49 protein-coding genes are annotated in these 56,547 nt (G+C 33.3%); 3 read left to right on the forward strand and 46 right to left on the reverse strand.

The window, feature by feature from the left end:
• Window positions 1-249: 249 nt before the first annotated feature.
• From R6X41_RS17195 to R6X41_RS17250, 11 genes are all read right to left on the reverse strand, one after another.
• Window positions 250-906, reverse strand: coding sequence for a hypothetical protein (locus R6X41_RS17195; RefSeq protein ID WP_318501591.1), 657 nt, complete (start codon window positions 904-906; stop codon window positions 250-252).
• A gap of 157 nt (window positions 907-1,063) precedes the next feature.
• A complete protein-coding gene (locus R6X41_RS17200) occupies window positions 1,064-1,828 on the reverse strand; it encodes a GIY-YIG nuclease family protein (protein ID WP_318501592.1) in 765 nt (254 codons plus the stop codon).
• Between the two features lie 162 nt (window positions 1,829-1,990).
• The gene (locus tag R6X41_RS19810; RefSeq protein ID WP_412176278.1) at window positions 1,991-2,917 is read right to left on the reverse strand and encodes an HNH endonuclease; all 927 of its coding nucleotides are present in this window, start codon (window positions 2,915-2,917) and stop codon (window positions 1,991-1,993) included.
• A 174-nt stretch (window positions 2,918-3,091) separates the two neighbouring features.
• On the reverse strand, window positions 3,092-3,589 hold the full coding sequence (locus tag R6X41_RS17215) for a hypothetical protein (RefSeq protein WP_318501593.1): 498 nt from the start codon (window positions 3,587-3,589) through the stop codon (window positions 3,092-3,094).
• A 263-nt stretch (window positions 3,590-3,852) separates the two neighbouring features.
• Window positions 3,853-4,992 (reverse strand): tyrosine-type recombinase/integrase, encoded by a 1,140-nt coding sequence (locus tag R6X41_RS17220; RefSeq protein WP_318501594.1) that lies wholly within the window; start codon window positions 4,990-4,992, stop codon window positions 3,853-3,855.
• 168 nt (window positions 4,993-5,160) lie between these two features.
• The gene (locus tag R6X41_RS17225) at window positions 5,161-7,233 is read right to left on the reverse strand and encodes a polysaccharide lyase family 8 super-sandwich domain-containing protein (protein WP_318501595.1); all 2,073 of its coding nucleotides are present in this window, start codon (window positions 7,231-7,233) and stop codon (window positions 5,161-5,163) included.
• A 301-nt stretch (window positions 7,234-7,534) separates the two neighbouring features.
• Window positions 7,535-8,476 (reverse strand): septum formation inhibitor Maf, encoded by a 942-nt coding sequence (locus tag R6X41_RS17230; RefSeq protein WP_318501596.1) that lies wholly within the window; start codon window positions 8,474-8,476, stop codon window positions 7,535-7,537.
• 306 nt (window positions 8,477-8,782) lie between these two features.
• Entirely contained in the window at window positions 8,783-9,340 is a 558-nt protein-coding gene (locus R6X41_RS17235; RefSeq protein ID WP_318501597.1) for a carboxymuconolactone decarboxylase family protein, read from the reverse strand.
• A 4-nt stretch (window positions 9,341-9,344) separates the two neighbouring features.
• On the reverse strand, window positions 9,345-9,785 hold the full coding sequence (locus R6X41_RS17240) for a hypothetical protein (RefSeq protein ID WP_318501598.1): 441 nt from the start codon (window positions 9,783-9,785) through the stop codon (window positions 9,345-9,347).
• A gap of 65 nt (window positions 9,786-9,850) precedes the next feature.
• The gene (locus R6X41_RS17245) at window positions 9,851-10,414 is read right to left on the reverse strand and encodes a TetR/AcrR family transcriptional regulator (protein WP_318501599.1); all 564 of its coding nucleotides are present in this window, start codon (window positions 10,412-10,414) and stop codon (window positions 9,851-9,853) included.
• A gap of 228 nt (window positions 10,415-10,642) precedes the next feature.
• Window positions 10,643-11,959, reverse strand: coding sequence for a metal-dependent hydrolase family protein (locus R6X41_RS17250; RefSeq protein WP_318501600.1), 1,317 nt, complete (start codon window positions 11,957-11,959; stop codon window positions 10,643-10,645).
• 534 nt (window positions 11,960-12,493) lie between these two features.
• Here R6X41_RS17250 and R6X41_RS17255 point away from each other — a divergent pair.
• Window positions 12,494-12,622, forward strand: a complete 129-nt coding sequence (locus tag R6X41_RS17255; RefSeq protein ID WP_318501601.1) for a hypothetical protein — start codon at window positions 12,494-12,496, stop codon at window positions 12,620-12,622.
• Window positions 12,623-12,716: 94 nt separating this feature from the next.
• Here the strand turns inward: R6X41_RS17255 and R6X41_RS17260 are convergent, their stop codons facing one another.
• The 35 genes from R6X41_RS17260 to R6X41_RS17425 all read right to left on the reverse strand — a co-directional run bounded on the left by R6X41_RS17260 (window position 12,717) and on the right by R6X41_RS17425 (window position 53,601).
• Entirely contained in the window at window positions 12,717-13,232 is a 516-nt protein-coding gene (locus tag R6X41_RS17260; RefSeq protein WP_318501602.1) for a GNAT family N-acetyltransferase, read from the reverse strand.
• 90 nt (window positions 13,233-13,322) lie between these two features.
• Complete coding sequence (locus tag R6X41_RS17265) at window positions 13,323-13,814, reverse strand: flavodoxin family protein (RefSeq protein ID WP_318501603.1); 492 nt, start codon at window positions 13,812-13,814, stop codon at window positions 13,323-13,325.
• Window positions 13,815-14,099: 285 nt separating this feature from the next.
• Complete coding sequence (locus tag R6X41_RS17270) at window positions 14,100-14,765, reverse strand: hypothetical protein (RefSeq protein WP_318501604.1); 666 nt, start codon at window positions 14,763-14,765, stop codon at window positions 14,100-14,102.
• Window positions 14,766-14,788: 23 nt separating this feature from the next.
• Window positions 14,789-15,010, reverse strand: a complete 222-nt coding sequence (locus R6X41_RS17275; RefSeq protein ID WP_318501605.1) for a hypothetical protein — start codon at window positions 15,008-15,010, stop codon at window positions 14,789-14,791.
• 154 nt (window positions 15,011-15,164) lie between these two features.
• Window positions 15,165-16,787, reverse strand: a complete 1,623-nt coding sequence (locus tag R6X41_RS17280) for a serine hydrolase domain-containing protein (protein WP_318501606.1) — start codon at window positions 16,785-16,787, stop codon at window positions 15,165-15,167.
• Window positions 16,788-16,847: 60 nt separating this feature from the next.
• Window positions 16,848-17,648: a helix-turn-helix transcriptional regulator gene (locus tag R6X41_RS17285; protein ID WP_318501607.1), complete on the reverse strand. Its 801-nt coding sequence runs from the start codon at window positions 17,646-17,648 to the stop codon at window positions 16,848-16,850.
• A gap of 391 nt (window positions 17,649-18,039) precedes the next feature.
• Window positions 18,040-18,789, reverse strand: coding sequence for a hypothetical protein (locus R6X41_RS17290; protein WP_318501608.1), 750 nt, complete (start codon window positions 18,787-18,789; stop codon window positions 18,040-18,042).
• Window positions 18,790-19,235: 446 nt separating this feature from the next.
• Window positions 19,236-21,032: an AMP-dependent synthetase/ligase gene (locus R6X41_RS17295; RefSeq protein WP_318501609.1), complete on the reverse strand. Its 1,797-nt coding sequence runs from the start codon at window positions 21,030-21,032 to the stop codon at window positions 19,236-19,238.
• 284 nt (window positions 21,033-21,316) lie between these two features.
• Window positions 21,317-21,865 (reverse strand): hypothetical protein, encoded by a 549-nt coding sequence (locus tag R6X41_RS17300; RefSeq protein WP_318501610.1) that lies wholly within the window; start codon window positions 21,863-21,865, stop codon window positions 21,317-21,319.
• Between the two features lie 435 nt (window positions 21,866-22,300).
• Window positions 22,301-22,999 (reverse strand): hypothetical protein, encoded by a 699-nt coding sequence (locus R6X41_RS17305; protein WP_318501611.1) that lies wholly within the window; start codon window positions 22,997-22,999, stop codon window positions 22,301-22,303.
• Window positions 23,000-23,103: 104 nt separating this feature from the next.
• Entirely contained in the window at window positions 23,104-23,562 is a 459-nt protein-coding gene (locus R6X41_RS17310; protein WP_318501612.1) for a RidA family protein, read from the reverse strand.
• A 140-nt stretch (window positions 23,563-23,702) separates the two neighbouring features.
• Window positions 23,703-24,110 carry a nuclear transport factor 2 family protein gene (locus tag R6X41_RS17315; RefSeq protein ID WP_318501613.1) on the reverse strand — a complete coding sequence of 136 codons (408 nt, stop codon included), beginning with the start codon at window positions 24,108-24,110 and terminating at the stop codon, window positions 23,703-23,705.
• 142 nt (window positions 24,111-24,252) lie between these two features.
• Entirely contained in the window at window positions 24,253-24,762 is a 510-nt protein-coding gene (locus tag R6X41_RS17320; RefSeq protein ID WP_318501614.1) for a YybH family protein, read from the reverse strand.
• A gap of 247 nt (window positions 24,763-25,009) precedes the next feature.
• Window positions 25,010-25,171, reverse strand: a complete 162-nt coding sequence (locus tag R6X41_RS19815; protein ID WP_412176279.1) for a helix-turn-helix domain-containing protein — start codon at window positions 25,169-25,171, stop codon at window positions 25,010-25,012.
• Window positions 25,158-27,179: a response regulator gene (locus R6X41_RS17325; protein WP_318501615.1), complete on the reverse strand. Its 2,022-nt coding sequence runs from the start codon at window positions 27,177-27,179 to the stop codon at window positions 25,158-25,160. The genes R6X41_RS19815 and R6X41_RS17325 overlap by 14 nt, the downstream gene beginning before the upstream one ends.
• Before the next feature lie 44 nt (window positions 27,180-27,223).
• Window positions 27,224-28,543, reverse strand: coding sequence for an agmatine deiminase family protein (locus R6X41_RS17330; RefSeq protein ID WP_318501616.1), 1,320 nt, complete (start codon window positions 28,541-28,543; stop codon window positions 27,224-27,226).
• Between the two features lie 50 nt (window positions 28,544-28,593).
• On the reverse strand, window positions 28,594-29,394 hold the full coding sequence (locus R6X41_RS17335) for a DUF6090 family protein (protein ID WP_318501617.1): 801 nt from the start codon (window positions 29,392-29,394) through the stop codon (window positions 28,594-28,596).
• Window positions 29,395-29,709: 315 nt separating this feature from the next.
• Window positions 29,710-30,096 carry a DUF2306 domain-containing protein gene (locus R6X41_RS17340; protein ID WP_318501618.1) on the reverse strand — a complete coding sequence of 129 codons (387 nt, stop codon included), beginning with the start codon at window positions 30,094-30,096 and terminating at the stop codon, window positions 29,710-29,712.
• Window positions 30,097-30,850: 754 nt separating this feature from the next.
• The gene (locus R6X41_RS17345; RefSeq protein WP_318501619.1) at window positions 30,851-31,300 is read right to left on the reverse strand and encodes a NanQ anomerase/TabA/YiaL family protein; all 450 of its coding nucleotides are present in this window, start codon (window positions 31,298-31,300) and stop codon (window positions 30,851-30,853) included.
• 1,072 nt (window positions 31,301-32,372) lie between these two features.
• A complete protein-coding gene (locus R6X41_RS17350) occupies window positions 32,373-33,818 on the reverse strand; it encodes a DUF1254 domain-containing protein (protein ID WP_318501620.1) in 1,446 nt (481 codons plus the stop codon).
• Window positions 33,819-33,914: 96 nt separating this feature from the next.
• Window positions 33,915-35,489: a DUF1254 domain-containing protein gene (locus R6X41_RS17355; RefSeq protein WP_318501621.1), complete on the reverse strand. Its 1,575-nt coding sequence runs from the start codon at window positions 35,487-35,489 to the stop codon at window positions 33,915-33,917.
• Between the two features lie 144 nt (window positions 35,490-35,633).
• Window positions 35,634-37,151 carry a DUF1254 domain-containing protein gene (locus tag R6X41_RS17360; protein WP_318501622.1) on the reverse strand — a complete coding sequence of 506 codons (1,518 nt, stop codon included), beginning with the start codon at window positions 37,149-37,151 and terminating at the stop codon, window positions 35,634-35,636.
• Window positions 37,152-37,251: 100 nt separating this feature from the next.
• On the reverse strand, window positions 37,252-38,064 hold the full coding sequence (locus R6X41_RS17365) for a hypothetical protein (protein WP_318501623.1): 813 nt from the start codon (window positions 38,062-38,064) through the stop codon (window positions 37,252-37,254).
• A 106-nt stretch (window positions 38,065-38,170) separates the two neighbouring features.
• Window positions 38,171-39,226 (reverse strand): SphA family protein, encoded by a 1,056-nt coding sequence (locus tag R6X41_RS17370; RefSeq protein ID WP_318501624.1) that lies wholly within the window; start codon window positions 39,224-39,226, stop codon window positions 38,171-38,173.
• Window positions 39,223-39,462: a hypothetical protein gene (locus R6X41_RS17375; protein WP_318501625.1), complete on the reverse strand. Its 240-nt coding sequence runs from the start codon at window positions 39,460-39,462 to the stop codon at window positions 39,223-39,225. The genes R6X41_RS17370 and R6X41_RS17375 overlap by 4 nt, the downstream gene beginning before the upstream one ends.
• 177 nt (window positions 39,463-39,639) lie before the next feature.
• Window positions 39,640-41,277, reverse strand: coding sequence for a tetratricopeptide repeat protein (locus tag R6X41_RS17380; protein WP_318501626.1), 1,638 nt, complete (start codon window positions 41,275-41,277; stop codon window positions 39,640-39,642).
• 159 nt (window positions 41,278-41,436) lie between these two features.
• On the reverse strand, window positions 41,437-43,026 hold the full coding sequence (locus R6X41_RS17385) for a DUF1254 domain-containing protein (RefSeq protein ID WP_318501627.1): 1,590 nt from the start codon (window positions 43,024-43,026) through the stop codon (window positions 41,437-41,439).
• Between the two features lie 108 nt (window positions 43,027-43,134).
• On the reverse strand, window positions 43,135-44,358 hold the full coding sequence (locus tag R6X41_RS17390) for a DUF1254 domain-containing protein (protein WP_412176280.1): 1,224 nt from the start codon (window positions 44,356-44,358) through the stop codon (window positions 43,135-43,137).
• 348 nt (window positions 44,359-44,706) lie between these two features.
• Complete coding sequence (locus R6X41_RS17395) at window positions 44,707-46,173, reverse strand: DUF1254 domain-containing protein (RefSeq protein ID WP_318501629.1); 1,467 nt, start codon at window positions 46,171-46,173, stop codon at window positions 44,707-44,709.
• 64 nt (window positions 46,174-46,237) lie between these two features.
• Complete coding sequence (locus R6X41_RS17400) at window positions 46,238-47,047, reverse strand: hypothetical protein (RefSeq protein ID WP_318501630.1); 810 nt, start codon at window positions 47,045-47,047, stop codon at window positions 46,238-46,240.
• A 53-nt stretch (window positions 47,048-47,100) separates the two neighbouring features.
• Entirely contained in the window at window positions 47,101-47,337 is a 237-nt protein-coding gene (locus R6X41_RS17405) for a hypothetical protein (protein ID WP_318501631.1), read from the reverse strand.
• A 178-nt stretch (window positions 47,338-47,515) separates the two neighbouring features.
• Complete coding sequence (locus tag R6X41_RS17410) at window positions 47,516-49,147, reverse strand: tetratricopeptide repeat protein (RefSeq protein ID WP_318501632.1); 1,632 nt, start codon at window positions 49,145-49,147, stop codon at window positions 47,516-47,518.
• 142 nt (window positions 49,148-49,289) lie between these two features.
• Window positions 49,290-49,907, reverse strand: a complete 618-nt coding sequence (locus R6X41_RS17415) for a GAP family protein (RefSeq protein WP_318501633.1) — start codon at window positions 49,905-49,907, stop codon at window positions 49,290-49,292.
• Window positions 49,908-50,575: 668 nt separating this feature from the next.
• Window positions 50,576-51,319 (reverse strand): tetratricopeptide repeat protein, encoded by a 744-nt coding sequence (locus R6X41_RS17420; RefSeq protein WP_318501634.1) that lies wholly within the window; start codon window positions 51,317-51,319, stop codon window positions 50,576-50,578.
• A gap of 641 nt (window positions 51,320-51,960) precedes the next feature.
• Window positions 51,961-53,601, reverse strand: coding sequence for a tetratricopeptide repeat protein (locus tag R6X41_RS17425; RefSeq protein WP_318501635.1), 1,641 nt, complete (start codon window positions 53,599-53,601; stop codon window positions 51,961-51,963).
• Between the two features lie 320 nt (window positions 53,602-53,921).
• On the opposite strand from R6X41_RS17425, the gene R6X41_RS17430 reads away from it, so the two are divergent.
• A complete protein-coding gene (locus tag R6X41_RS17430; RefSeq protein ID WP_318501636.1) occupies window positions 53,922-55,268 on the forward strand; it encodes an MBL fold metallo-hydrolase in 1,347 nt (448 codons plus the stop codon).
• Between the two features lie 97 nt (window positions 55,269-55,365).
• Window positions 55,366-56,319 (forward strand): Fic family protein, encoded by a 954-nt coding sequence (locus tag R6X41_RS17435; protein ID WP_318501637.1) that lies wholly within the window; start codon window positions 55,366-55,368, stop codon window positions 56,317-56,319.
• Window positions 56,320-56,547: the final 228 nt, after the last annotated feature.

A 56,547-nucleotide genomic window follows, 5' to 3' on the forward strand; every position in this document is an offset into this window, starting at 1 on the left:
ATTAATTGCAGCACCTTTAGGTGGTTTAGAGCCATCGCCTATACAACGACTCTGATGGACCTACCATCATCTTATTTACAGCATTCAACCATTTTATTGCCGTGGTTGATTCTTGGCACACTAAGAATAGTTGCGTGTTTGTGTGCGAGGATTTTCCGAAGGAAAATCAGAAGCTAGCAAACGAGCAACTGACATTGGTTTAACTAAAACTAGCAATTTTTTTTATACGGTGTTGTAAGCCGTTTTTTTTTATTCATTTTCTTTAATTCCATTTGTTATTACATAAAACAAAACTAAAGCAACTCCCCAAATAGAAACGTAAAAAGCTAATTTTCCGTACCAAAAAGAAAATTGACTTGTGTAAATCTCACTTAACATTAGATAAATCACAAAATACGGCAGTAATGCAATTAAAATTGTCGGAAATAAAAGTATAAATCCAATTATAGATTCAATTATATGGTGTTTGCCAGATATTATTTTTTTAACAGTATTAGAAAGTGATAAAGGAAAAAATGCTCTTGAAAATTTGTTTGAATTATTTTCTTTGAGTCCATTGTCTTTTAGTAGAAGTTGTTTATGATATAGGTGGTTTAAAATTATTTGGGTTTCTTTTTTTTGAAACGTTAAGCTGTACATATTGAACATAGTATAAATAAATACAATTGGAATGAATACAACAATGATTCCAGTGTCCGTAATTTCTAGAGGTCCAATGTCAAAACTTTCTAGTTTACTAGTTTTTAGAAGAAAAAACAAAAGAAGTAATAAGGTCAGAAAAATTGATTGTTTTTCTTCTTTTTTATTTAAGTCATTTAAGTTTGATATTAGTTGATTTCCGTAAAAAGTCAGAAACTCTTTGTCATTGTTTTCAACGAATTTATCTAAATCAGATTTATGTGTCATATTATTTCTCAAATGGCTTACAACGTTTGCGTATATGGAAAGTTGCGTGTTTGTGTGCGAGGATTTTCCGCAGGAAAATCAGCAGTAGCAAACAAAGCAACTGACATTGGTTTAGGTGAAATTAGCAATTTTTTATATACCGTGTTGTAGCCAGTTTTTATTTCATTTTTTCTTTAATTTCTAATAAGTCAGATATTCCTAAATTAAACCATTCGCCACGAATTCTTTTCTCACTAAATTTTTTATGTAAATCCGTTTCAGTTGATTTTGGTGAATTCCATAATGCTATGATTTCAGTTTCTGGGTCTTCTCCTTGAAGAGTCTTTTCTCTTACTTTTGGCTTTATACTGCGACCAATTTTTGTGTAGCCATTTCTCGGATTAAACATTAAGTATATTTTATTTCCATTTTCCGCTGATACATTTTCATTATCTTTAAAAAAAATATCTTTAAAAGCCTCTTTTTTATTCACAAATGGTACAAAATCAATTCCAGCTTTACCTTTTACTATTAATGTTCCGTTTTTGTCAGCAATTTCATTCCCATAAGTGAACCGATTAATTTTTTCCAACATTGTTCTCGTATGATTTTGAAATGTGTTAAAAACTTCTATTAAATCAGTATCTTTAGGATATTCTTGATTTATAACTTTCGCAAAGCCAATAGTAAAATCATTACGTTTTTTATCATTTATTTTAAATCTACAAACCAAACCACTTAATTCAATTCGATTATTAATATAAAATAAAAGATAATTGTTATCGGTTTTGTCGTCTAATAACCAAACTCCGTAACAATGTTTATTCAGTCCATTTAAAACATTGTTTATTGGTCCATTATCAGATTCATTCATTTGAAGAATATCTTTTTCAGATAAGTACTGACAATTTTCGGTTATATATTTTTGAATAGTATTCGGCATTTTTCTCAAATTGGCTACAACGGTTTTGTGTATGATTAGTGGCGTGTTTAAGCACCTAATTTAGCAAATAAAAACTGAATAGAAAATCCGCGAGGGTTTTCGTAAGCAAGCTCGAACTAGCCATTAATTATACACGGTGTTATGTGTAGGCTTTTCTTTCGTTTATCCAATATTGTTCGATTTTCCACGATTACATTGCTCGCATAAAATCTGTAAATTTCTATATGTATTTGAACCTCCTCTTGAAAAAGGAATAATATGGTCAAATTCTATTTTTTCTTGACTTCCACATTTTACACATTTTCCGCCATCTCTATTCCAAACTCGGTCAAGAACTTCTTGAGGTATAGGTTCACGTTTTAAATCCGATTCGTTTAGATTTGATAAAATTCCTTCCTCGATTAATTCTTTTCTAATTTGAGTTTTGAGTTGTCGCCTTTTTTCTTTTTCATTTTTATCATTTTCTTTATCCAGAATTTCCTGTTTTAAGATTTCTTTCAATTCATTTTCTTGTTCAATTTCTTGCGATTTGATAAGTTCTCTTACTTTGGTAGAAATCAGTTCTTCGTGTAATGGTAAAATGTTTTTTTTGAAATGGTCAAATCTCTCGTTTTGTATTTTTCCAAGTTGAAAAAAAAGTTCGAGTTGATTAATATTCGGAAGATTTACAGTTCTTGCTTTTTGTCCAAGAAACGGACCAACAATTCCAGCCATTTCAAGTTCATCTATTAATCTTCCAGCTCTATTATATCCTAATTTCAGTTTTCTTTGAAGTAAAGAAGCAGAACCTTGTTGATGTTCCACTATAATTTTTGCAGATTCTTGAAATAATGGGTCAAAATTAGATGAACTAAATTCAAATTTAGGTTCGCTTGATATTCGTTCATTAACTTCTTGATGAATATATTTTTGAATTTCGTCTTCAGTTAGGGTTATCTCTTTATTTTCATCAAGGACATTGCCAATTTTATTAGCCAAAAACTCTTTTTTGCTTTTATCAATAAATGTTTGAGAAACATCAATTTTTTCTTTTTCGGTATTTTCCGATTTCGCTTTTTTATTACCTCTTATAAAGTCAAATATTCCCATTTTTCTTGTTTCACGGATTTTTTTTTAGCTTACACATAACGTGTTTGTGTATGATTAGTGGCGTGTTTAAGCACCTAATTTAGCAAATAAACACTAGATAGAAAATCCGCGAGGATTTTCGTAAGTATGCGAGAATTAGCCATTAATTATACACGGTGTTGGCATTTCGTTATTTTATTCAGCTGTTATTAATTTATCGTTCACAAACTTGCTCAATTCCGTATGATAATATTGTTTTTCTCCTATTTTATCTTTTGGGACAATCTCAAAAGTTAATGCTTTTATTTCTTTTCCATTTTTGGTCGTTGTTTTTGAAATCGCCCAAAATGTTGAAGGATTAAATCCAACCGTTCTTTCATTAATTTCAATTCCGTTTTGTATAATTTTCGGATTGAAGGTTTTATTGAACGTAACTTTATTGATATAACCAATTCCGTTTTCGTCCAAAATCAGTCGGTTTTCTTTTACGTTGGATAAAATTAGGTTTACTTCTCCAATGTAATTTTCGGGGACAATTATGTCATAAGTTGGTTTATGCAAATAAAAAATTCCAATAACAGAGCAGATTGTAAATAAAGAAAGCAATAATGTCTTAAAACTATAATGTTTAAAAATTGCTTTTATAATCAATCCGATTATTAGACTTCCAAACAATATAATTGACAAAATCATAATTGTCAGATAATTTGAGCCCAACATAAAAGTCGGTAGTTTCAAGAGTTGAACAGTCAGAAATCCTATCGAGATTATACTCGATAATATCAAAATTAGATTGAGATTTCGTTTTTTCATAATGAATGCCAACTTGTTTATATGGATGATTGAATACTACATAATATGCTATATTGGTGGGATAACGATGGTTATTAACTATAATTAATCATCCTTATTATTCCAAAAGTATTCATCATCTTCATGTAAATATATATGCTTTCTTACAAGGAGTCAAAGGGATTTTGAATTTCTTTTAAGTTAGCTGTTGAAACGTGTGTATAAATCATGGTCGTTTTTGGACTGCTATGTCCTAATAATTCTTGGATATAACGTAAATCTGTCCCACTTTCTAATAAATGTGTTGCAAAACTATGCCTTAGTGTATGAAGCGTTGCATATTTTTTGATATGACCACTTCGTAATGCTTTTTTTAATACTTGTCTGGCGCTAACTTGTGTGTATTGTGCTCCAAAGCGTCCTTCAAATAGATAGGTTTGTGGTGTATATTGTTGCACATAGACTTGTAATAAACCTATAAATCCGGGAGATAAAAGGGTGTATCTGTCTTTTCTTCCCTTTGCTGATTTTATATGTATTAACCCGCGTTCAAAATCAAAATCATTTAATTTTAAATTGAGCGCTTCACCAATACGCAATCCAGCTGAATATAGGAGGCTTAATAAGGTTTTATGTTTTAAATTAGTTGTTGTATCTAGAATTACTTTTATCTCTGATTTGTTTAAAATGATGGGTAGCTTTTTATCTTTTTCAGGCCGCTTAATATCTAAATCATCAATTAAAATCTTTTCATATTCTAAGTATTTTTTAATTCCACTAATACATTGGTTTTGATAGGAAACAGATTTGTTGGCATTAAAAATAAAATCATAGTTAAATTGTTCGATACTTCTTGCCGTTATATTTGAGATTTTTTTTAGATCTAAATATCTAATAAAATAGCTTGTAACTTCAGTATATGTATTTACAGTATTTGAGCTTAAGCGTTTTTGTTCTAACCATTTTCTGTATCCTGATAGGTTGATTTCTGCGGTATTACTTAAAAGTGGAAGCATGGCTGTGCTAATTGCTTTTTTTGTATTGGGAACTTCCTTTGGTGTATTGTATGTTTTAAAGGATTCATAGTTAACATACCAATCTTTTTCTCTGAAATATTCAAAAAGCTGATGAATACGGTTTTTGTTATAATGTGTACAATACACCTTATAGGTGTTGCTCCACTTTACATCTGATAGGTCTTTTATATATGCAGCTATAATTTCATCGGAGTCAAAATGTATAGCTATAAAGGTTTTGTTATTATGCCTAAGTGGTTTTAAAGTAATTGTCGGTTTACTACGCATAAGATTTTTCTTAAAAATAAGAAATAAATTCTAATTTGCAGACATATGACTGTTTTACAGTGGTTTGTGTAATTGGTTCTAGGGGCTAGCTTATGGTAAGAAAAGTCGTTTTAGCATATTTCCCAGTAAGATATTAATATGTAATTCACTGGATCTGTTCGCTTAAATTTAGTTTGTAATTAACTCCACAGTATTTTTCATTCCTTTTTCATAGCTAGTGCTTGGAAGTGTAATGTTAAAAGCGGTTTTGTTTCCTTTAATTTCCGAATACTGAGTCCCTTGTATGTGGTATTTTCCACTAATTTCAAAAGCAAGAGTTTTTAATTGCTGAGTCGGGTCTACAGCTTCTATGATCCATCCCTTTTTATCTTTATTCAAACTCAATAGGCAAGGCGTTTTAATGATTAACTTTTGCTGCGGTCCTATTGAAACTTCACAGGGTTCAAAAGCTACGATGGCAATGGTTTTACCTTGGTTAAAGCTTAGGGCATGCACCTTGTTTGTATGCGCAATAAGGTCTCCCAATTGAGTTTTAATAACGTGTTTTACTTCTTTTTCAGATATTCCAACCACACTCACATAAGCATATTTGCCAGCTTTAGGTTTCACGCCATGGTTCACTTCTATATCAAAAACAGGTTTAGAAATTATAGTATCTGTAGACCAAGCGAGTATCTTTTTCCAGTTGCCCGTTTGCGCTCCCTGAGTTACATTTAAATGCTGTTTTGCCAAACTCACGTATGCAATACTGTCATGCCAAACAGAGCTAATCTGACCTTTGTTTTTAGCAATAGAAACCGCTCCGTTTTTTAAACTTTGATTAATTGTAGTCACCACATCAAAGTTTCTGTCGGTACTAATGGCAGAGCCCATAGCATACACTTTGTTGTCGATAAAAAAATAAGACTTATTTGCCTGTAGGCTATCTCTTCGGTATTTAAAAGCTGTAATACCCACGTTTGTACCTTTTAATCCGCCAGCAAAATTGGATTCATTATTATATCCTTTCACCGTTAAAACGGGAATTTTAGATGTGTCCTGTACTGTAGTTGTGCCTGGTAATTTTTTCCAATTCCAAATCGGATAAATTTCATGGTATTCGTCTCCTTTGCGATAAATAAGGTTGGTGCCATCTCCTAAATAATACCCCATCTGGTTTTCACCATTTAGAGCCTCGCCTCCGATAACGCGTTGTGAAGACATACGTACAGCAGAGAAAAATGTATCTGTGCGATACAAACTATAATCGGAATTCCGGAAATGAATATACTCATAGGGAGCACTTTCGGGATTGGTTTGGGAATCGAAGGCATTAAATATCTGCTCAAGGCTTTTGTAAAGATCATATTTAGCCATTGGACCGCGATATTTTTTGCCATCTACCATTTCTGGGAAGATTTGACGTCCCGTAGCTAAAACCTCGTACTTGCCTTTATATACCACTTTTTGTTGCCCTTCGAACATGAGCTTACGTATCAAATCAATTTTTGAGGGCGAAAAGGCGATGTCGGTATTATTAAAAATAAACATCCACTTAATAATATCTTCTGAAAAATGTAACCCATAGTTTCCAAACTGCGGTTGTGGCCCGTGTTGATGAAATGAATAATCTGGCTGAATTCCTTCTTGGTAAGGTTCTGAGGGTACTACAACAGCCTTTATGGTATTCGCGGCATTGGTGATTAAACTATCGTTACCGCGCAACAATTCTCGCACAAAAACATTGCCACTAAGCCATATTCTATTTTGTCCGGTCAAGCCAATTTTAGATTTATCCATTACTTTTAAGGACCGTGTCATGGTGGAATCTGGAATAATAGATTCGCAAATAACAAGTGTTGGTCCAATACTTAGAGGAACTCCAATTTCTTGTTGCCACCAGTTGTCGCTATAAAAATTATTGTAGCTCCAGAAGTTTAATCCGCCAACAATTGTTTTTGCCATGTCTTCCGACTTGTAATACTTACTCTTTACATTTTCGTATGCCGTAGCAAGAATACTCAGTCGAGTTAGGTGCATTCGCGGATTCCAATTACTCTTTCGATGCATCGTGTAATCAATATCTGCAAAGGAAAAATCGGGATTTATATTTTCGAGTAACAGTTGTACTTCTCCATCGCTAACAGCTCCTAGGATATAAAAATCTTTTAAGTTTTGCTTGAGTGTATCTAGATCGGTTGCAAAAATTAGCTGGTTGGAAGCTATAAATAGGATAATTAAAATGCGGGTATAGAATCTCATTTCGGATTGTTCTTATTAATGTTTTACTTAAAAAAAGCAGTAATTACATTAACGTTTTGGTTTCTGATTAGTTGCTCGTTTAAGCTTCTAATTTAGTAAATAAAAACCGAATAGAAAATCTCCGAGACTTACATATTTGGAACAAAATTTCATGATTTTAGATGGTCGAGTAAACGCTAGCCATTTTTGAAAAGAGCTGAAAATATACAATTCTCTTGATCTTAGTACGACTTGTTTTTTTAAATTATGGAGTGCAACCATTCTTTTGGGTGTGCCGTGTAATTCGGGATGATTTAAGATGTTAATTTAACAATTGTAGTTCTCTTCTTTTGGCTTCATCCGATACACTTTTCTGATTCCAATAGGGCTCGTTTATGCTCTTTTTTAATCGCGCTTCAGTAATTAATCCATCGCCGTTATCTTCTGTCCACGATAGGATTTTATAAGGGAATTCGTTTTGAACAGCGATAGAAATGTTCCTGTCATAGCTCAGATAATCAATGGTGTAATTTATTATGGAATCGGATTCCGTTTTACTAATTGTAGCTTTAGTTGCTTCTAATGCCTTATAATTAAAACGACTGTATAATGTAGAAAATATCATATCAATTTCACCTAAGGGAAGTTGTCCTTTATTTAAGCGAATGCGTGTAAATAGCTCATCTTCTAAAAGTGATACAGGGATATTTTTTTCGGTATCTCCGTCTGCTTCAAAGTAAGAAAATTGTTGAAACTGATAATTTTGATCTTCGAGATTTAGCTGTGTAAATGTATGTCCGCACCATTCTTGAATGCTCGTGTTTAATTTTAAGGTATGCGGATATGTTTTAAAATCGACTGGTGAAAATGTAGATGTTACAATTGAATAATCGTAGATCCCTGTCGTGAATTTTCTGATGTTATTCAATTTCATTACAGATACATTATCTTCTGCAGCAGCTTTAGGACGATCTAATTTTACTTGTTTACTTAGCGAAAACGGTTCGGTTACAAATACCAATACAACTTCACCTTCACGGATGTCTCCATATCGAGATTGTTTTAATGCATAGCTATTTATCTCCGCTTTGCCAGAATACCAATATGCGTTAAAAAGATCTGCTTTAGGTACGACTGCTTTCTCTTTAATCGCGGTTGTTGGTTTGGAAGACACGTTCTGATCTTGTTGGCAAGCAAACAGTGAAAAGACACCGAGAAAGCAACATACAGTTACAAGGTGGTTTGTTTTTTTTATAATTAGCATTACGTTTGTGTGTTAAGAAAGACCGATTTAAGCTGCTATAATTTAAGGCTTTTTTCAGAATAATAAAAACCTAAGAGTTTTAATTCGGTTTAGATTATACCCACTTTAAACCTTAAAACTGTTGATTTTAGACAAAACCTATCGGTTCTTTTAATTCGGAAAGTGTATTTGGCATAAAAAAGGTACTGAGCCTTTGGCTAATCGGGTAGGACGTCTTAAATTCCTATCATTTAGGTAATTTAAAATATTAAAAAGCTAGATAAGCTTAACCAAATAAAGGTTAAAACTTATCTAGCTAATATCTGTTTAAACGGTCTTTGGTGTCCAAGCAAATTCTTTAAAAGGAGCATCTACAGGTGTATTCGCAATATGATTTGTGTAGTTGCTAATTACTTTTTGCGACAATCCTAAAATGACTTCTAAGACTTGTTTTTCTCCATATCCGGCACCATAAAATGTAGACAGATCTTCTTGAGTAACTTGTCCGCGATTACGTACCATTTTTAAAGTGAAATCGTGTAAAACTTGTAATTTCTCTGTTGGCATAGCCGTTCTATTTCTTAACGCATCACTTAAAGACGAATCTACTTTCATCATGTTTGCAATACCCGTATGTGCAGGTACACAATAATGACATTCGTGTTCTACATTAATAGTTTGCCATACTACAGTAAGTTCGTCTGCATTAAAAGATGTTTTTGTAAATAATCCATGTAAGGTTTGGTAAGCTTCAAACGTTTCTGGAGATTCAGCTAAAACACCATGTAAGCCAGGAAGCATTCCATAACCTTTTAAAGATTTTTCTAATAATGGTTTACTTGCTTCTGGAGCAGTTTCGATGTTGTGAATTTTTAATGTTGTCATATTTTTACTTTTTAGTGATTATTAATTGTTTCTGTGTATTTAAAATAAATAGATTTATTGTTGATAAAACGATAATTCCGAAGGCGATATATACTAGTAACCATTTAGGTTGCACTCGTAAAGAAAACTCGGCTATAAGTGCCCCCGTCATTGTAAGTAGACCAAAAATATTTGCTAAAGTTGCCCAATTTATAAAAGAGAATTTAGATGTGATTTCAGTCTGGTTTTTTATTAAACTAAAAACAGCCGTTGATAAATAACCAATAACTACTGCCAAAATTAAGACTCCTGTAGTTACTCGGAATACTGTAGGATTGATACCTAAAGGTTTGGCCATTTCTATAAATGCCTGTACTGAAATTTCCCAACCGGCTAATTTTGAAATTGCAAATCGCGATAATATAATCCCCATTAATAGGTTGGAGCTAAATAGTATTTTGTTCATACTTTGTATGGTGTAATGATATGTTTATATCTAAACGTTCGTTTAGTTTTCGTTTAAAAAAAAGCTTATACGTTTTTAAATATATTTTGTATATAATTGTCGAGTTGTGTTTTGTTAAATATTCTTGATGCCGAAGATAAACCAAACATAGAAATTAGTAAAAAATCAGCCTGTTGTTCAATTGTCTCATGGTCTTTGCTTTTGTCTTGTTCTAAGTTAAGTGTAAATACATCTTTAACTTCGTCTGTGAATTTAAATAATACATCTTTAATCTTTTCGTCTGCATCTTCTCCTATTTCATTTGCTGTATTAGTTACCAAACACCCTTTACCAAACTCTGTTTCTTTAGAGAACTCTATAAAATCGTAGAAGTATTGTTTTATACCTTCAACTCCATTTTTAGATACTTTTAACTTGGTTATAAGTGTGTTTAGTTTTTTCTTGTAGCAAGCAATACTTTCAAGAAATACACCATTTTTGTTTCCGAAACTGGAGTATATAGAAAATTTATTTATGCCCATTTCTTTTTCAAGCATTTGCATAGATGTTGTCGCATATCCATTTTTCCAGAATAAAAGCATTGCTTTCTCGATAACGTCTTCTTCTATATATTCTTTTTTTCTAGCCATTATAATTCTAACACAGTGCAAAACTAACCAATCGTTTAGAAAATAAAAAATGTTTTAACTTTTATTTTAGATTTTAATGTGTTTTGTTGAAAAAAAGTAGGGTAGTACTGTGTTTGATAATGGTGATGTATAAAGGAGATTTAAATGAGATAATTTCGGAATAAACTTCCCTTAAGGCCAACAATAGTGTGTTATTTGCTGGGATTTTGCTTCACTATTTAGCGGTAATTATTTGTCCGTTTTAGTGATATCAAGGTATATTTCTCCACCTTTCATAACGAATACAATTTGATCTAATGTATGAATAAAATCATTTTTAAGATCTCCTTTTACGGCAATAAGATCTCCGTTTGCAAAAGGCGTGAGGTAACCAATTTCTTTTTCTTTGTTTAACTGAAGTGCTGAATTGTATGTAGCCGACTGTAAAATGTCTAAAGGTTTCATTCCTGCCTCAAAATAGGTGAGAAACATATCTTTAGATGATTTTCCGCGTGTCACTCCAATGTCTGTATAATTGTCAGAACCTGCTACAATAATAACGTCTGCGGCAATAGCTCTATGCAATCTGTTTTTCTGTTTTTCCATATAACCGTCTATCCAATCTATATTATCTTCACTATAACCCGCAAGTTTTGCGTAGGTTTCCATATAGGTTTTACTATTTTCTGTAGGGACTAGGAATATCTTTTTTTCAGCCATTCTAGTTAATGTTGAATCTGAAAGATTAAATCCATGTTCAATACCATCTACACCAGCTTCTATGGCATTCCAAGCCGATTGATTTGTTACACAATGTGCAGTTACAGTAAGGTTATAAGAGTGTGCTGTTTTAACAATTTCTGTCATTTCATCGATTGTGAGTTTCGTATTATTCGGAATATTGTCGGCACAAATTTTTATTAAATCTACGTTTTGGTTTACATGTTCTCGGACAGCATTTTTAGCATCGTCTACACTTGTTATAACGCGATATTCTAAATCTATAATATCTTGATGCTTTGGAGACACCCCGTAAATTTGTCCACCAGTTGCAGCCAATATTGTTCCAGAAGCAAAAATACGAGGTCCCTTAACTGTGCCTTCATTAATAGCATCGCGAAGTGCAACATCCAAATACAATCCAGAATTACCAAGGTCTTTAATACTTGTAAATCCTTCGTCTAAATAAGATTGCGCTCTTTTAGAACCTCGCAATGTTCTTAAACCATCGCTTTCCATGGTAAGTGTATGCACACTGTGATTGGCAAAGTCTTCATCGGCTTCTTGAGAAAAAAGCACATGTGTATGGGCATCTAAGAGTCCCGGAAGTACTGTGTATTCAGATAAATCTACAACGTCTTTAATTCTGTTTTTTGGAATGGAATTGAATTCGCCTATAGATACAATCTTATTATTTTTAATGTGGACGACTTTGTGCTCTAGAAGTTTGTTTTCTTTACTATCGTATAAATATCCAGCTTTAATGTACATGTCTTTTTGTTGCGCAACTAGTTTAGTATTAAAGCAAAAAACAAGCAGTAAGGAGTAAATTATAATTCTATGCATCTGGTAAATTATTTAAGGAGTACTAAGCTGTCGTGTATGAAATGTCGCGTGTTTGTCGACGAGAATTTTCAGCAATAAAAACTAAAGCCAGTACATTAAGCACCCCATATTGTTTAAGCTAAAAATAGCAATTTTTTAAATAGGGCTAAAGTTCCTAGCCTTGTTTTTAAATAAGTGGATTTTAAGTTTTACTATACATCGTTTTTAGGTTCGCATTCATAAGTTATAACTGCGACGTTTTGGAACCTTATAAAGATTTTCTTTTTGGTAGGCTATTTTTATCAAAACGACCACTTTAAAAACTATATTCACCTTTGTTTATCATCATTTCAAAATAAGAATTTACCTTTACAATTGCCTTTATCGGATAACTAACGTGTGACAAAAATAACTGATTATTTAGACGTTAATTTCGGATAAGTTTTAACTTTAAAAGGCATCAGCAATCGTTTTAATGTGAGTGAACGTTTGATTTTACGTTTTTTTTAGGTCGATTTACAGATCTCATTTTTAAAATATTAGAAAACATTGCACATGATTAAAGCTATTGAAATGTTATTAAAAAACGATAAATATTTAAGTGAAATTGCAAGCACTGTGGGTTATATAACTTTAGGAGCGTTTAGTAACATATTTCAAAAATTTACGGGAACTCATACTTAGAGATGAGAAAGAATAAAGATTGAGTTTTTATTAAGAATTAAGTGCTAATAAATGAATAGTGGACGTTTCGTGTTTTTCTGATTCCTAGTCTTTGTTATAGTAACCAATTATCTTTTAATATTATATACCTTCTGTCTATACAATTATCAGATGTATTGAAAAACTCTTTTTCAGAAGACATAAATTTTTCTAAGATCTTTACAGAGTTTAGATTTTTAGTATCCACATCGGCTGTTATTTTTGCCATATCCATTTTATCAAATCCGAAAGAGATAAGTCCTTTAGCTATTTCAGAACCGTATCCTTTTCTCCAGAATATTTCCCTTAAACGATAACCAATTTCGTCTTCGTTTTTATCATTTTTTAAAAAGGCACAAAGTCCGATAAACTCCTTTTTATTCTTAATTTCTATTCCATAAACTTTTGTGTCAGATTCACTTTGGTAAGAATCTATACAGTCTTTTAAATGTTTATCACTTTCTTTTCTAGAGAGGACTTGTCTTGGAACTAAATCCATCACATTCGGATTCCCCATCATATCGTAATAGTCATCAGAATCGGATGCTTTTAATCTTCTAACGATTAATCTGTCGGTTTCAAAAATTTTCATTCGAATTACTGCTGTTTTTTTTGCTTTAGATAATTTAGGTAAATGGGTGAGGACGTGAAATACATAGGTTCCTAGAGTTGTAACACATTATTACTTTCCTATATGGTTAATAAATTCAGTCATCTTTTCCTTATTAAGTTTTCCTGTAATAATATGATAATTTCCAATATAGTCCATTCCTAAATATTTAGCAGTTTCCGAAAAGGGGAGCCAAAATTGGTCGCCTAAATGGTTTCCAATAGAACAGCTAATTGCAGCCATTTTCTTGCCACGTAATTTCCGTCCGAGTTCTTTTTCTATAGTCAGTAAGTCTGTAAATCTATCAAAAAATACTTTCATTATTCCGCTCATGGCATACCAATATACAGGAGTGGCAAAAATTAGCGTATCGTATTTTTTAATGATTTGTCTCATTAAAATCAGATAATCATCATGCCTGTTTTTATTTTCGTAGTCGTAATAACTAAAATTAAAATCGTTCAAATTTATCAAGTCCCAATCTGATTGTATCCTAAGTTCATGCATGACTTTAAACGTATCTCCATCATTTCTAGATGTACCAACAATGATTACTTTTTTCATTTAAAATATTTTTCTTTAATAGCATTACAACTTTTAATCGGAAAGAATTCCTTGAGGTTTCCAATGAAACTGTCTTTCCTGAGAAATCGAGAATCTAAAAAATAGATTTTTGGTTTTCACTCTAAAGTCCAAAACGATACAGCGAAATATCTCTATGATTCTACTTCGAGAATAGTTATTTTTTAGCAAGTAGCCAAATAAACACGGAAATTAAACGTAATTGAAAGTATTTACAAGAAGGGTAGAACGAAACAATTAATAATACAGGATGCTACCCAAAGTGGTCTATTCTAACATCCAATTTATTAAATCTTTTTCGTCTACTATCGACCAAGAATGCGGATGTCTTTCTCCGTTTGCGCGATAACCTCGATTTTCTGTATTTATCAGTTCAATAGTGTTTGTACCAAATTCGGTTTTTAATTTTTCTGATAAATTTTGAATATAAAAAGCGTTTAAATCTTCAAAATCATTGTTTCTATTTTCACTCCACCACTTTATATCAGGTTCTGTGTAAAGTCTAATTTTTAACTGTTCCAAACCTTTTAAGTTATCAATATTTTGGGTTTTAAATGTATAAGGCGAATTTTGCTCGTAATTGGTAATTCCATGTGCTGGATTTCCAAAATTTGTGTCAAACATATTCTTAATCCAAGCCGATTCTTGGACAGATATGTCTGAATATTCCCGTTTCAAATTCTTTTCTGATGTTTTGTAAAGCCCTAAAAAATCAATTGGGGAATCTACTATAAAAACACCTCTTGGTTGCATTGTACTTTCGGTTTTAACAAGGTAATCACTAATTAGCAGGCTTACATTTCCACCGCTTGAAAAGCCACCAATAAATATATTTTTTTTAGATAAATTTTGCTCGCGAGCGATGCTTTTTAATTGCTCCGCTAATTCTTGTTTTTCTTTTTGACTTAGATATAAACGTTGATTTAAGTTCATGGCTAAAACTGAAAAACCATTTTCTATACTATGTCTACAATTTTAAATTCAGATAATGTGTTTTCGGCATCACAAGGAAAACAGGGAAATAAAATCACTAAACCTTTTTGGTTTTCGGCTTTGATTAATTCAAAATCTGAAGTCTTAATAATTTCAGATTTTGGTCTTTCAGTCTGATTGTTTTTATCGGATTGTCCTTTGCAAGACATTACAATTAAAACTAAAATCACGATGTATGTCTTCATATATTAAATCTTGAATCTGGTAGTATATCGCTAAATAGATATGTTTAAGCAACTAATTTAGCAAACAAATCACAGTTAAGTTAACGCTGAAGGAATTTTAAGGAGTAGGCGAGTACCTTAAACCTAATTTATAGGTGTGTGCAACTACCTTATATTATGTCCCTAGTATTGCGGGTAATATATACTCAATCATTATTTTATCTGCATTGGCGTGAGCGCTTGGAGTGTTGTATGCCGAAGACGTTAAAACGACAACAAAAGGAATGTCTTTAAATATGAAAATTTTATTTCCTCCATTTCCACTACAAAAAGAGACTTCATACGCTTTGTTATTATAAGTATAGGTTTTATTCCAGAATAAGTATCCATATGCATCTCCATCGATAGATTGTTGTACATGTTTATCGAAACTTTTTTCTACCCATTGTTTGTTTAAAATTTGTTTCCCATTCCAGAGTCCTTTGTTTTTATATAATTGACCATATTTAGCAAAATCTACGGCTCTCAATCTTATGCCACCAGCAGTATTTCCAACTTTTTGTGGTGTAAATTCCCATTGATAGTTTGTAATACCAAGCGGTGCAAATAATTTTTCGTCGGCATAAGAAACTAAACCATTAGGCACAGACATCTGAATAATATCTCCTAAAACAACTGTTCCTGCAGTAAAGTATGCAAAGTCTTTGCCCATTATCTTGTCTTTTTGCATCGGTAAATTAAGCGTGAATTCCACCCAGTTATTTGTGGGGTACATATTTTCTTCATGTCCGGGACTACTGTAATCACTATCGTCACCAAGAAATCCAGAACTCATTGTTAACAGCGATTTGAGTGATACAGAATCCTTTTTCGAACTATAATTCTCAAAGGATTTTAAATCGTAAAAATCTTTTAATAAGGCGTTTTCGTTTTTTATGAAATGGTCGTCAATTGCAATTCCTAACATTGTAGAAGCAATTGATTTCCCTACAGATCTTGGGTCGTGCAAACTATCTCTCGTTTCTCCATTAAAATACTCCTCAATTAATATTTCGCCTTCTTTTATGACTACAATTCCATTAATATTCTCAAAACGACCTTCTGCAATTTTTTTATTTAAAGCTTCAATTTTGCTGATATCAAAATAATCTTTAGATAGTTCCCAACCACTATTGGGTTGTATTTTTTGAAGTGATATTAAGCTTTTATCTATAGGTATTTCTGGAACTTCAATAGTAATATGTCCTTTAGCCAAAAGCTCACCTACTTTTAAGCTGTCTTGTTTTATATAAGGTTTAACTTCTATGCTTAACGTATGATTCCCTTCGCTAAGTGCATCTTGTCCGCCACCTAATTTCATAAACTTAAGCCATAAATACCAACCCCAATAATCTAATTGTTGTGGTGTTATTAACCGTATTGTATGATTAAGTTGCTCTGTTTTAGACGCTTTTAATCCCGCTCCTGTATTTAAATTCTCTATATAAATAGGTTCTCCATCTACTATAAATGAAAATTGAAAACTCCCTTTTTCTAATAATTCATTGTCTGTTAGGTTTGGTGCTAGTAATTTAAGACTCTGAATAAGTGGCTTTTCTAAGGTGAAATGCATGTTTAGAAATTCATCTTTATTAAGAGTAAAGATTTGTAAATAGTCTTCTGAAGTTGTTTTGTCTTTGGTGATATCAGTTTTTGAAAAATTCAAATTTTCTGCTGATTCCGGCTGTACGGTTTTCGATTTAGTATTGCACGAGAGTATTAAACAAGCAATAAGGATTAAAAAATAAGGTGATTTCATATTTGTAATTTGAAGCAAAAATATCGTTTTAAAATACGTTATAATTGTATATAATTAACATTAAGAGATTTGTTTTAATATATTGGAAGGTGTTGTTTTGTAAACCGATTTAAAATTAGTTATAAAATGACTTTGGTCGTAAAAACCACACTTATAGCAAATTTCTGTCATTGAAAATCTATTAGAAGCAAGTAAGCAAAATGCTTTATTCAGTTTTATAAGTCTAATGTAATTGCCAAGCGTTGTTCCAAAATATCTACTAAATTCTCTAGACAAATGTATGGGATGAATTTCTAAAATTGCACTTAAATTTTTTAGCGAATAGTCAATATTTTCTTCCAAGAGAAGTTCTTGAAGTTTATTCACCCATAACGGTCTTTTTAAAATTCTATCTTCTGTTTTTTTTATAGAACCAAAAATGTCTATTAATGTTGCTTCAATACTTAAATTAGAATATTGATCGTTTATTTTAGACTCAATAAATACACTGTTCATTAAGTTTTTAACTAAAGGATGCTTTAAGTTAATGCTTCCTTCAAAATCTTTTATTTGAATGTTATAATTTGAAAACCAATTTGCATTAAGTTCTATATGAAACCCTCTAGTATACTCTGGTGGTTTAATATTGTAATGTTCGTCTTGCCAATTATGGAACAAAAGACTTCCGGGTTTTAAATAGTAAGATTCTTTTTTATTTGCTTCAAATAGTTTTCCCTGGAGCAAATAAGTAAAATACGGATTTTCGTGATGATGCCAATCTACTTTGCTATGTGTGTATTCGGTATCTGTAATAATAATGTTTTCAAAAGCTGACTTTTGGTAATGTGTTCCGTAAAATTCGCCTGTTTTTAGTCTCTGCATTATGTTTTTCAGCGTGTTGTTAATCATTATTTATAAGGAAAATTAGAAGCTAGTAGACATACAAATCCCTATGTTTTAGTGTGTCTTTAAAATATGAATACAGATTAAAACTGTTTTAAATCTGATAATTGATATACCATATATGGTGTTTTAAAAAAACACCAATTTAAAACAATAAAGTCAGTATGCACAAAATCGAGGAGTACAATTATAATACACAGAGAGACTTGAGGTCTTATCAATATTGAAAACCTCTTTCTTTTACACTCGTATTTCAAATAGTTATGTGAGGCTAAAAACCTTATTTTTAAGATGTCCAAAAAAAGTGCTAACAAAAAGACTAAGAGTTAATACGAGTATTATTTTTTAAGGTCATATCAATCTTTTACATCTATTTTAATCTAAATGCAAATCCTCCTTTTATTGCAATTGTCCCCATAGTTTGCTCTCCAATGTCCCAATCGAATTTGGTTATTGTGTAATCTACCCCAAAGGTTAAAGCTATTAATCTACTTACATTAAATCGCAATCCGCTCCCTAAATTAAAAGCGAATGAAGACGCTACTTCTAAATCTAAATTTGTAATTGATGCTGTAGAGAGTCCTATCATGGGTTTTACATCCCATTCAATTTTTTCTGAAATGGGGTAAGAAAACAAGGGACCAATTAATAATCCTCCGTGAGACCATAAATAGTCATCACTTGAACCTTGAATTGGATTTGATGCCCCAAACCAAGTGGCCGTAATCCCGATATTTTCAGTGAATAAATACCCGAAATTTATTAAGTTTATTTGTAATCCTGTTTCAGCAGCTCCATTGTTTTTATCTGCAAATTTACCTACTGGAATATTCGCCCCTAATTCTAAACCTATGAAACCCTTTCTTTTATAAGTATTTTGTTTTAATGCTTCTGTTTCGGGAGGTAACTCTTTGGTGAATTTTTCAATTTCATCCATTTGATAAACAAAAACACTCTTGTCGGCGGTTTCTATCTTAATGGATGTATTTGGAACTTGCTCAATGATTACACCGCGAATTATACTACCATTGTTTAGGTAAACAACATCTTGATAATTACTTTGTCCGAAAGTCACCGTTGTGATGAGTGTAAATAAAATTAGGGTTAAAATTTTTTTCATAGTATTTAGCTTTCCCTTTATGGTTCTGAAAGGATTCAATTTTATCAACATAAAAGTTTGTATCAATGAATTTTGAAAGCGCAACCAAAAATAACTATAAATTTAAATTTTAAACTCCATAACGTTCTTTTAATTTATCAAATAAATAGGTCGTATTTGTCATGCTACAGCCTCTGCAATTTGTTTTTTAGAGGCAAAAAGATATTCGGCTCTTAAAGTTCGGACTTTCTCTAAACGTGCTTCTTGGAGTATTTACCAAGGTTTCAGGAATAGAAATTGTAAAACACGTTCCTTTTCCAAAATTACCTTCTACACCTATACTAAAATAATGTACTAGTACAAAAGCCTCAATTATATATACAATTGAGGCTTTTTTATGTTATAAACACTGTTAATACAACGGTTTCGCTTTGGAATTAATAACAATATAAGTTATAAGCAAGCTCTTATTCCGAATACATTTTATCGATAAGTGCTTTGTATTTATTCTGAATCACTTTTCGTTTTAATTTTAATGTTGCTGTAATTTCTCCTGTTTCTATAGTGAATTCTTTAGGCAGGAGGGTAAATTTTTTGATTTTCTCGAATTTAGAGAATTCTTTTTGTAGCTCTTCAAATCGTTTTTCAAAAAGCGCTATAATCTGGTTATTCGTAATTAAATCTTCTACGTCTTTAAAGTTAATTTTGTGTTCTAAAGCGTATTTTTTTAAATTCTCGAAACTAGGAACAGCCAATGCAGTTACATATTTTTGTTCGTCACCAATCACTGCAATTTGCTCTATAAAGGAGTCGGTAATAAGAGCATTTTCTAATTTCTGAGGCGCAATATATTTTCCACCCGACGTTTTCATTAAATCTTTAATTCTATCGGTAATTATTAGGTTACCGTTGTCGTCTATTTTACCAGCATCTCCAGTTTTAAACCATCCATTTTCAAAAACCTCTGCCGTAGCTAAAGGCTTTTTGTAATAACCTTTCATTACTCCAGGCCCTTTTACAAGAACTTCATTATTATCGCCAATTTTTATTTGTGTGCCTTCTATGGGTTTTCCTGCAGAATTAAACTCAAAAAAGGTGTTACCAAAAAGCGTAGCAGTTGCTGTAGTTTCAGTTAAACCATAGCCGCATTTTATATTAAGTCCAAACGAATGAAAAAACGACACCATATCTGGCGCTAGAGGCGCTCCTCCGCATGGCATAAATTTAATACGTCCACCAAATACGTCTCGTAATTTGCTTAATACTAATTTATCTGCAACCTTATATTTTAATTTTAAACCTAGAGGGACAGCTATTTCTAGGCGTTTGTGTTTGTTGTAATAATTGTTACCCACGCCTAAAGCCCAACTTGCCAATTTCATTTTGGTAGGAGAAGCTTCTTTTCTTTTATCTTGAATGGCTGAAAATATTTTTTCGAATATACGAGGTACGGTGCACATTAAAGTAGGTTTGACTTCCTTAATAACATCCACAATCTTTTTAGGATCCTGATTTAAGTATACTTCAATGCCTTTAAATAAACAGAAGAACACCCAGCTACGTTCGTAAACATGACTTAATGGTAAAAAACTAAGTGAAACCTCCTGATCTGAAATGTCTAATTCATAATCATGAGCAACCAGAGATCCTCCAAAATTAGTATAATCTAGCATGACACCTTTAGGCTCTCCAGTGGTTCCAGAGGTGTAAATAATACTAGCGATATCTTCTAAATTACATTCGTAATATCTTTTTTGAAGTTCAATATCAATCTGTTCACTTGCTTCAAAAGTTACAAAATCTTCTAAATAAACAGAATTTTTATTAGGGTGGAGTGTAATGGTTTTTGTTAAGGCAACAATTAATTTTAAATACTTGGAAGTGTCTAAAAGTTCGTAAGCTTTATCATATTCATTCTGATCGCCAACAAAAAGCAAACTTACCTGTGCATCATCTATAACATATTCTACTTCTTTCTTAGAATTGGTTGCATAAATGGGTATGGTTACTGCTCGAACACGCATAATTGCGATGTCTGCAATAATCCAATTTGGCATGTTTTCTGAAAAAATAGCAATGTTATTTTGTGCAGATATTCCGTAATTTATTAAGGCTTTAGACAGTGTTTCTATACGAGATTCGAAATCTAACCAAGAAATGCCTTCCCATGTATTACGCTCATTATTTTTATAATAGATCGCATTTTTACTTTTAAAACGCTCGCTATTTTCTTTAATTACTTCTACTAAATGTTTGTAGTTCATTACCTTGTTATTGGTTTCAATTAAGATAGGGATTTACCTAAATTAAAGCGATAAAGTTACGAATAATTGTACTGTAATTGCTTATAGGAACAGTTGAAATGTTTAAGGTGTTTCTTATATTGACAAACAAGAAACATGCAATACTCTGTTTACTTATAATATAGTTTTATATTGGAATTATAAGAATGCCTTTGATGTTCTTTACTGAGTCCTTTGAGGTGAATTATTGTGTTTTGAAGAGACTATTTAGAGGCCGGGCCATTGTAGAAGAGTTTGTGTGCTTTTTATCTTAAAATGACTAATTCCGTGTTTTTTATAAAATGACTTTTATTAATAATACGACCTGAAATTTTAAATTGAAGGGAGTCATTCTCAGGAACTACAGCAAATTTATAAAAATGAGAGACTGCTGAAGCCTGGTTAATATTGTATTCGGAGGTTTCTCCAAAATCATTTAAATACAATAGAATATCGTTAACAGAACTACCCGCAGGATGATTAATATCGAAGTTATAAATTGTAATTACGTTTAGGGAATCAATTGTATTGGTGTAAATTTCTTTGTTTGGATTTTCGAAAGCATAAGCTTTATCCATAGTGGAAAAATGTGAAGCCATTTCAGTGCGTGTTGATATCGAATCCGCATAAACACCAATGCCTAGTTCATTAGGATTGTATGCCTCGAAATAGGGGAATATGCCGTTGTCGTCGAAAGAAAACAGTGAAACGTTCGCAAATTCAATAGTATTGTATGTTATGGTATTATCGTCATTACAACAAGAAATCAGTGTCCCGAAAAAATAAATAAATAGGACAATAGATAGTTTTTTCATTGAATATCATATTTAGCACCTAAATTAACACATTCACCCTAAACCTGATTCATATATTTAGGTAAAAAATAGGAGTAATATTAATTGTGTCCTAAATAATATTATGTGTTCATTTTTTTCATTGATAAAAAGATCCTTCGACTTCGCTCTGGATAGACCAAGCCAAAAAAAATCTAGGCTTACGAACTTTTATCTAAATTTAAAGAACTCGCTATTGAAAAAGTAACAAAATAGATACATACGTATAGCTCAAACAGCTTTAAATTTTACGATACTTTCACTTCAAATTTTACAATAAATTTTGGATAGGCCAACCAAAAAAACAAAGAACTTATATAGGGAGAGTACGTCTCTTAGCACAAGTAACCCCATAAAGTCAACAGCGGTACATCTTTTTGAAAAAAGAGACTAAACTTTTATTACGTTGATTTTTGTTCAACAAATCAACAACAATCGGGTCTGACCAGTTTTTTCTTTTGGAGCACGGTGCACACATGGAAGCGCTTGACTATTTGGGTGATCTACCGCCAATCTCCATAAATGACCGAGGCCTAAGTTTACAGGTCGCGCTTCAGGTTTCGCCTGATAATGTAAATCAAAGAAATGTTCACTTAAAAAGGTTTCAAAACCATCATCAGATCCATCATATAGTTTTTTAAGTTCATCACGTATTTCGGGCACAAGCACTTTTTGTATGGCTTGCGCATTTGGCAATATGTCACTAGATGCGCCGTAGTAGGTACATAAAAAGGTGTCGGTAGGTATTGGAGAACGATCTACATGATAAGAATACACATCGGTTGGAAAATAAGGGAAAATATCATCCCTTTCATACTGTTTTATCAGATTAAGTGTTGGAGATGCGCCGTGGGCCTTCAATAGTTTCAAATCATTTAAAAGAATGTCACGAGCAAGTTGTCCTTGTGTACTCAATTTAAGCTCCCGAAGTTCCTCTTCATTAAGTTCTGCTATATTTTCGTTTCCTTCTAGCTTTTTTACAATTTCGGAAAAATCACCAATGAGATTACGAGTCCAACAATTGGCATTTATTTTTCCTTTAAAAGGAATGGAAACCAGGTCTTTAAAATTCGTGACACAGTGAATCTGATTCTCTGCATGAGATAAATCTATCATAATCGTTTACAACGGTTTTTTATAAAGCTAGCAAAACAAAGCAACTAACATTCGTCAAGCACAAATTAGCAAATAATTTAAAACGTTGCTGTGTATTCTTACTTTTATTCCGGTTTATAAACTTCCAATTCAATTTCAATCATAAATTCAGGCACAGCTAGTTCTGTAACACCAAGCCAAGAACCTGCTGGGAATTGTTTCGTGTAAATTTCTGATCTGTAAGCTGCATTCTCGAGAAACAATGGCATATTGGTTGTGAACACTTTTTCCACAATAACGTCATCAAAAGTACAGCCATAGTGCTGTAAAATTTTCTCTAAATCTGCATAACAGTTTTTCATTTGCTGACCTAAATTGCCAACAGCAGTAGGATTTCCTTCGTCGTCCATACTTACAGCTCCAGAAATCTTAATGTCATTTCCAATTTTTACAGCGTGTGAATATCCGTAGGCTTTTTCTACTTCTGGACGAAGTAAAAAGAATTCAGATGTTTCAGTTTCAATGACGACTTCTTCTTCAACTACTCTGGTGATTTGGTTTTCCTTTTGTTCGCAACTTAGCATTCCAAAAGTCTAGGTAAAAAGTAATGTAAGTAAGGGCAGTTGGTTGGTTAATTTTTTCATGCTGATGATTGTTTAATAGTTGGTTTTCCTTTTGAAGTTAGGAAATTTAGACTTTTACAGACGATGAGTCTTATGAGATCTTACTGTTCGGCATCTGCTATTTTCTTCGTATCTGCATATTGCTGAAAAGCAATGATTTTTGCTTCGTCATTAAGTGTCCATAAATGTGCCACTTGTGCATTGTATGTTTTCCCCGTTTCTTTTACTTTAGCATCATACCGCATTGTGGCTAAAATCATATTATCTTGCATACCATGATTTTTTACATCTTGTAATCCAAAATGTTCATGATTTGCTCCAAGACGTGCAAATACACCTTCTAAAATAGCTTGTGGCCCAATATAAGGATTGCTATCTGCTAGCGAATTACTTTCGGCTTCATTCCATTCGATTTTAGGATCCATTAACCCCAAGACCGTTGGCATATCTCCCGTTGAAAAGCCATTATACAAAGCGTTGATTGTTTGAATGTTTTGTTCTGTTGCCATAATTTTGGTTGTTGTTTGTTGCCTACTTTTATCGGTTTTCGGCTATCCCGTTGTATTGAAAAATGTGTTTTCTGTAGTAGGAGTAAGGACTATTTAATAGTATAAAATAGTAATTATTTTTATAAAACACTGATTGTTAGTGTTATTGTTCGGTTGGCATTGGTGCATTACTACTCCACATGCCATAGGTGGAAATCCATTTTCCTTCTGCATTTCGTTCTAATATTTCCGTATATTTCCCGACTTCTACAATGGTATCGTTATTCGCGCCGTGAAATCGCATGGTAAATGTTCCAATTTCGTATCCTAGATTCCCATCACTTTTGGCATCAATCGTTTTTACTGTAGCATCAATAATTCCGGCATCAATAGCACCTTGCCAATAGGCTTGAATGCTGGCGCGTCCTGTAATAATAGGTTCATTTGGTGGTAGAATAGAAGCGTTTTTGTCATAGGCAACGGCTGCAGCCATAGCATCTTTTGCATTTAGTGCTTTTGCGAAATCGCGATTCATTTGCCCAAGTGCTTCAACCGTGGCTGATTTAGGCATGGCTTCTATTTTAGGAATTTTATGTTCTTGCTTACAACTTAATGTGGTCGATAAAACAATAGTCATCAGTAGCAGTGTGAAACATGTTGTGGAAGTTTTCATAATTATCAGTTTAGTATTGAAGCCTATTCTAAATGGTTTTCGGCCTTTCCCATTATCTATATCACAAAATTGATTTAAATAAAGGACCTGAATATCTCATGTATAAGGCTCAATTGTATAGTCGTATCCCCATTTGTATCAAGGATAACCCTTAAACGTTTCAAAATGAAAAGTAATGGAATATAGTAGTACAAGATCCTTGGCTGACCTAAAAAAGAATACAGAAAGTAAGGGATTATTTAAGTGCTTACATCAAATATTCTGAAGGGGATTTCCCGAAACGCGCTTTGAATTTCTCTGAAAAGTAAGCGACCTTTTTTATACCGATAGCATAGGAAGCAGTTTTTACACTAGGTACACTTTTGTTTTCTAAGAGTTGCCTTGCATGGTTGTACTTAAATTCGTATATATTGCAATGGAGTCAACCCTACTATAGTCTGAAGTCTTCGGAAAAATTGCGCTCTACTGATAAACAATTCATCGGCTAAAAAATCTACTGATAAATTAAAATTTCCAATGTTTAATTTTACCATGTCTTCTAATTTTTCTAACCATTTCTGATCGGGAATACTGAGCGTAGATGTATTCGTTTGCTGTGTTTCGCTTGATATTTCAGTGCTAGTATCCTGATTTTTTAGGGATGTGTTTTTACGCTTATTTACATTATTTAATAAATTTTTAATGCGTGCAAACAATTCTTTTTCTTCAAAAGGTTTTGTTAGATAGTCGTCTACGCCTATGCGCAATGCCTTGAGGCGATCGTCTGATTCTGCTCGGGCTGTTAGCATGACAACAGGTATGCTCCATAGATTTTTATCTGCTTTTAGGATTTGTAACAACTTAAAACCATCCATTACGGGCATCATCACATCGGATATAATTAAACTTGGCAGCCCATTTTTATCTAAGTTTTTTAAAGCGTCTTGTCCATTTTCGGCAGTTCGTACGTGAAAATCTTCCGATAGGATAAATTGCAAATAGGAGCGTAAACTGTAATTATCTTCCACAACTAGAATAGTGGGTTTTGTAAGGCTTAGGTCTTGAAGTTGCTTTTTCTGCGTGTTTAGTTTGTCGACAGTCATGTTATTTGAAACTGTTGGTACGTGATCATTAACCTCGTCTATATACCCAATAATTTCTTTTTTTGGCAAGGTTAATATAAAAGTAGCGCCTTCTCCAAATGTGCTTTTAACGGCTAATTTTCCGTGCATGACCTCTGCTAATTCTTTTGCTAAAGAGAGCCCAATACCTGTACCGCCTTCCATAGGAGATTCAAGTTGATTGGTTTGATAAAAGCGGTCAAAAAGATATGGTAAATCATTGGGATGAATCCCTTTTCCAGTGTCTGTGACTTCTATTTGCCAGTCAGAAATTTTATCAGTTACCGTAACTGTAATGGACCCATTAAGCGGTGTAAGTTTTAAGGCATTGGATATAAGATTATTGAATATGCGCTCTACTTTCAACGTATCCAATACTAAACCCTGAGGCATATTTTTAGCAAACTCAAATACTAAATTGATGTTTTTTTGTTTGGCATACGATTCAAAAGTCGAAATAAGTCGTCGAATGAGTCGATAAACATCTGTGGGTTCTTCCTTAACTTTCATCTTACCAGACTCCAATTTTGTAAGGTCGAGTATTTCACTAACCAGTTCTAATAATTGAATCGCTTGTTGTTTGGCTAGTGTAACCAATGTGGTATTTGTATCATCAAGATTTTGACTGTTTAATGTCGTGCTAAGCGGAGAAAGAATCAAGGTAAGCGGTGTGCGCAGTTCGTGAGATAGGTTGGCAAAAAAACGAGTCTTGGAGGCATCTAATTGAAGTAATTCACGTGTTTGTTCTTCAATTATTAAGTTTTTCGATTGCAACTCTTCTAAAGATTTCTTTAAATCAATATTAGCCTGTTCCAAAACGGTGGCCTGTTGTTCTAATTCAAGAGTACGTTGTTTTACGGCGTCTTGTAATTGCTGATTTTCGGCGACTATTTTTTCAATGGAAATATTTTGACCATCAGAAGTTCCGCTATCTGAAAAAGAACTGTGCTGGTGACTAAATTTCCACCCAAGTAGTTCTTTACGTAGTAGGGTAGTGGCTCTGAATTTATTATAAAATAGCCATTCTCCATCTACGAGCGCATATGCATCACATAATTCATACACAATAAACGTATCATTCAAAAATTCGACTGAAGTATTTCTATTGCGCATTTCAAACTTCCCAGCAACTTGATCAATAGTTTCGTATAGAAATTGAACGGCATCATTTTTATTAAAGAAAATCTCACGCTCTGCACTTCCTATTTGGATATAATCTTCAGTCATCAAATCAGTCATTACAGAAATATTGCCTTTCAAATAACTGGACCAATATAGATCGTGTAGTTTTAGAATTTCTATTTTTAATTCCTCCATTTTATTCATTTTGAAAGCTTAATTTCTTTTTAGAGGTTTAGTTTTTAGTCATTTTTTACGCTTGGTTCTTGTTGTGTGGAGCAATGTATTCCGCCACCATTATAATTTATGGTCATTACATCTAAAAGTAGCAGTTCTCTATTTGGAAAAACGGTCTTCATAATTTGTTTCGCTTTTTCTTCTTTTTCCACTGACGAACCTTGATCGACATACGTAGACATTAAAACCAAATCATTTGTAACCAAATAGTTTAAGTAGCTAGATGCTGCGACCCAATTTATAGAATCTCCAACTTTTAGTTCGTTTTTATGTGGTCCCCAATTTTTTGGAACAGTCCACTCTTTTGTGTTTATACTTGAATTATTGTCGGTTTCCGTGACTGTGGTTTTTAAATAAATAGGATCTGGAAGTGGAAATTTAATAATTTTAAACGGTTTTCCATCTTGGTCTTTTGCATTCTCAAGAATTTTTAAGTTTTCCGACATTCTTTCATAATTCCATTTATTTATTAGGTTTAAGTCTTTTTCAGACTCATCTACCCAAGCCAATAAAATTGTAGAATCGTTTACAAAACGAACAAATTCATCTGTATGTCCTGAAACACCCCAACCATAAAAGTTATCATAGATTTTATTCCACCAAAAACCATCTTCTGCAAGTCCGTTTTTAAGCCAAATTATATTTGAAACGCCTAATACACGTTTCAATTCAGATTCAATATAGGTTTTAGATTTTCCTGGGTTTCTTTGAAACGTTACCGACTCAGATTGTATTAAAGTGCCTTTCCCATTGACTTCAATAGATCCACCTTCCATATTTACATCGGTCTTTATGGATTTTAAATGATCTATTGCTCCCATAATAGAATCCACTTTACCAGTTTCTCTCACTGCTTGCTTATAGTAAATTGCAACGCTGTCTTTATTACCTTCGTAATAGGTTTCTAACCACTCTTTATTACCATAAAGTGTCCACCCAAAATCAACCACCTTTTTTTCTCCTTTTCCATTAATAACATAAGCTGCTCCGTGGTCTCGCATCCAATATCGGTTGTCTGGAATTATGTTGAATTCAAATTTAGTGACATCAAAATTTAGCACTAAAAGTGTATCTTTTAATCGGTTTAATGCATTTTTATTATTGGTAATTACTTTTATTGGAACTTTGGAATAAAGCGCTTTCGTTATCTCTAAAAAAGGTTTTTGATATGGTGGATAATCAGTCCATCCTAACCAAACAGCAGCTTGTTTTTCGTATTCAGCAGGCATATAAAATGTATCTAATGTTAAATCTTTGTCTGTAGATTTTTCATTTTTACAACTAATTAGTAGTAAAATTACCAATGTTAGTGTTATGTATTTCATATGTTATAAGTTAATGATTTGGTCTTTATGTTTCGTTCTTAAATTTAGCATCAGTTTTCGACTTCTTTCTTAATCATATCTACAATACTTTCAATCTTTTCTTTTACGCCTTCAGACTGTTCATTAGTATAGCTCGTAAAACTTATCATTTGAAATAAATAATCTTCAAAATCAGGATGAATTAACAAAGGTTTGAAATCTGATTTAGATACTAAGTCTTTCGTGGATTTGTACTCTTTTAAGCTGCCAATAGTGAATTTTTCTCTTATTTCCTTGTCATCCATAAAAAACATCTGCATGCCTCCAATCTGATAATTTTCTATTAAGAAAGGAATTAAACGCTCTTCTGTTAAATTCACAATTATTACTTTTTCTTCCCTTAGCTCACTTAAATAACTGGAAAATGATGAGACGTTGTTTCTTAAATTAATGTTTTCCAATATATAGAGCTTACCAGAATTTATCAATTCATTACTTACACTAAGCTCTGGATCGAAAGTAGGTCGGATGGAAGTCCTAAAAAGATGAGCATCAAGACTATCCTGTATAATGTGTTCTGGATTTTCGGTTTTATATTTTAGAAGTTTTAAACTAGAGTTCAATATATCATTTCTTATATCTATTTTTTGTTCTATTTGGTTTAGATTATTAGAATACTCTTTTAATAATTGGGATAGAATTTGCTGTTCTTGTTTTCTGTCTTGACGATCTTGATTCCAACTATTAATTTGTAGCGCAATTAAAATTCCGATAACAATAAGTACAATTTCTCCAATAGCATATTTAAAATAGGATGCTGTTTTTCCTTCTGAAAGTAAGTTTTGTCTAATTTTTCGAAAGAATTTTATCATGTTTTTTTTGTTTAGATACAATTTGTCTTCAAGAGATGTAATTTTGTATCTCAAGAATTTGTTTCGATACTCTAAATAATTTCAATAGTGGTTAGTGCTAATGACGCAAAACGGTTATGCATTTAAATTTGCGATTTTGTGATCGTGGATTTTCAGCAGGAAAATCAGATGTAGCAAAGGTGAAACGACCTTTGTTTTAATACAAAATCAGCAATAGATTAAAATACAGTTTTTATCAATCTACAAAACAATTAGATGTTTAATCGTTATTTAGTTTTTCAAAATAAACTTAGATCGTTTCAGTTTTAATTAGTACTATCCGAAAAATAAATTATGTAAATATCTCCCTGGCAAAAATGTAAATCCCCCTGCTATAATTATTGCTCCAAAGTATAATAAAATCATTTTTCGCTTATGTGACTTAATATTTCCTTTCTTAATGGCCCAATAAGCCGTTGGAACGGTATAGATTGTTAGTAAACTAAAACTATGAATCCAACCAAAATGATTTAAGATTTTAGGCCCAATTTCGGCGGGCATAAACAGCGTTATAAATGCTGTTATTAACATAAGAATCATATATAGTCTCCCAAAATATATATGGATTTTTGTTCCTTTTTTTATTATTAACAATAGTGTTCCTATGGCAAAAGCAGGAACGACTGTTGCCAAATGAAAATACATCAAATCAATATAATTCATTTTTCTAAGTGTTTAGCTCGGAAATACGGCTATAGTTTAAAATTTATTTTACGCTGATAATTTACCTGTCTACTAGACGAACAAATACACCATATTAGGTGTCCTGAAATTTAAAGATAAATGTAATATTATTTCGTTGTATAGATTAATTGCGTTTTTTGCAACTCTTTTGGTGTGTACTGTGTTTCTGAAGCTTAAATAGAAGTATAACCAAAGCATTAAAATGGCTTGGTTTTATTGTGAAATCAGATCTAAATTCCTTCTATCATTGCGAATTCGGTTACATACAAATCTAAATTTTAGACGCTATCAAGCATATAAAAAAAGCCCTGTAAATCGAAATGTTTACGGAAGGTTTTGTGAGCGGTATAGTGGAGAAAATCTTCATGTTCTTTTCGCTATTGATAGAGAAATGTGGATGAAGTAAACGCTCCGATATTAAAAAAAATAAGTGATTTAGAACGAGATGAAAAGGATGACAAGTTTAAAAAAGAGAAGATGATGATGCAAGCTATGAAAAGTTAATAAAAATTTATAAACTAGAAATAGTTATGAGTCGTGTCCTAAAAGAAACTAATACGGGTGTAAATCTCATAATAATTTGTAAATAAAATTGCCATCTTTTATGCTATAATACTATTGGTTATAGCCTTGTTAAAAAAGATTACCTGAAAGGTATTGAGATAAAACAAGTGTGTAACACCCTTTATGTCTAGTAAAACATGGCAATTTCTTATACTATTTTATGATACGACTACTGCGCTTTTATTTTTATAACCACTTTTTTTACTGTCGACACTTCATTTAAATGAATACCTGGCTGATGTAAGTCGTCTGGGAAAAAAATCATGAACCTACCTGAATCAAACTTCAGTGCTTGTGATTCGATATTATAAAAATCGTAATCTTTCTCGGTATTACTTTCCACAGGTATTTGGTTTGTTAATGTCTCTAGACTTACATATTCTGTTCCCGATATCATGTATTGCAGATCTATATATTTATGATGGCCTTCAAATTTACATTCACTTTTAATTTTGGTATCGTATTCCATTACAATAGCGAAAATATCTTCACCTTCAATCTCATACTTTCCTAAAGGTATTTTAGTTAAGTCGTTTTTGTTTATAAAATCAAAGCCCTTTTCAATGCTTTTGCTTAATGATTTGTAAATTATCTGATTTTCAATTTTATCTATAATCATAATACTTTAATTATTGTTCACGTTTTGTATAAGTTTCGTTGCAGGTTTTAGTGTGAAGATGTATTGTAGAACATACAGGTGCCACACCGTTTGCTACGGCTTTAATTTAAATACTAAATTAAGTAATTTTTTGTACACAGACTCGGCATTTCGTTGTTTTTAATTGGGGATTAATGTACGTTTTGTCTGCATCGTTTTATGGGGCGATTTTAAACTTTACTTCTCTTTATTAGTTGGGTTTGTTTTAAATTAATATGTAAAAAAGTGAGCGAAAGGCACATCTATTACTGTAAGTGCTATCGTGATTTAATAATCCAAAAATCTAAGTTAATGCAATCAATAGTTTTAAAAGGATGGTAATGGGTTTAGATCCAATATTTAAGTCGTTGGGGATCTCGTGTGGTAAAAAGGAGAATAGGAGTTCCTGACTACCCTAAACAAAGCGCTATTAGCAGTACTATTTTTGTATGTATAAAGAGGTTTGTAATCAATAGCGTCTTAAACGATTAGTCTCTTTTTTTTTAAGTTGTAGCGCTTTTGACTTTATGGAGTTACTTGTGCTGTGAGATGTCCTTTTTCTATATAAGTTGAATTTTGTTTTTTTGGTTGGCCTATCGAAAATTTAGATAAAAGTTCGTAAGCTTAGATTTTTTTGGCTTGGTCTATCCAGAGCGAAGTCGAAGGATCTTTTTATCAATGAAAAAAATGAACATTTAATAATGTTTAGGACACGATTGGTATGTAATCTAAGTAAACGGATGTTATTTGAAATACTTTTTATAAGTAGGCGAGTGCTATCTAGTAATTATTTAAGCTCTATAGTTTATGCACCGTTTCTAATTTTATTAGGTTCAAAAAACTGATGGATTTTAATTAAAAATTCAGAACATTATAAAACGGATTGTTAATGGATTTATCAACTGGTTTTCCATTCCGGATTTTCATGATATGAGTAAACTTATTGTAAACTAAAGCAGGAGGAAAGATAATAAGATATGTACTGCTTTATATAAAAAAAAAGCGATTTGAATAAACATTCAAATCGCTTTTAAAAGGTTGTAAATAGGTTTACTTATTTTACAAGTTGTATTTGTGGTTGTTTCCAAGTTCCATCATAAGCGGCCGGTTTTGGCCAATATTGTCTAAGAACAACTCTAAATGGTCCATCAGGAGCTGGTAACCAGTTTGATTCTAAAGCTTTTCCAGGAGAATCTTTTTGGAAGTATATAGTGATGCCACCGTCTTTGTTTTTCTTTAACTCAGGTAACATTGGTGAATTAATTAAATAACGATTAATTGAATTGGCTACCATTAAACTTTCTGGTGAAGTATACATGGTTAACGACCAAAATGCATTTACAGGAGGCAATTCACCGCCTTTAAATGTTAATGTGTAGTTGTTTTTTCCAGCATCCAATGGTTTTCCGTCTGCATCTACCGTATAAAGCGGATAGTATGCTTCTTCTTTAGAGTTTCCGTAAAGACCTAATACATCGCCAGCCATTCTGTATAAATAATTACCAGCGATATAGTCTCTAGTACCAAATACGTTAGCAGATGTTACTTCTCCTTTTTCAACTTTTTTCATTAAACCCGCAAAAGTTACTCCCCATGCTTCTTTAATTCCAGCTTCCATTGCTGCTTTCACCTCAGGCGAAAGTGTTGCAACATCAATTGTTTTTCCAGCTCCAACACCAATTTTAGCAAAACGCTCTATTAACGCTTTTTCAGAAGGAACGGTTGGACAAAAGTTCATCACAAAATTCATTACATTAAAAAACTCTAAAGACGTTTTTTGTTCTGCAGGAGTTAAAGGTTTCATCCATTCTACAGATGCTGAAGCAGCTGCTACAGGAGCTTCACCTAAATAAGCAGATAACGTTTGTGCTTTATATTTAGCTTGTACAGCTTTTACATTATCAATATCTGCTGGGTTGAAAAGTTGTGTTCTAAAAACGACTACTCCAATTTCAGTATCAGATTTTATCACCTTATCAATGCCTTCAGGAGTTTCGCCTTTCCAGTTTGGTCCAACAAGCATATAAGTTCCCGCTTTGTTCCCTGTGGTTCTTGATCCTAGGTAAGCGAAATTATACGTGTAACTGTCTACGAATTGCACATCGTAATAACGACTTTCTTCAATCTCTGGAAGACCAATAACCAAAGGTTCGTTTGTTACATCATAACCAATCCATGAGTAAGGCGTATCTGAATTTGCTGTTTGTACAGCCGTATCTGCAGCAGTATAAACCTTTGCAATGTTTGTAATCTGATTCCAAGGGGCTTTAAATTCTGTGCCTGTTTTGTCTACATAATAGGCATATTCAACACGGTAGTTGTCTACCATTGGATACCCGTATATGTAGGCATCATGAGCTATAGCTTTAACAGAATCCAGCGATAATGTTGCTGGAGATTCATTGACTGTCGACGTTTTTTTAGACTCATTTTTACACCCGGTAAGCGCTAAAGCGACTACTAGTATTGGTATGAACCTTTTTAGGTTTTTGAAATTCATGATTTATGATTTTTTGTTATGTGATTCAAAAGTAATATTTTTCTTGTAAACTCATGAAAAAAGTAATTTGATATATCAAATCACTTTTCATGTATATTATTTAACTTCTATAATTTCCCCTGGTCTCCAAGTTTTATCTAACCAAGGCTTTAATGGTCCATACATTCTTAAAAGCGTAAACCAGCTTTTTCCAGGAATGGTTTGCAGCCAGTTCCCTTCAAATCCTTTTGGTGCTTTTGGCGAAAAATAGACATCCATAGAACCGTCTTTATTTTTCTTAAACCCTTTGGTTTGACTACCTACACTTGGTTTTGGCTGATCTGTTTGTAACATAGACCGTGTTTGAGTATCATAAATCGTGAATGCCCAAAAATTATCTACTGGTACGTTTGCCGGTAAAGTTACTTTATAGGTTTTAGCACCATCCATCGCTTTTTTATTAGCATCTACATATGCTATTCCGTAATCCGATCCTTTACCCGGAATAGAAACGGCCATAGCAGGTGTTACAATGGTATAACCATAGTAATAAAAGGCTCTAGCATCACTGTTCATAGTATGCCCATCTTTACCGTTAAAGAATACATTTTTATCTAAGAAAGCCATCAACCAAGCACTGTCAGTGTCTGGGTAAATTTGAATCCCTTCCATTGTATTTCCAGTACCAGTTGTTCTTGGGTACCACATGGTAGAACGTACGGTAGCATTTCCAATTGCAACGGCATCGGTTAGTATTTTTTTCATTCTTGCATCTGGTGCAAATGGTTTTCCTTTTTCAATACCAATAGAAGCAAATAACCCACGTGTTTCTGGATCTAACATTTCTAATGGCTCGTATTGAATAACGTCATTAATTTCTTCATAGAAAGAAAAGTCGTTGTGGTGAACGGCACTAAATGCTTTATCAGAACCATCTATAAAATTCATTTCAGGAATATTATCCTTCATAGATAATGGATATACTTTTACCGTTTCTTCTGCCAATTTTACGGCTTTATCTAATCCTTCAGAGATCCCTACACGCATAAAGTTCCACACAATGTTTGTTGGAGATTTTACAACAAAATAACCTGAAGGAACATCGCCTTTATAATCTGGAGGTAATACCAAGAATTTCCCGCCTTTTCCTTTGTCTGGTCCAAAAACACCAATATCTTCTATATATTCAAACCAAGCGCTATTAAACCCACCCAATAATCCTGGAGGTGTTTCAACAACCATTGGTCCATGTTTTTTTAAGTCTAAAATAGGATTAAGGTATAACGTATTTGTATTTCCAGTAAGATAAATCTCTTTAGAATCTAATAACTGAGAGAAGATTAAAATATCATTGAATTTTAAATTTGCGCCAAGCACTTTTGGTCCTTCTATCATTCCTCTAACAGATGCACCTTGAATCCCTTTTAAAAAGGCTTCAACACCACGTGAACGGTCCAAATTGTCGTATACTTTTTGTACTGTTTCTTGTGTAGGTGTACCATCAAAGAATTTTAAGGTTCCAATAGATGTCTCAACAACGTCTTGTGTCAGTATTTCTGTAGGAATTTCGGTTGTTTGTTTATAGGTACCAACTTTTGGTTCAATTATAGATTTCTCCTGCGCATGACTTACAGTTACTATAAACGCACCAAGCAGCGTTGCAGCAAGAATGTGAATTGATTTTTGTTTCATGATTTTAGTATTTATGTAATAATTAATTTAGTATTGTTTCATTTACAGTTAGTGCAGGCTTTTCTTTACAAGCAGCCATTGATACAACTAATACCACAAGAGGCACTAGTTTCATTAGGTTTTTTAATTTTACTAATTGTTATATTATTTAACTAACTCTAATTCACCCGGCATCCAGGTTTTGTTGAACCAGCTTTCCTCAGGACCGTATAATCGAAACAGCACAGCCCATCCTCTTCCAGGAATGGTTTGTACCCAATTTTTTTCATGCCCTTTTGGAGCAGTTGGGCTAAACCAAATATCAATAGTTCCATCAGCATTGGTAACGATACCTTTGCTTGCAGTTCCTACACTTGGGAATGCTTGATCGGTTTGCAACATTGAACGCGTTTGACTGTCGTACGCAACGAGTGACCAGAAATCCTTAGCTGGAACGTTCGCCGGAAGCTGTATTTTGTAAGTCTTAGACCCATCAAGCGATTTTCCTTTGGAGTCTGTGGTCGACATAACGTACTGTGAACCGAGTCCTACCATTTTAAAAGCCATTGCAGGAGTGATTCCTGTATAACTGTAGTGGAATAGGTCGCGTGCAGCCAAATTGCGCACGCCTGGTTGTGATAGGAACTGGTAGCTACCACCAACAAATGTGAAGAACCATGAACTGCCAGGAGATAAGTACGCGTCATCCATTCGAGGCTGGAATGCAATAGTTCTTGCTGCTGCATTTCCAACAGCCACGGCTTCTGTAAGCGTCTTCTTAAGTTTATCATCAGGAGCAAAAGTTTTACCTTTCTCGATACCGATAGCAGCAAGCATACCTAAAATTTCCGGGCTGTAAGCCTCGTTTGGTTCTGCTTGGACAATCTCGTTGATGTCTGTATAGAAGCTATAGTCGTTGCTACCAATGGTATTGAAATCTTTGTCAGAAACATCGATATACTTCATCTCTGGCTGGTTGTTGATAGCGCTAAGAGGATACACTTTTGCGAATTTCTTGGTGTTTGCTACTGCTGTTGCTGTGCTACCGTCTTTGATGAATCCACGCCAGAAATACAGGTTCTGATACGTTTGAGAGCGCAATACGAAATAGCCTTGAGGCACCTCACCCTTATAGCCCGGTGGCAATAACAAGTACTTGCCTCCTTTACCTTTATCTGGTCCAGCGTTTCCGATATCACCTACATAGCGGAACCAGTGGTCGTTTACAATACCCAATACATCAGGTGGCGTTTCTAACACTAATGGTCCGTCTTTCAGATCCAACCACATCATACTGTAAATACTTTGCGTGTTGGCGGTTAAGAAAAGTGACCTCGCATTCATCAATTCTTCCATTATTAAAACAGTCTGGTTGTCACCTCCCATGCTCTTGATACCTCGACCAGCCGCATGGACTGACGCACCTGGTAGCGCGTAAAGAAATGCTTCAACACCATGCATAAAGTCGAGATACTCATAGAGTTTATCGGCAGTGTCTTGGGTCGGAGAGCCTTGTGGAAACTCTAGCGTTCCGATTCGAGACTCTATCTTAGCGGGCGTCGTGATAGACTCCGGGATAGGGGTCGTCATTTTTATCTTCGACGACTTTTGTGCATGACTTACATTTACGGCAAATACACCAATAAGTACTGCAGCAAAAATGTGAATTGATTTTTGTTTCATGATTTTAATATTTATATGATAATTAATGTTAATTGGATTATTGATACTAAAGACGTATTAGTTCTGTTATTGATTAGAAGAAAATTTAGTCTCAAGTATTTTATTTAGTAGCTTCCGATTTATGCAAAAGAGACGTCGGTAACATGACTGTTGCTTGTAGTCTTAACTGAGATGTAGGGCCAAAATCTGGAGAAACGATATTGTAATAATAACCTGCTTGAAAATTGACAGGAAGTTTGCCTCCTAGTTTTACAATTTTACCAATACCTGCTCCAATTGGAACGGTCCATTGTTGGCCGCTTTCTGCTTCCCAATTGGCAGTAATAATTGGAGACGTATTTAAATACAACCCTTTTGGTAAATTATAATTGGCAAAAACTTGAGCATAAAAGTTATTTACATCTTGCACATCTGAAGGACCTGCTACAGAAAAAGTATTGTTAATAACACCACCATACACCCATTTTTTACCCATTTTTAATACCACTATTGAGGGACCTACACTTAGTTTTTTAGAACCGAAATCAGCATTTCCTGCAGGGAAAGCAATAATAGGTCCAAATCCCCAAACAATTCCTTTAGACTTTGGTACATAAAACGCTGTAAAATTAATATTACTTACTCCAGAAACGGTACCAGAGGTTTCTGTAAAATCAGGTTGCCATAAAATTGGGATAATAGTTCTCGTAATAAGTTTACCATCAAAAAAAGGCAATACAGGTTGAATGTTTAATACATCTTGTGTTCTATCATTATTAGGACCGTATCCAAAATTAGTATTGTTTTGAAACGGAAAACTCATAATGTTAGCCAAAGGGTTTTGTGCTGCCTTAGCTAATTCTTCTGTAGATTCTTGAGCTTTCATTGCTGTAACGAATAGCAGTAAGCATAATAACGTAATTTTGTTTTTCATAATAACATTTAAATTTCGGTTCATATTTTATTCTAAAATTACTTTTATATCAAAGTTTAAAAAAGAGTCTTTCCTAAATCAGAATAAGAATAAACTTAAATAGGGTTTACTTTTTAGCAACTTTATTTCCTGTTAAAGCATTGGTAATAAAGGTTAGGTTAATTTGAAAATAATTTTGTTTTAACCGTTGTTTACTGCCATAGGTAGCCCCGTATTTAGCAACAGCTTGTAATCTGTTTGTCCAAAGCCAATAACCAACTTGCGCACCTAAAATTCCATTTTGGTCTTTAACAGTTCCATCCCAGTATACTCCAGAACCTGTATCGTCTCCAACTTGCCAGTTGTTACCACCATAGATACCTACCGATAATTTTTCGGTAAAATACATATCTAGTCCATAATCTAATGATAAGCGATTACCAGGTGTCACTTCTGCATCTTTAATTTTTCCTATAATTTCATAGGTAGGAGCGAACATTACAGCTAATGCTTTAGAGGTTTCTCCTTTAATTTTCATTGGATAATAGTAGGTGAAGACTTGAAATATATTACTCCAATAGCCTAACCCAGTATTGTTATTACCTCCTGGAGTATATTCTCCTGTAGGTGCATAAAACATATAGCCAGCAGTAATGTCAAACTCTTTTAAACCCCAAGATAAATACACGGGCATGACATTAAAATCTGAAAATCCAGAAACACTACTATTGCTACTTCCTTCTTGGCCTTGACCATCAATAATGCCACTTCTATTATATGCAATATCTGCATTTACCGTATTATAAGGTATCGAGATACCTGCAAGATAGGTTGCGCCTAAAACTTTTTGTTTGGCAACCCACATTAAAACAGGGTTATTAACGTATCCGCTAACATCGGTATTTAATGCAAAATCGGCTCCTAATGGACCTTCAATTTCAGTGACTTCATTTCCGTACTGATTATAATATTTGTCTCCTGAAAGAAATACATTATAATCTAAAAAAATCAAACCAGAAGCAGGTGCGGGGTCGGCAAAATCACGTATGCTAATAATTCCAGGTAAATAATGTCCTGTTTGTAAAGGAGATGCTAATTTAGGTTTCTCCTGTGCTTGTGCTTGAAAAGTTAAACAAGAGATAAACCCCCATAAAACCAACACTTGTGTAATTGTTATTTTCATTTTTTTATAATTAATTGAACTTCTATTTCTTCCTTAAGACTCTGTTGTAATGCTTCCATTTCGGTAAAATCTTCACTATGTATAATCTTTTTGTTTTTTAATTCCTGTATCATAGATTTACAAAGCATATAGTCTGAACACATATCTCGGAAGTTCTCATCGGTTTGAAATAAGAAATCAATCTGCTCTTCAAAATCCGGAAATAGTTGAATAATATAATCGACGTTTTTATGCATATTAAGACCGTCTAATTGAAGTTGGTATTGTAAATGTAAGGCTGTCTAGATAAAATAGTATGATTGGAACGGTTATGTAACGGTTCCAAAAGAGAGGTTGTTACGTTTTAAATAAGGCAGTGCGTATGCATTGAGAAGTGATAATAATGTGTTTTAAAACACACTTAAATAACTAATTTAAGCAATGGTAACACCAGCTTTTCTTGCACCTAAAATAATGGTATCAATTAAAGCGTCATCTAGTAAAAAGGAACTAAGGTATGTTTTAAGATTGGATAAAGTTTCCGAGAAATTTTCATGTAAGAGGTCTACTTCTGGTTTTGCGTCAGCGATCATACTCAATTGTCCTTTGGCAGCAGTCATCATCAAGGGAATCATGTAAATGTCATCTGAAGCATTCATTTTTTGAGCGTAACACAATGCTTCTTCATATTCACCACTGTGATAATAAGAAAAAAAGAAACCCAAATAACACCACCATGGACAGTAAGGATTGAGACTTAATGATTCTTGTAGCAAATTTAAACCGAGAAGATACTCACCCAAACACGTAAATGCAAAACCAAGAGTACTTTTTACAGATGGAGAAAGTGGGCCGAGTTCCATACTGTACTTTAGCGCTTCGGATGCTTCATTTTTCTTACCCAAATAAACGTTCGCCCACCCCCGGGTGATATTTCCAAATTGGGACCTAGGTGCAATGCTCAAGGCTTTGTCTAATAGCGAAATAGCTTCTGTTACGGGATCATCAACAGTTTTGTACCCAAGTGAATAGGTGAAAAGGTTTAAATCGCCCAAAATAATTAGGCACATCACATTATTAGGATCATGTAGTAAGGCCTTTTCTAAAGCCTTTCTACACAATATACAATCTGCTTCTGAATGTGTTATTTGCGTAAGATTAAACCATAATACAGCATCAAATGTTTGCAAATCTTGCTTCATATCACCCTCTACCAAACGGACTGTGTCACTTATAATAAGTCCATATTGACCGCTTAATATTGCAAATACATCATCATTAATCTGGTCTTGAATGTCTATTGTTTTGTCTTTTTCTAAATCGTGCGTATACTCTTTAGCCCATATTTGCATGCCATTCATGGTTTCGACTAATCCGACATTCACTCTAATCTTCGTAGCAGAGCGTTTAACAGAACCCACAATAACATAATGAACTCCTAAATCGGCTCCTACTATTCGGATATCTTCAATATGAGTCGCGTATTTTAATGTTGAAAAATGGGCCACCACAGCAATTTCTTCAGAAGCGCTAAAGATTCGTGTCAATTCTTCTCCAAACCCATCTACAAAAAATTGATATTCATCATCTGGTAGTAAGTTCCGAAAAGGTAATATAGCAAGGGTAAGTTTTGATCGTGAAAAAGTAAGAGGTTTGGTCTGAGCCATAGGTTCTGACTTTCCTGTTATTACTGTCTTTGGTTTGACGAGATGCGATCGAAACATAGGTACGTAAGTCCCTTTAACGACTTCAATTTTCATGGGGTCTATACTGCCTGGCCCCGCATAATAGGTGTGTAATAACCGTCTAAGTCTACCTGCATTAATTCTAACCGTAGCGTTTGATTGTGGGTCAAAATCTGCTGACTTCCCTAGGGCACTCACAGCAATGGTGTATTCTTTTAAGTTTTGGGTGTGGCCTTCAAGTGTTTCTTCAACAATAAATTTTAGAAATTTAGTTAATACTGCAGATTTAGAAAATGGCTTGCTAGATAGGATTCTATCTAATTCTTGTAGAATTTCTTTTTTTGAATAATTAGGTGTTATGTGGTTTTCTACTGAATTATTAGACATTGAAGTGTACTAAAAAGAGGTGGGTTAGTTTGTTTTTTTTTATCGATTAATCAAATGTAGTATTTTAATTGCAAAAATAAACATAAAAAAAAGCGATTTGGATGAACTACCAAATCGCTTTTAAACTAGTGTTAAATAGAATTATTATTTAAAGTTGTATTATTTTACTTCAATAACTTCGCTAGGTCTCCAAGTTTTGTCTAACCAAGGTTCTAGTGGGCCATACATTCTTAAGATAATATACCAACTCTTTCCAGGAATAGTTTGTAACCAGTTCCCTTCAAATCCTTCAGGTGCTTTTGGGCTAAAATACACATCCATTGAACCGTCTGCATTTTCCTTAAATCCTTTGGTTTGACTACCGACACTTGGTCTTGGCTGATCTGTTTGCAGCATAGAACGTGTTTGCGTGTCATAAATCGTGAATGCCCAGAAGTTATTTACGGGTACGTTTGGAGGTAAAGTCACTTTATACGTTTTAGAACCATCCATTGGTTTTTTATTGGAATCGACAAAAGCCATCCCATAATCCGAACCTTTACCAGGAATAGAAACCGCCATAGCAGGAGTAACGATAGTATAACCGTAGTAGTACCAAGCTCTGGCATCAGTATTCATGGTGTGTCCATCTTTACCATTAAAGAATACGTTTTTATCTAAGAAAGCCATCACCCAAGCACTGTTCGTATCAGGGTAAATTTGTATGCCTTTCATAGTGCCTGCAGTGCCACTTGTTCTTGGGTACCATATGGTAGAACGTATTGTAGCATTACCAATGGCAACAGCATCTGTTAGGATTTTTTTCATTCTAGCGTCTGGAGCAAAAGGTTTCCCTTTTTCAATACCAATAGAAGCAAATAAACCTCTAGTTTCCGGGTCTAGCATTTCTAATGGTTCATACTGAATCACTTCATTAATTTCTTCATAGAAAGAATAATCATTATGGTGAACTGTATTAAATGATTTATCAGATGCATTTACAAAATTCATTTCAGGAATATTATCTGCCATAGACAATGGATACACTTTTACATTGTCCTCTGCTATTTTCGCTGCTTTTTCTAAACCTTCAGCAATAGATAGACGCATAAAATTCCATGTTATGTTCGTATTTGACTTTACAACGAAGTAGCCTGAAGGGATATTACCTTCGTAATTTGGAGGCAATACTAGGAATTTTCCACCTTTACCTTTGTCCGGTCCAAAAACACCAATATTCTCAACAAATTCAAACCAGGCATTGTCGAATCCACCAAGTAACCCTGGAGGAGCCTCAACGACCATTGGTCCATGTTTTTTTAAATCTAACACAGCAGCAACGTATAGTGTAGATGTGTTTCCTGTAAGGAATATTCCTTTAGAGTCTAATAATCCTGCAAAGATCATGATATCATTGAAGTTTTTACCTGCACCAATTACTTTTGGTCCTTCGATCAATCCTCTAAGTGAAGCGCCTTGTATACCTTTTAAAAAGGCATCAATACCACGCGAACGATCAAGATTGTCATACACTAATTGTACAGTTTCTTGGGTTGGCGTACCATCAAAAAAGTTTAATGTTCCAATAGATGTTTCTACCACATCTGGTGTTAATATCCCTTTTGGAATATCTGTGGTTTGTGTATACGTTCCAACAGCAGGCTCTTCGTTAATGACCTCTGATTTAGTAACAGTATCTTCTTTTTTTGTTTCCTGGCAACTAAAAAAAGCTGTTAGAATAACTCCAGTAATTAATAATTTGTAATTCATTCTTTTGGTGGTTAAAATTCATATCAAAATTAACACAAAAAAAATTAAAAATAAAAGCGATTTGAATATACATTCAAATCGCTTTTAAAACGCTTATTTATTGTTGAATTATTTAACCAATTCTACTTCACTTGGTCTCCAAGTTTTATTTATCCATGGTTCAAGAGGACCATACATTCTTAAGATTGGAAACCAACTCTTTCCTGGTATCGTTTGCAACCAATTGCCTTCTCTACCAGCTGGAGCTTTTGGTCCGAAGTAAAGATCATAAGAACCATCTTTATTTTTTTTGATGCCTTTGTCTTGACTACCAACTGTTGGAAAAGGTTGGTCTGTTTGTAGTAACGAACGTGTTTGCGTGTCGTATAAAGTAACCGCCCAGAAATCGTTCACGGGAACATTAGGAGGCAGGTGTAATTTATAGGTTTTAGATCCATCGAATGGCTTCTTGTCGGCATCTAAATGCGCCATTGCATAATCAGAACCTGCACCTGCATGTGTTAATGCCATAGCTGGAGTTACTCCAGTGGCGTTGTAAAGAAAGAACACTCTGGCGTCTAAATTCATTGCGCCATTGTCAATAAACGACGTGTTTTTGTTGGCATAACCCATAGACCAAGCACTATTAGTATCTGGATAAATTTGAATCCCGCTAATACGTGGCTTATAAGTAATGGCACGAGCAGTAGCCGATCCAATATCTGCAGCTTCAATCAATATTTTCTGCATACGTGCATCTGGATTAAAAGGTTGGCCTTTAATAATACCTATTGCTGCTAAAGTACCACGCATTTCAGTTTCAATCGCATCAATTGGTTCTGCTTGAACAACTTCATTTATACCTTCGTAAAAACTCAAACCACGAGTTGAAACTGTATTGTAGCTTATAGGAGACCAGTTAATAAATTCGGTAGTAGGAGGATTACTAGCTTTTGAAAGCTCATAAATTTTAAGTCCATCTTCAATGTTCTTTACAGCTGGTTCAAGTCCTTTAGCTATTGAACCCCGTAAAAACATCAGGTTGTTATTGGTTGTCATTTTAACTACAAAATAGCCAGAAGGTACCTCTCCGGTATAACCTGGAGGCAATAGTAAATATTTGCCACCTTTTCCTTTATCTGGACCAATAACACCCATGTTTTCGACAAAACGAAACCAAGCATCATCTAGAAAACCTAACATCCCTGCAGGAAGTTCAACCACTAATGGACCTTTGCTTAAATTAAGGTAAGTTAGCGCATATAACGTTGACGTGTTACCTGTAAGATAAAGTGATCTAGGCTTTAGTAACTGTGCAGAAATACTAACCTTATTAGAGGCGTTTACACCAATTCCTGCATTTCCAGTACGCAAAGCATAAAGGGAAGCGGCACCTTGGTTGTCTAGAAATACCTGAACTGCACGCGAGCGATCTAGGTTATCGTAAACCGTATTTATTGTAGCGTCTGTTGGAACTCCATCAAAGAATTCAAGGTTACCAATAGATGTTTCCACATGGTTAGGCATTCCTATCTCATTTAAAAGTTCCTGTGAAACCCCTTCATTTTGTGCGTATGCTAATGTTGATGTCGCTATGCTGACAGCAAAAAGGGCAAGGGCATTTAATTTTATTTTTTTCATGATTCTTAATATTTTATAATTAATTGAAATCGTGCTTTTAGATGACATCGTTTTAATTACTTAGTCAACAATCTTTACACCTGGAGGTCCCCAAGTACCTTTTCCTGGAGGCAATACAGAAGAAGCATCTGTTGCAGGAGATGGATAGTACATACGTAATGCCAAGTAAATTGGACCGTTTGGTGCCGGCAACCAGTTTGATTCTTTATCTTTTCCTGGCGATTTATATTGTATGTAAATGGTTAAAGAACCATCGGCATTTTTTTTCATATTAGGAACCATAGGTGAGTTTACCAAGTAACGATCGATAGGATTTTCAACTAACAACTGACTGTCACTATAGTACATGGTTATAGACCAAAAAGCATTTACTGGAGGTAATTCATCTTTAGCAAACGTAAGGGTGTAATTTTGCTTACTACCATCAAGTGTTCCTCCATTTTCATCTACACGAGATAATAAGTACATGGCTTCTTCAGCATTACTACCGTAAATTCCAGCTCGTCCTCCTGCAGCACGCTTTAACCAATCTCCTTTATAGAAATTAATGTCTCCCCACAACGATCCAACTTGCCAACCATGAACATCTGTTGCTCCACTAGCAACATCCTTAGCAACTTTAGCATCACCAGCTTTCATTCCTTCTTCCATAGCTTGTTTTTGTTCTGCTGTAAGCTTGTTTATATCGAATGCCATTCCTGAACCAATTCCAATTTTAGCTAATTTTGCACGTATGTCTTTGTCATATTCCGATTCTGGAATATAATTAAGCGCAGCACTTAGGTAACTATAAAAATTAGCAAGAACACCTTTTGATGTTGCAGGTAGAAAATCAATTACTGGTGCTGCAGTTGGTGCAGGCGTACCAAGGAATGCAGAAAGCACTTCAACCTTAAATCCATTCTGCACTTTTACAACATTTGGTAAATCGGCAGGATCAAACAGTTGTGTACGGAAAATGGTAAACATAAATGGTGTAGTCGAACGGAAGACTTTATTAACACCTTTAGGCGTCTCACCATTCCAATCTGGACCAACAACAGCGTAAGAACCAGCTTCGTTACCGGTAGCACGGGTTCCTATATAGCCATCGTTGTATAAATTTCCATCTACCATTTGAACTGAATAGTAACGATTCTTGTCTACTTTAGGAACCGTTATTACAACCGGTTCTGCACGCAAATCCAACCATGCAACCGAGTATGGGGTATCACTATTTGGACTTAGAATAGCAGTATCTTCATAAGTATATACCCGTGGTTCACTCTTAATTTGATTAAAAGGTGCTTTATATTGATTCGTATTCTTATCTACCGCATATTCGTTCATAATAGCGTAGTTCATCACTAATGGTAAGCCAAAAATGAAGCCTTCTTCTGCGATCGCTTTGTAGTCTGCTACGCTAACCGAATCACTAATTTTTTCAGTAGTCTCTTTTTCTTTTTTATCAGATTGTTTGCAACTGGTAGTAAATGCCAAGGCTCCAAAACAGATTAGAGAAACAATTTTTAATGCATTTTTATTCATGATTAATTGATTTAAATACGTATTCCTTTAGTTTATTTTTTATTGGGTTAAGACTTTTAAAACCTTATTTCTTTTCACCCTTTTTTAAAATCGAAGTAGGCAACATCATGGTCGCTTGGAATCTCAATTGAGATTTTGGTCCAAAATCAGGTCTAACAACATTGTAATAATAACCCGCATATAAGTTTAACGGAAGTTTACCTCCTAATTTTACAATTTTACCTATACCGGCTCCAACGGGTACAATCCACTTTTGCCCGTCTTCAGCTTCCCAATTGGCTGTGAAAATAGGTGCTGAATTAACATACAAGCCTTTTGCTATGTTGTAATTGACAAAGACTTCGGAATAGAAACTATTGATATCTGCAACATCCGAAGGTCCTGCTACAGAGAATGTATTATTGATAACCGTACCATAGACAAACTTTTTACCCATTTTAACGAATACTAAGGATGGTCCAACACTCAGTTTTTTAGAGCCAAAATTAGCATCTCCTATAGGAAATGCTACAATAGGTCCAAATCCCCAAATAAATCCTTTAGATTTAGGTACATAAAAAGCCGTAAATTCAATATTACTCATGCCAAAATCAGAACCTGATGAGTGTTCAAAATCAGGCTGCCAAACAAATGGAAGAATAGTTCGTGTTATAATCTTACCATCCATTAACGGGATTACGGGTTCAATGTTTAACACATTTTGAGTTCTGTCATTATTAGGTCCATAGCCAAAATTACCATCGTATTGGAATGGAAAACTCATAATGTTTGCCAAAGGGTTTTGTGCCGCTTTAGCTAATTCTTCTTGAGATTCTTGTGCATTCATTACAGTAACGAATAACATTAAGCATAATAAAGTAATTTTATTTTTCATAAGTGTTTTTAATTGTTGATTAAGTTTCGTGTTTTCTGTCTGTTTATATTTATTTAAAGAGCGTTAATTTCATTCAAAATTTCAGCTTCTAGGTTCTGTTGTAATTCTTCAAACTCAGCAATTTCCTCCTTATGTTTAGTAATGTCCTCTTGTCTTTTTAAGACCATAGAAAGGCATAGTATATAATCGGAACATAGCTCTCTGAAGTTTTCGTCGGTACGAAATAAAAAAACGATCTGCTCTTCAAAATCCGGAAATAGTTGAACAATAGTTTCGATTTTTTTAGACATAAGACACGTGCATAATTTACATTTGAGTTGTAAATGTACGATGGTCTAATAAAAAATGCAGAAGATATACCGTTACGTAACCGTTACACGGTTAGTGTATAGTGTTGTTAGTTAGTGTTTTATGTGTTTATGTAGGGGAAAGGGTACCTTGTGTTGTAACGTGTTTTAAGACAATGATTTAGGGAATAAGAAGACCTGATTTTTTTGCTCCATTTATAATCTCGTCAATCAAAGACTCATCCAATATAAATGTACTGAGGTAGGTTTTAAGTTGAGATAGAATGTCTGAGAATTTTTCATTTAATAGATGCACTTCAGATTGTGCATCGTCTATGGCTCCTAGTTGCCCTTTCGCTGCTGCGTTTAATAGCGGTATTAAATAGACATTATCTGAAGCATACATTTTTTGAGCACACTCTAAAGCCTCTTCATATTTCTTACTTTTATAATATACAAAATACAAGCCCATATAATACCACCATGGACAATACGGATTGAAATCTAATGCTTCTTTAATTAATAAGTAACCCTGTTTGTATTCTCCTGAACAAGAAAGTCCAAAGCCAAGTGTACCTTTAAAAGTAAGTGAAGGTGGCGCAAGTTGCATGCTATAATTAAAAGCCTGAATCGCTTCTTTTTTCTTACCCAAATAAACATTTACCCAACCCAATAATAGATTTCCAAATTGCGAAAAAGGAGATATTAGCAATGCTTTCTGTATGAGTTTATAAGCCTCATTTATGGGGTTATCAATGGTTTTATATCCGAGAGAATAGCAAAAAAGATACAAATCACCCAAAGTTAACAAACACATTATATGATTAGGATCATTATGCAAGACCTTTTCTATCGCTTTTCTACATTTTATACAATTTTCTTCATAATGTGATATCTGGGCGTAATTATACCAAAGTATAGCATCAAATGCTTGTAAGTCTTGGTTCATATCATCATCTACCAAACAGTGCAAGGTATCTTTAAAAATAAACCCATAATGCCCACTTAAAATACTAAAAACATCTTCATTAATTTGGTCTTGTATATCTATGGTTTCGTTTTTATCTAAATCGTGTGTATAGGTTTTAGACCATATTTGCATGCCATTTAAAGTTTCAACTAATCCAATATTTATCTTTATTTTTTTTGTTGATCTTTTTACAGACCCAATTATAATATAATGCACGCCTAAGTCTGCACCAATACTTCGAACATCTACGTTATGTGATTCGTACCGGAGTGTTGAATAGTGAGCAACGACCGATATTTCTTCAGAAGTGCTAAAGATTCTTGTTAATTCTTCTCCGAAGCCATCCACAAAAAATTGATAATCATCATCCGCACATAAATTTCGAAAGGGGAGAATAGCAAGGGTTAATTTTGATCGTGAAAAGGAATGTGCTGCAGGTGTTGATTCTTCTTTTAATACACTCTTTTTACTAGTTATTTCTTGAGTTCGAAATACAGGAACGTAGGACCCTTTAATCACCTCAATCTTTAAAGTATTTGTTTTTCCAGGACCATTATAATAGGCTTTTAATAAACGTCTAAGTCTACCCGCATTAATTCTAACAATGGCGTTTGATTGTGGATTGAAATTGGTAGCTTTTCCTAAGCCATATACAGCAATGGTATATTCTTTGAGCTCCTTAGTATGGCCTTCTAGTGTTTCTTCTACAATAAATTTTAGAAAATTGGATAACACTGCAGAACGAGAAAATGGATCACTAGATAAGATACGCTCTAATTCCTGAAGAATTTCTTTTTTGGAATACTTATGTATTAAGTGATTTTCTTCTAAATTATCTGACATTGAACTGTGCTATGTAATGTGTATTAATTTGGGGTTTGAAATAGATTAATCAAATGTAGTATTTTAATGGTAAATTAAAAACTCAAATAAAAAAAAGCGATTTGAGTTGTTCTTTAAATCATTTTTTTAAGTGTAATTAATTCTACTTTAGAATTAGGAAGATATAAAGAGAAAGTACAAATACATTAATTAGATAACCATGCGTGTTAAGCCATACATTTGTTTTTTCCATAATTCCAGGACCTTTGTTTCCTAAAATTTTATAAATAAATAGCGGTGTTGAAGCAAGGACTAATACTGCAATAAAAAACGGAACAGCGCTTAAAATTGTACTGTGATTTACATTGATAAGATTACCAATTGTAAATTCAACAGCGATGTCGGCAGGCATTAAAGCAATGAGTGCAAAACCTATTAAAGCAACTTTTTTTAACGAACAGGTCAATACATTCGTCATCCATTTTGGTTTCTGCGTGATTTTTTTTCGATTTTTGATTGTACGTATTAAAACAAATACTAGAACTGCGACAAGTATATATTTTATAACAGGTTTTCCTGTAATTGCTATTTTATGAAAATGGGTTATGGATATGAGATAGGAATATAAATAAGTCATCCCAATCAAGGATGCTACAACAGAAAAGATATAAATTAAAGAACTTTGTACAGCATCTTTTCTAGTGATTAATAACATGGCAACTAAAATTTGCGGTCCTAACATAATTGTTAGCGACAAAGGAATAAATGTGGTTTCGGTCATTACAGGCTGGGATAAATTTTAAAATAAAATAACAGATTTAAAACTAATCGTGTTCTAAATAATATTATATGTTCATTTTTTTCATTGATAAAAAGATCCTTCGACTTCGCTCTGGATAAACCAAGCAAAAAAAATCTAGGCTTACGAACTTTTATCTAAATTTTTCGTTCACTATCTAAATTTAAAGAACTCGCTACTAAAAATCAACAATATAGAAACATACGTTTAGCTCAAACAGCTTTAAATTTCACGATACTTTCTCTTCAAATTTTACGATAAATTTTCGATAGGCCACAAAAAAAAAAATTCAACTTATATAGAAAAGGACCTACCTAAACACAAGTAATTTCATAAAGTTAGCAGTTGCAAATCTTTTTAAAAAAAGAAATAAATCGTTTAGTACGCTATTAATTTAAAACCTTAATTTAACTAGGTTATTTCATTGATATATTCAAATTTAATATTTTTTGATTGATTCGGCTTCATTCTTAATGTTTTTCAAATTCACCGATTGTAATAGGTCTCGAAATGGTGTTTTTAAACATTGTTTTATGGCACTTTATAATTAGTGAAATAATGCCAAATAAAAAAGCGATTTGAATATACATTCAAATCGCTTTTTTAATTTATATATAATGCACTATTAATTTTTTGAAAAGCTAATTTTTTTAGTTGGATGTTTCCAAATATGCATCTAATGGTGTTAGGTTTTGAGCGTTTCTCATATCCTCTGACAGTGCTTGGGCTTCAGTAACCATTTTAGCCGTTAAACCAGAAGTTGCAGAAATATTTGTCTTAGCATTATTTTCGGGAGAATTATCCATTGTTGTAGACATTATAAGTAATGCTATACCTGCTACCTTATTTACAGGAACACCATCTCCACGTATATACAACATCCCTAAGTTACCTACAGCTAAACCATCACCTTGTACCGAAGCCTTACGATACCATTCATTTGCTTTTTCAAAATTAACAGAGGTACCAATCCCATTTTCAAAACATACTCCAAGATTGAATTGTGCAGCAGAGCTTCCGTTCTTTGCAGCTATTTCATACCAAGAAAAAGCTTCTTTATTATTATTAGCAACCCCAATACCTTGCTCATACATGGTGGCTACGTTAAACTGGGAATCTACATGACCTTCTTCTGCAGCAGCCATAAAATATTTAAATACTAACGGCATGTTATTGTCATCTAACGCTTCAACTCCTTTATTAAAATTAGCTATACCTTTAGCTTGGTCAGCAACTGCCTCTTTAGTTTGTTCGGGAACTTCCTCTTTAACTTTTTCAGTGACTTTTTCGTTAGATTTATCAGAAATTTTTCCGTTACATGATAGTAATACAAGGAAACAAGCACTAAGAAAAAGCGTTTGAAGTTTGAATATTTTTATTTCTAAGCGTTTCATTTTTAGTTATTATTAGCGTTGATTTATTTTAATTGTTTAAATGTATTATTTTTATAGGGAACTAAAAAAAAAGGCGATATGAAATCTAGATTCAAATCGCCTTTATAATTTTAATACATAGTGTTATTTAACCAATTTAACTCTTACTTGGTCTCCAATTCTTGTCTAATCAAGGTTCATTCAGATTGACATAAAGCGTAAAACTACTTGTCATTTCTATTTAAATGAAAACTTGAATAATTTTCACTTCCGGCCTAATCACTGGTTTCCAATATATTCAGGCAGAACCTTATTTTGAATGATTAAGCCTTTATGGTTTTAATAAATTAAAAGTAAGTTTACTTATAAACTCAAATGGTGTTTTGTAGTCTTCTGGGGCTACAGCTGTATGTCGAAAGTTTCCTTCGATTTGAAAATTAGAACCCCATATTCTCTACAAAATATAGAAATAGTTTAACAACAATAACTTCTACTTTTTTATACAGATTACTACAGCCTAAATATAAAACAGTCTAGCCAAAAATAGTAAGAATGTAACGGTTTGCAATAGTTGTGTTTTAAGATTAACGTATTGTTATTAAGTGTGTTATTGATGTTAAGTTAGAGGGTGTTTTTTTGAAAGCGAAATTTAAACAACTCTTTTAAGAAATAGTTACACCGGTTTTTCCTGCTCCAATAATAATATTATCAATTAAAGCCGCATCTAGTATAAAGGAGCTGAGGTATAATTTAAGATTCGATAAGATTTTTGAGAAATTTTTATGTAATAGATGTATTTCAGGGTGCGCATCAGCACTCATATTCAATTGTCCTTTTGCGGCACACATTAGTAATGGTACTAGGTAAACATCTTCTGAGGCCTTCATTTTTTGTGCATATTTAAGGGCTTCTTCATAGTGTTCGTTATGATAATAACCAAAGAAAAGTCCCATATAATACCAATACGGACAATATGGGTTGAGATTTAGTGCTGTTTGCAACAAATTATGACTCCGTTTATACTCACCTACGCAAGCAAAGGCAAAGCCAAGTGTACCCATAGATGAGGGAGATAAAGAAGAAGGAGCAAGTTGCTCACTATATTTTAATGATTCGATAGCTTCTTTTTTCTTACCCAAATGAATATTTTTCCAACCCCGTTGAATGTGTGCATATTGTGAAAAAGGTGCTAATAGGATTGCTTTTTCTATGAATTGACTGGCTTTGTTAACAGGGTCTTCTACAGCGTAACCATATGAGTAGCAACAAAGATAAATTTCTCCCAATATTAACAAACACATCACATTGTTCGGGTCATTTTGTAAGGTCTTTTCTAAACCTTTTATAGCTTCTAAGAAATCGTTTTGAGAATGCGTTAATTCAGCATGATGGAACCATAGTACAGCATCAAAAGCTTGTAAATCTTGCTTCATGTTGCTTCCAACCAAACGCATGGTATCCTTTATAATAAAACCATATTGGCCACATAATAAAGCAAAGACATCGTTATTAATTTGGTCTTGTATGTCTATTATTTTATCTTTTTCTAAATCGTGAGTATACTCTTTAGACCAGATTTGCATGCCATTCATGGTTTCAACCAATCCGACATTCACTCGAATCATTTTAGCAGAACGTTTTACAGATCCTAGGATAACATAGTGTACACCCAGATCAGAACCAACATTTCTAATGTCTTCAATATGTGTAGCGTACTTTAATGTTGAAAAATGGGCAACTACTGCGATTTCTTCAGAAGTACTAAAAATTCGCGTTAATTCTTCTCCAAATCTATTGACAAAAAAATCATATTTATTATCTGGCAATAAATTGCGAAATGGTAATATGGCAAGGGTGAGTTTTGATCTTGAAAAAGTAACGGGTTTAGTATGAACTACAGGTTTAATATCTCCCTTTATTTCTGTCTTTGGATTGATAATGTGTGATCGAAATACGGGGACATAGGTGCCTTTAATAACCTCAATTTTAATGGGATTTGTAATTCCTGGACCGGTATAATATTCGTTTAATAACCGTCTAAGTCTTCCTGCATTAATTCTAACAGTGGCATTTGATTGCGGGTTAAAATTTGTCGATTTCCCTAAACCACTAACAGCAATGGTGTATTCCTTTAAATTATGGGTATTGCCTTCAAGCGTTTCTTCAATAATAAATTTGAGAAATTTCGTTAACACATGAGTGCGCAAGAAGAGTTCATGAGATAGAATACGATCTAATTCCTCTAGAATTTCTTTTTTTGAATATCTGGGTACTATGTGTTTCTCTGCTAAATTATCCGACATTTAGGTGTGCTATGTAACGTGTGTTAATTTGGGTTTTAAAATAGATTTATCAAATGTAGTATTTTTAAAACGAACATAAAAGACAGAGTTTGAATGTCCGGTATGTATCATGATAAGATGGTCTTATCTGGTTACCTATAGAAGATTTAGACTGTAAATATTGATTTTTTTGTACTAAAAAATTAGATGCATATTTTATACTAGATTCCATTGATAAACAGTAATATTATTTTAAGAGGACATTCCGAAGAAAAAAATAGTATTAACTTTATAAGAGGACAGACCGTTTTTATTCAGTGATTAACAAAAAAAGAAAAAAGATGAATGTTATACAATTTCAAGACAAACCATTAGCGCATTATTCGTACGCTATAATCAGTAATAATGAAATGGCTATTGTAGATCCTTCAAGAGATCCGAGACCTTATTATGTGTTAGCAGAAAAACACAATGCACATATAAAAGCCGTTTTTGAAACCCATCCTCATGCCGATTTTATAAGTAGTCACTTACAAATACACGAAGAGACTGGTGCAAAAATATATGTAAGTAAATTGCTGGGTGCGAATTATGAACACCAAACGTTTGATGATGGAGATACGGTTAAAATTGGTGCGCTTACATTTTCTGCTATAAACTCTCCAGGACATTCACCAGATAGTATTACCATTATTGCGAATGATGACGTTGATAATTATGCAATGTTTTCTGGTGACACGCTATTTATAGGAGATGTTGGAAGACCGGATTTACGAGAGAAGGCAGGTAATATGAAGGCTAAACGTGAAGAGTTAGCTAAAAATATGTATGCGACCATAAAAACTAAATTTAAACATTTACCAGATCGTACAATCGTATATCCTGCACATGGCGCAGGCTCTTTATGTGGTAAAAATATGAGTACAGATGCGTCCAGTACCTTAGGAAAAGAGAGACAAGAGAATTGGGCGTTTAAAGATTTAACTGAAGATGAATTTGTGAATCATATTTTAAAAGATCAACCCTTTATACCGTCTTATTTTGGTTTTAATGTGGATGTAAATAAAGCCGGAGCAAATCCTTTTGAAAAGGCGTTTTGTGGGATTCCTTTTAAGTTTGGAATTAGTGATTTTAAGACCACTAGTGATTTGATTATCGATGTAAGGTCGGGAGCAGATTTTAAAGCTAATTATCTTAAAGGAAGTATAAATATAGGAGCAGAAACCGAAGATGATAAAGTTGAAACCTGGTTGGGATCTATTGTTGAACCTCATGAATCATTTCATTTGGTTATAAATAGTATAAACGATCGTAAAACCATTTTTAGTCGTATTGCAAAAATTGGATATGAAAAACAAATTAAATCAGTAATGACTTTAGGATCGGATACTTTTGAAACCTATGAAGCATTAGATCTTGAAAACTTTAAAAAACACACAGATGCATATACTATTATTGATGTGCGGAATACAAGTGAAGTAGAAGCTGGTAAGATTTTTGAAAGTGCCATTTCAATTCCTTTACATCAATTACGGGATTCAATCACTAAAATTCCTACAGATAAACCCATTGTAGTGCATTGTGCAGGCGGTTATAGAAGTGCTGCCGGTAGCAGTATTATTTCAAGCGTAATACATCGTGTTTCCGTATACGATCTTAGCGACAATGTAGCCGACTTTGATGTGTAGTTACTACGTAATTGTGCCCAATTAAAAAATTCCGTTTCATAAGATAATTCAAATTAAATGATTGTATCTTTGATAGTATCAAATGATAGTATCACGAATGAAACCACCTTACGAAATAACAGCTGCTATTTTAAAATTAATTACTTCTATTTCAGTAAAAATAGGAGAAGTCAATGCTAATTTTTTAAACAAACCTTCACCTAAATTGAGAAAACAGAATAGAATCAAAACTATTCATTCTTCTTTAAAAATAGAAGGAAACACACTTACAGAAGAACAAATAACAGCACTTCTTGAAAACAAAAGAGTTATTGGTCCTAAAAAAGATGTTCTTGAAGTTTTAAACGCAATTAAAATTTATGAAAATTTAGAAGATTACAACCCTTCAAATGAAAAATCCTTTTTAAAAGCACATCAAAACTTAATGGAAGGTTTAATTGAAAATTCTGGAAAATATAGAAATCAAAGTGTCGGAATTGTAAAAGGCTCAAAAGTTGAGCCTTTAGCACCACCTTTTGGAAATGTGCCATACTTAATGAAAGACCTTTTTGAATATTTGAAAAAGTCTGATGAAATTGAATTAATAAAAAGTTGTGTTTTCCATTACGAAATGGAATTTATACATCCTTTTTTTGATGGAAATGGCAGAATGGGAAGATTATGGCAAACTTTAATTTTAATGGAAAAATATCCAATCTTTGAGTTTTTGCCTTTTGAAACTTTAATCAGTAATGACCAAGGCAACTATTACAAAGCTTTGGCTGAAAGTGATAAATCTGGAAAATCAACTAAGTTTATTGAATATATGCTAAACGTAATTGACATTTCAATAAGTGAATTATTAGATTTTAATAATCGCACGTTTAATGAAAAAGACAGATTAGATTATTATGTTTCATTAAATAAAGCTGAACTTACAAGGAAAGATTATATGGATATTTTTAAAAATATTTCTTCTGCAACTGCCAGTAGAGATTTAAAGAAAGGAGCTGAATTAGATTTATTTGAAAAAATAGGAGAAAAAAATAAAACAATCTATCGTTTAAAATAACTAAGCCAAGCCGTGTACAATTAATTGCTTGATTATTACCTACTTGCGAAAATACTCACGTATTTTCTATTTGCTAACTTAATCGCTAAACCACGCAACAAACCATAGTGTGCCAAGAATCAACCACGGCAATAAAATGGTTGAATGCTGTAAATAAGATGATGGTAGGTCCATCAGAGTCGTTGTATAGGCGATGGCTCTAAACCACCTAAAGGTGCTGCAATTAAT

This window comes from Formosa sejongensis, from assembly GCF_033447105.1.
Lineage (GTDB): Bacteria > Bacteroidota > Bacteroidia > Flavobacteriales > Flavobacteriaceae > Formosa.

Coding starts and splice junctions, on each gene's coding strand:
- R6X41_RS17290 (WP_318501608.1), bottom strand. CDS start 18,789: ATGAAAAAAATTTTAACCCTAATTTTATTTACACTCATCACAACGGTG.
- R6X41_RS17295 (WP_318501609.1), bottom strand. CDS start 21,032: ATGAACTACAAACATTTAGTAGAAGTAATTAAAGAAAATAGCGAGCGT.
- R6X41_RS17320 (WP_318501614.1), bottom strand. CDS start 24,762: ATGAAAACTTCCACAACATGTTTCACACTGCTACTGATGACTATTGTT.
- R6X41_RS17345 (WP_318501619.1), bottom strand. CDS start 31,300: ATGATTATAGATAAAATTGAAAATCAGATAATTTACAAATCATTAAGC.
- R6X41_RS17225 (WP_318501595.1), bottom strand. CDS start 7,233: ATGAGATTCTATACCCGCATTTTAATTATCCTATTTATAGCTTCCAAC.
- R6X41_RS17215 (WP_318501593.1), bottom strand. CDS start 3,589: ATGATTTTGTCAATTATATTGTTTGGAAGTCTAATAATCGGATTGATT.
- R6X41_RS17230 (WP_318501596.1), bottom strand. CDS start 8,476: ATGCTAATTATAAAAAAAACAAACCACCTTGTAACTGTATGTTGCTTT.
- R6X41_RS17245 (WP_318501599.1), bottom strand. CDS start 10,414: ATGGCTAGAAAAAAAGAATATATAGAAGAAGACGTTATCGAGAAAGCA.
- R6X41_RS17260 (WP_318501602.1), bottom strand. CDS start 13,232: ATGAAAATTTTTGAAACCGACAGATTAATCGTTAGAAGATTAAAAGCA.
- R6X41_RS17355 (WP_318501621.1), bottom strand. CDS start 35,489: ATGAAACAAAAATCAATTCACATTCTTGCTGCAACGCTGCTTGGTGCG.
- R6X41_RS17335 (WP_318501617.1), bottom strand. CDS start 29,394: ATGATAAAATTCTTTCGAAAAATTAGACAAAACTTACTTTCAGAAGGA.
- R6X41_RS19810 (WP_412176278.1), bottom strand. CDS start 2,917: ATGGGAATATTTGACTTTATAAGAGGTAATAAAAAAGCGAAATCGGAA.
- R6X41_RS17430 (WP_318501636.1), top strand. CDS start 53,922: ATGAATGTTATACAATTTCAAGACAAACCATTAGCGCATTATTCGTAC.
- R6X41_RS17305 (WP_318501611.1), bottom strand. CDS start 22,999: ATGATAGATTTATCTCATGCAGAGAATCAGATTCACTGTGTCACGAAT.
- R6X41_RS17265 (WP_318501603.1), bottom strand. CDS start 13,814: ATGAAAAAAGTAATCATTGTTGGTACATCTAGAAATGATGGAGATACG.
- R6X41_RS17195 (WP_318501591.1), bottom strand. CDS start 906: ATGACACATAAATCTGATTTAGATAAATTCGTTGAAAACAATGACAAA.
- R6X41_RS17315 (WP_318501613.1), bottom strand. CDS start 24,110: ATGGCAACAGAACAAAACATTCAAACAATCAACGCTTTGTATAATGGC.
- R6X41_RS17380 (WP_318501626.1), bottom strand. CDS start 41,277: ATGTCTAATAATTCAGTAGAAAACCACATAACACCTAATTATTCAAAA.
- R6X41_RS17255 (WP_318501601.1), top strand. CDS start 12,494: ATGATTAAAGCTATTGAAATGTTATTAAAAAACGATAAATATTTAAGT.
- R6X41_RS17435 (WP_318501637.1), top strand. CDS start 55,366: ATGAAACCACCTTACGAAATAACAGCTGCTATTTTAAAATTAATTACT.
- R6X41_RS17330 (WP_318501616.1), bottom strand. CDS start 28,543: ATGAAATACATAACACTAACATTGGTAATTTTACTACTAATTAGTTGT.
- R6X41_RS17350 (WP_318501620.1), bottom strand. CDS start 33,818: ATGAATTTCAAAAACCTAAAAAGGTTCATACCAATACTAGTAGTCGCT.
- R6X41_RS17275 (WP_318501605.1), bottom strand. CDS start 15,010: ATGAAGACATACATCGTGATTTTAGTTTTAATTGTAATGTCTTGCAAA.
- R6X41_RS17360 (WP_318501622.1), bottom strand. CDS start 37,151: ATGAAACAAAAATCAATTCACATTTTTGCTGCAGTACTTATTGGTGTA.
- R6X41_RS17270 (WP_318501604.1), bottom strand. CDS start 14,765: ATGAACTTAAATCAACGTTTATATCTAAGTCAAAAAGAAAAACAAGAA.
- R6X41_RS17370 (WP_318501624.1), bottom strand. CDS start 39,226: ATGAAAATAACAATTACACAAGTGTTGGTTTTATGGGGGTTTATCTCT.
- R6X41_RS17250 (WP_318501600.1), bottom strand. CDS start 11,959: ATGCATAGAATTATAATTTACTCCTTACTGCTTGTTTTTTGCTTTAAT.
- R6X41_RS17385 (WP_318501627.1), bottom strand. CDS start 43,026: ATGAATTACAAATTATTAATTACTGGAGTTATTCTAACAGCTTTTTTT.
- R6X41_RS17425 (WP_318501635.1), bottom strand. CDS start 53,601: ATGTCGGATAATTTAGCAGAGAAACACATAGTACCCAGATATTCAAAA.
- R6X41_RS17365 (WP_318501623.1), bottom strand. CDS start 38,064: ATGAAAAACAAAATTACGTTATTATGCTTACTGCTATTCGTTACAGCA.
- R6X41_RS17420 (WP_318501634.1), bottom strand. CDS start 51,319: ATGAAACGCTTAGAAATAAAAATATTCAAACTTCAAACGCTTTTTCTT.
- R6X41_RS17240 (WP_318501598.1), bottom strand. CDS start 9,785: ATGAACAAAATACTATTTAGCTCCAACCTATTAATGGGGATTATATTA.
- R6X41_RS17375 (WP_318501625.1), bottom strand. CDS start 39,462: ATGCATAAAAACGTCGATTATATTATTCAACTATTTCCGGATTTTGAA.
- R6X41_RS17405 (WP_318501631.1), bottom strand. CDS start 47,337: ATGTCTAAAAAAATCGAAACTATTGTTCAACTATTTCCGGATTTTGAA.
- R6X41_RS17310 (WP_318501612.1), bottom strand. CDS start 23,562: ATGCTAAGTTGCGAACAAAAGGAAAACCAAATCACCAGAGTAGTTGAA.
- R6X41_RS17410 (WP_318501632.1), bottom strand. CDS start 49,147: ATGTCAGATAATTTAGAAGAAAATCACTTAATACATAAGTATTCCAAA.
- R6X41_RS17220 (WP_318501594.1), bottom strand. CDS start 4,992: ATGCGTAGTAAACCGACAATTACTTTAAAACCACTTAGGCATAATAAC.
- R6X41_RS17400 (WP_318501630.1), bottom strand. CDS start 47,047: ATGAAAAATAAAATTACTTTATTATGCTTAATGTTATTCGTTACTGTA.
- R6X41_RS17415 (WP_318501633.1), bottom strand. CDS start 49,907: ATGACCGAAACCACATTTATTCCTTTGTCGCTAACAATTATGTTAGGA.
- R6X41_RS17280 (WP_318501606.1), bottom strand. CDS start 16,787: ATGAAATCACCTTATTTTTTAATCCTTATTGCTTGTTTAATACTCTCG.
- R6X41_RS17395 (WP_318501629.1), bottom strand. CDS start 46,173: ATGAATAAAAATGCATTAAAAATTGTTTCTCTAATCTGTTTTGGAGCC.
- R6X41_RS17235 (WP_318501597.1), bottom strand. CDS start 9,340: ATGACAACATTAAAAATTCACAACATCGAAACTGCTCCAGAAGCAAGT.
- R6X41_RS17340 (WP_318501618.1), bottom strand. CDS start 30,096: ATGAATTATATTGATTTGATGTATTTTCATTTGGCAACAGTCGTTCCT.
- R6X41_RS17200 (WP_318501592.1), bottom strand. CDS start 1,828: ATGCCGAATACTATTCAAAAATATATAACCGAAAATTGTCAGTACTTA.
- R6X41_RS17300 (WP_318501610.1), bottom strand. CDS start 21,865: ATGAAAAAACTATCTATTGTCCTATTTATTTATTTTTTCGGGACACTG.
- R6X41_RS17325 (WP_318501615.1), bottom strand. CDS start 27,179: ATGGAGGAATTAAAAATAGAAATTCTAAAACTACACGATCTATATTGG.
- R6X41_RS17285 (WP_318501607.1), bottom strand. CDS start 17,648: ATGCAGAGACTAAAAACAGGCGAATTTTACGGAACACATTACCAAAAG.